We start from the raw sequence: 47,171 nt of genomic DNA on the forward strand, positions 1-47,171 counted from the left end.
ATATATAGATTATTATAATACGAAACGGATTAAGGCAAAATTAAAAATGAGCCCGGTACAATACCGGACTCACTTTTATCAAGCTGCCTAATGAAATAACCGTGTCTAACTTTTAGGGGTCACTTCAAAATCGCTCTTTTTCTAATCCGTAACACATTGATAAATAAAATATACTAAAACGAGTATGCTTGCGGCGGAATACATGACATCTAAAGTCATCTGATCTCCTCCTCATTATTGTTGTATTTTTATTGTATGAAATCTTACAATTTCATATTCAAGTGAAAAATATGTGAACGTTAACAAAATTGTAAAGTGCAAAAATTACAATCATTTTGTATAATAGAGGAAACAACCGTTATATAAAATATAATGAGTGAAAGGGGAGGAAACATACATGCCAAATTGGTTTAGAAAAACCTTAGTCGCATTAATTACCGTATTTACATTTGGTTTAGTGACGCCTCCTTCCATATTGCTTGATAATGCCAAAGCTGCGGACAAGCCTACGAGCACAGCTGGGCAACAAAATTTGGAGAGTACGTCCTATACATATGAAGAAACGAATGACAGGTTAACCACCGATACTTTTATTACTTACGCAATGCAAGAAGCAGAGAAGCAGTCGATGCAAAAGTTTGGCACTAAAATTGGTCCAGTAATTGAAGATGAGTTTAAAGATGTAATATTACCGAAAATTGAAGAGGCAATTGCTGAACTGGCAAATGATGTACCAGAGGAGTCGTTACAATCATTAGCGATTTCTCAAAGACCGGCCGGTGGAAATAATGAAAAGATTTTTCACGTTTATGATACGAAATCAGGAAATGATTTACTTCGATTTCATGTAAGACGAGATCATCCACCGCAAGATGGTTATTATTTTAATTTCCATTATCATCGTTTTGATGATGGATACAATGGGCATCATGAATTGGGAAATATTTATTGGAATACGAATGTACCACCAAAATGGCTTTCTTAAAAAGAACAAGAGAAAATCTTGTTCTTTTTTATGTTTATAGAAGGGTAAGGTAACCTTGTTGTTGAATAAGATAGGTTTAGAAAAAAGAAGCAAAGGGAGTATGGGAATGCAAAAATATATTGTTTTTGACTTTGATGGCACATTAGTAGATTCACAAAATATATTTGTACCAATTTATAATCAACTTGCTGAAAAGCACGGATATAAAACGGTAAGGGAAGAAGAAATTGAGTATTTACGTAAATTAACGATGCCAGAAAGATGTAAACAACTTGATGTACCGCTGTATAAACTACCGATATTAGCGCTGGAGTTTTATAAATTGTATCAGCCTGCTATAAAAGATCTCATTTTGTTCCATGGGATGAAGGATGTATTAGATGAGCTACATAAAAAAGGATATGGAATTGCAGTCATATCATCGAACTCAGAAGAGCATATTCGGGCATTTTTACACAATAATGATATAGAAAATATACAAGAAGTGTATTGTTCTAAAAATTTGTTCGGTAAAGATAAAATGATAAAAAGGTTTTTAAAATCGAAAAAAATAACAGAGAAAGATATGTTATATGTCGGTGATGAACAGCGAGACGTAGCAGCGTGTAAAAAGGCAGGGGTGAACGTAATTTGGGTATCTTGGGGATATGATGTCATTGAAACAGTGAAAAAAGATGCACCTGATTTTATGGTTCATACGCCGATGGAAATTGTGCAAGTAGTACAAGGGGCGTATTCTTAATATGAAGACACTTCGAGCAGGTATTCATCATATTGAATTTTGGGTAGCAAATTTAGAGGCATCCATTTTTTTTTACGATATGTTGTTTTCCATAATTGGATGGAGAAAGTTAAATGAAGTATCATATAGTACAGGAGAAAGCGAAATATATTTTAAAGAAGTAGACGAGGAAATCGTAAGGACGTTAGGGCCTAGACATATTTGTTACCAAGCTATTAAAAGAGAAGTGGTGGATGAGGTAGCGGAGTTTCTTTCTAGTGCGAAAGTGAAAGTAATACGTGGTCCGATTGAAATGAATCATTATTCAGATGAGTACTATACGATTGATTTTTATGATCCGAATGGGTTTATTATAGAAGTAGCGTATACACCAAATGTAGAAATGTAAGGGGAATATACATGGAGACAATTACAGCAGGGCAAAACAATATACAAATAGTAAAAGATGCAGTGGATATTGAAGAAATTTCCAAAGGGTTCTCACCTGATAAGAAATATGTAATTACGAATGCGAATAATGAAAAATATTTATTGCGGACAGGCGATATAAAAGAGTATGAAAGAAAGAAAATAGAGTTTCAAATTTTAAATGAAATGCAAAAACGTAGTGTGCAAGCACAAAAACCAATTGAAATGGGTTTGTTCGTAGAAGAAGGTTTATGCTATGGCATTTTTTCATATTTAGAAGGGGAAGATGCGAAGAAGCTATTGCCTACGTATTCACCAAAAGAACAACATGAAATTGGTATAGAGGCAGGAAAAGATTTAGCAAAAATGCATACATATGAAGCTCCTAATGATATACTTCCATGGTATGAAAGAGCCATGAAAAAACATCAAAAATATTTAGAGGCATACAAAACATGCGGAATAAAAATAAAAAATGATGATAAAATCATTAAGTTTATAGATGAAAATGAAATATATTTACAAAACCGCCCAAATCGATTTCAACACGATGATTTTCATTTAGAAAATATAATTGTACGGGATGGAAAATATGTAGGGGTGGTTGATTTTAATGGCTACGATTGGGGCGATCCACTTCATGATTTCGTAAAAATTGCGCTATTTGCAAGGGACATTAGTATTCCGTATTCAATCGGACAAATAGAAGGATACTTTAATGGGAGAATACCAGAGGAGTTTTGGAAATTATATGCAGTATACGTTGGAATGACAGTTTTCTCTTCAGTTGTTTGGTCTTTACGAGCAGCACCGCATATGTTAGATGATACGTTAGAGCGTCTTACTATAGTTTTAGAGGATCATAAAGATTTTGAGCTATTAAGGCCAATTTGGTTTCAACCAGAAAAGATTAATATGAAATAGAAAAGGTAGGTGTGGTTCACATCTACCTTTATTTTTTACCACTCTTCGTTTTGAAGTAGTTGTAATGCTAACTTTAAATCTACATCTTCTTGTATATGTTCCGGAGTCCACGGGATGTGTATATGTGGTTGTATACCAATTCCAGACATTCCTTCGCCTTTATCTATAATAGAAAGCCGTGAAGTAGGATAGTAAAGAGCGAATGTATCTGCCCATTCCATTACCGCTAAATTAGAATAATCATTTACGCCAGCAGTAGGACGACCTATTACTTTTACTTTCAATGATTTTTTTGCAACTTCTACAAAAGAATCACCAGAACTCCCGCATGTAATATCTGTTAATATAACTACTCTATTAGGTGATTTTCGTCCGTGTATTGTTAATGCTTGAAGTTCTTTTGGTAATCCAGAAGTATCAAATGTAACAAATCCTTTTTTATAATTCTTTTTTAAATTTTGAATAAATATATCAGTGAATAATTTGGAAAGTTCGTCTAAAGAATCATAATCTTCCATTTCGATGTCTTTCATACGTAAATGAAAGTTTCGTTCTGTATGATTTAATTGCATTGTATCTGAAGAATCTAAAAGAGAGATCTCTTTGTCTTCAAATAAGTAAGGAAGTAATTTGAAAAATGCATCATCACTTCCACCACGATTCAAACGCACATCAATAATTAAATTAGGAAAAGAATTTAGCTCATTTTTGTGTGAGTCTAATAATTTATTAATAGCTTCAGTATTTGCGAAATCTGTCAAAGTAATTAAGAGTGTATCTTTATTATGCTGTTTAAATGAATAAATAGGCGTGTATTCATTTTGTTTATACTTTTGTAAAGTAATTGTTTGAGTCAATCCATCTTCATCTATAAGTGTACAATTTGACGATTTTAATAAAACATAATCCCATTTTTCACGTTCATATGTATGCTCATTTAAATACTTCTTATATTTTATTAATAGCTCAGGAACTTTCATATTATCTAATGCTAGAATAGACTGTCCCTTTTTCACTCTTATTTCCTGTGAAGTGGATGTAATATATAGGTGGTCTTCATATCTTTTTACTTGAAAGCCAACACTGTTAAGGGGTTGATTGTTAGAGATCATTTTGAAAAACATATGATTATCTTTAAAGTCTAATAAGTAATCACGTACAATTTCGGTAAATTGTACTGGTGTTAGTTCTCCTTGTTTCTCTAGTTTCTCGATTGTCTGTAAATAAGTAGTAGGATCGTCCCATCCTTTTTTATCTATACAACCTGAATAATCGTGATGAGTAATCGAAACAATTTCTTTAAAAATTTCTATGTACACAGCTTTTCCTCCTGATAATTTAATTAGTTGAATAATAGAATTCTGTGCCTGTTACGTATTATCCTTTTTTTGATGGGGGATTTAAAAGGAAATAGAGGGAAGTGTTATCATCCCTCTATTTAAAATTTATTTAATTTTCTTAAATGCAAGCGGCTGAGTACTTAGCATGGCTGGTACATGTAACTGAAGGGATGGGAATTCACCGTTCACATTCATTTCATATGCAAATAATAGATTCATTTTCATTTGGAATAAGTCAACTTTTGCAGAAAAGATGTCGTAATGATGGTGCCCTAATTGAATGTCTATTTCCATGAATTGTACAAATAATGAATCATCTCGCTTGTATACTTGTAATGTTCCGTATGCCGGATGTTCGAAAGTACTAGTATAATCCTCTAATTTATGAGAAGGTGTAGTTCCTTTTATTTGTTCTGGAATGGATTCAGTTGCTTCTTTCAGCATTTCCTTTATTTTTTCAGTATCTTCTACAGCACGTTTATGCCAATCGATATTTTCTAATTCAAGTAGCTCGTCATAAATTTGATTAGCAAGATATATAGGCAATAATGTCCCTCCAGCATTCGTTAATATAACAAGACCTAAATTTTCATTTGGCATAAATGAAACAAACGCAGAAAATCCATCAATATTACCGCCATGATGAATCATTTTGTAACCACGATAAGCGCTAATAAACCAACCAAGCCCATAACTATTTAATGGAGATTCAGGAAGTGATAAAGCCGGTTGATCTGGAATTGAATTGTGCGGTGTATACATTTGTTGTAATAATTCAGAGGAGATTAATTCATGATCTCCAAACTTTCCTTCGTTTAAGTGAAGAAGTACCCAATTTGCCATATCTTCAATTGTAGAATTAATACATCCAGCAGCGCCGACTGTATCGATGTTACGGAATGGAACTTCTTTTATTTCACCTTCATTTTCAATGTAAGGTAAAGCATAATCATCTGTAGTTTGTGAATCTGTAACAGAGAAGTTTGTATGTCTCATATTTAAAGGTTCTAAAATATGTTCTGTCGCGTATTGTTCCCACGTTTGATTTGTAATATTTTCAACAATGTGGCTAATTGTTGCATACATTAAGTTGTTATAAAGAAATGCTGTGCGGAACGGTGCATCAAGTGATAAATGTTTTATTTTTTCTACTATATCTTTTCGAGTTAAAGAAGAGCTGTACCAAAGAGCATCATGACGACTTACCCCAGTACGATGAGAAGCTAAATCTCGTCCTGTAGTTTGTGAGCTAGCAAGTAGTTCAGATAAAGAGAAGTTAGGTATATATGATTGGACAGGAGTATCCCAATTAAACTTTTTTTGCTGCGCTAATAAGCTTAATGAAAGTGTACCGAAGGCTTTCGTTGAAGAACCGATTGCGAACCGAGTTCTCGGTGTAACAGCCTCTTTTGTCTCTAAATTACGATAGCCGAAACCTTCTGAAATAATAATTTCACCGTCTTTTACAACAGCTACAGCAACACCAGGAACGTTTAAATCCTTCATCATTTTTTTTACTGTCGTTTGTAAAGAAGTCATAACAGGCGTTTCAATTTTAGACATACTTCTAACCTCCAACTATAAATTTTTCCCTACCGTACTATACTTTCGGTAATAGAAAATGAAAACCTTTTTAAATATGGAAAGTTAATAATTTTGTAAGAATTACTGAAATAAATTTTATTAATCAAGATTATTAAATTTGCTGTTTTTCATGTTATGATAAATTCCATATACGATTGAAAGAAGGTTTTTCTACATATGAAACATGCTGAAAATGAATACTTAAATTTATGCCGCCATGTAATGGAGCATGGTACGAAGAAAGAAGACCGTACAGGGACAGGCACTGTATCTGTATTTGGATATCAAATGCGTTTTGATCTAAGTAAAGGTTTTCCTTTATTAACGACAAAGAGAGTACCGTTTCGCCTTGTAGCAAGTGAATTGCTTTGGTTTATGAAAGGTGATACAAATATTCGCTATTTATTGCAGCATAATAATAATATTTGGAATGAATGGGCATTTAAGAGCTGGGTAGAAAGTGATGAGTATACTGGTCCTGATATGACTGATTTCGGTCTTCGCTCACAACAAGATGAGGAATTTAAAGTGCAATACGATGAACAAATGGAATTATTTAAAAAAAACGTTTTAGAAGATGATGATTTCTCAAAAAAATTTGGGTATTTAGGAGACGTTTATGGTAAGCAGTGGCGTGCTTGGAAAACGACAGCTGGTGAGACACTTGATCAATTAAAAGATGTAATTGAAATGATTAAAAAAACGCCAGACTCACGTCGTCTAATTGTTTCTGCTTGGAATCCTGAAGATGTACCAAGTATGGCATTACCGCCTTGTCATACGTTATTCCAATTTTATGTAGCGGATGGCAAACTTTCTTGTCAGTTATATCAAAGAAGTGGGGATATATTCCTTGGAATTCCATTTAATATTGCAAGTTACTCACTTTTAACACATTTAATTGCACATGAATGTGGTCTTGAAGTGGGAGAATTTGTTCATACAATTGGAGATGCACACATTTATACGAATCACTTTGAACAAGTAGAAAAGCAATTGGCACGTGAACCACGTCCATTCCCGAAACTTACACTCAATCCAGATGTGAAATCTGTGTTTGATTTTGAAATGGAAGATTTAACAATTGAAGGATATGATCCACATCCAGCAATTAAAGCACCAGTTGCAGTGTAATTGTAGAGGAGATGAAAAGATGATAGTTTCATTTATGGTCGCAATGGACGAGAATAGAGTAATTGGTAAAGAGAATAATTTACCTTGGCGTTTACCGAGTGAATTACAGTATGTAAAGAAAACAACGATGGGTCATCCGCTTATTATGGGGAGAAAGAACTATGAAGCGATTGGAAGACCATTGCCTGGAAGACGTAATATTATTGTAACTCGCAATGAAGGGTATCAGGTTGAAGGCTGTGAAGTAGCACATTCTGTAGAAGAAGTGTTTGAGCTATGCAAAAATGAAGAAGAGATCTTTATTTTTGGCGGAGCGCAAATTTATGATCTCTTTTTACCTTACGTAGACAAGTTATATATAACAAAAATCCATCATGCATTTGAAGGAGATACATTCTTCCCAGAAATGGATATGACAAATTGGAAAGAAGTTTTTGTAGAAAAAGGTGTAACGGATGAAAAAAATCCGTATACGTATTACTACCATGTATATGAGAAACAACAATAATCAAAAAGATTGATGTGAAAATTCACATCAATCTTTTAATTTGTATTCATAGATATAAGTTTATAGATGATATTCGATAGTGTTATAATGAAAGATAGCATGTAAAAATGCTAAAATTTTCAAGAGTATTAAGATAGAAAGAGGAGGAGAATCGATTGAGAAAGATATGGGGGATTCTTTTTCTTTGCTTAACGTTCATGTTAGTTGGATGTGGTAAAGAAGAAAAGCCACAAGAGGCATTTGATACATATGCAAAAGCATGGAATAAACAAAAATTTGTAGATATGTATGATCAATTATCAGAAAAGGCAAAAAAAGATATTTCAAAGAAAGAGTTTACTGAGAAATATGAGAAAATTTATTCTGGTATTGAAGTGAAAAACTTAAAAGTAGAAGCAGGAGAAGTAAAAGAAGATAAAAAAGATGAAGGCCCTGTTCCTTTTAAAGTAAGCATGGATACAGTTGGTGGTAAAATCACTTTTGGACATGAAGCGAAAATGGTGAAAGAAAAAGATGGAGATAAAGAATCTTGGAAAGTAGATTGGACTCCTGATTTTATATTCCCAGGCATGACGAAAGATAGTAAAGTGCGTATGCAGACGACAGAGCCAAAACGTGGTGAAATATACGATCGTAATGGAAAAGGTCTTGCAACGAATGGGAAAGCTTCTGAAATTGGATTGATTCCTGAAAAGTTAGGCGATACTGCTCCCCAAACGAAAGAAACAGTAGCGAAGTTATTAAATATGTCTGTAGAAGAAATTGATCAAAAATTAGCTGCTAAATGGGTAAAACCAGGATATCTTGTACCAATTGGAATTTTACCTGAAGGGGCAACGCAAAATACGTACATTGAATTAGCAGGTGTTTCAACAAAGCCTGTAAATGTTCGTACATATCCATTAGGAGAAGCGGCAGCTCATCTGACTGGTTATATTGGAAAAGTAAATGCTGAAGATTTAAAAACGCTACAAAAGAAAGGCTATCAAGCAGATGATCCAGTAGGTAAAGCTGGTTTAGAGCAAGTACTGGAAGAAAAGCTGCGCGGTAAAAAAGGTGGCCGTGTCTTTGTAGAAGATGCACAAGGAAAAGAAATTAAAAATTTAGCAAAAACAGATGCTGTTGATGGAGAAAATGTAACTTTAACGATTGATAGTGCTGTTCAAGAAAAAACGTATAATGAAATGAAGGGCGAAGCTGGTTCAAGTGCAGCAATTAATCCGAAAAGTGGAGAAACAATTGCACTAGTAAGTAGCCCAGCATATGATCCAAATGTAATTGCAAGAGGGACATCAAAAGCACAACGAGAAGCATGGAATAATGATCCGAAAAAACCGATGACGAATCGATTTACACAATTATCAGTTCCAGGCTCTGTATTTAAGCCTATTACAGGTGCAATCGGTCTTGAAACGAAAACGATTGATCCAAAAGAAGAGTTGAAAATTGAAGGATTGAAATGGACAAAAGATTCTTCTTGGGGTAATTATTATGTAACGCGTGTAAAAGATGCAAATCCGATCGATTTTGATAAAGCGATGAAATACTCGGATAATATTTATTTCGCGCAAGAAGCTTTGAAAATCGGAAAAGATAAATTTATGAGTGAAGCGAAAAAATTCGGATTCGATGAGAAACTACCAATTGAATATGGATTCCCAGCTTCTAAAATCGCAAATGATGGTATTAAAAATGATATTCAAATGGCAGACACAGGTTATGGACAAGGGCAAGTATTAATGACGCCACTTCATCTAGCATTAACGTACGCACCAATTGTTAATGACGGAAACATACCTTCTCCATATATTATTAAAACACATAAGCAACTAAAAGTTTGGAAAGAGAATGTAATTTCAAAAGGCAATCAGGATATATTAAAAACTGCTATGACGAAAGTAATTAATGATCCAGATGGTACAGGGAAAATTGCTAAAATTGATGGCATGACTCTTGCTGGAAAAACAGGCACAGCGGAATTAAAAGTATCAAAAGAGGCCGAAGGAAAAGAACTAGGTTGGTTCGCTGCATTTGATTTAAATTCACCAGATATGGTCATTACAATGATGATTGAAGATGTAAAAGGTAGAGGCGGAAGTAATATTCCAGCTGAAAAAGTAAAACATGTATTTCAAAAATAATATGTAATCAAAGGCTAGCTCTATAATTTGTAGAGTTAGCCTTTTTATATGAAAGAATTCTTAATATCCGTTATACTAAATTTTAAGGAAACAAAATAAATCATTAACTTACAAAAAAAAAGTAGCTATTTTTTATTGACATCGAACACGACTTTTTGTATTATACTTACATAAGGTAAGTTGTTTACTTTCGAATTATAAATCTCAAATTAAAGATAAAGTGTAGAAAAGGGAGAGAATACAATGACAAAAGTACTATTTATTACAGCAAATCCAAATTCAGCAGAAGGTTCTTTCGGAATGGCAGTAGGGGAAGCTTTCATCGAAGCTTATAAAAACGAGCATCCACAAGACGAAGTTGTAACAATTGATTTATTCAACACTACAGTACCAGCAATCGATGCAGATGTATTCGCTGCTTGGGGTAAATTTGCAGCAGGTGAAGGCTTTGAAACTTTAACTGAAGCTCAACAACAAAAAGTTGCAGCAATGAACACAAACTTAGAAACATTTATGCATGCAGATCGTTATGTATTCGTAACTCCAATGTGGAACTTTAGCTACCCACCAGTAGTAAAAGCATACTTAGATAACGTAGCAATCGCAGGTAAAACATTCAAATATACTGAAAATGGTCCAGTCGGCTTATTAGAAGGTAAAAAAGCACTGCACATTCAAGCAACAGGTGGCGTATATTCTGAAGGAGCATACGCAGCTGTAGACTTCGGACGCAATCACTTAAAAACTGTATTAGGATTTGTCGGTGTAAATGATACTGAATATATTGCAGTTGAAGGTATGAATGCAAACCCTGAAAAAGCACAAGAAATTAAAGAAGCAGCAATTGCTAATGCTCGCGAATTAGCAAAACGTTTCTAATATATTATACTTAAAAATGTCCAAACACTTGCTGTTTGGACATTTTTTCTTCTTTTTCCTTCGTTTGTCTAGTATAATGAAGGGCGGAATGATAATAAGTGGGGGTTCTGTATGATTCAAACGTTTTTTAAAATCTTTTATTTAATTTTAATCGTAATAGCGATTACACCGAGAATGTGGCGTCTTAAAAGACAAGTAAATACGATGTCGCCACAAGAAAAAGATAATGCTGTGTATAAAACGACAAATTGGTTTGGTAAGAAAATGGTACGTGTAGCTGGTTCCACAGTAGAGGTAAAGGGACTTGAAAATGTTCCGAAAGACAAGCCGGTACTAGTTGTAAGTAATCATCAAAGTAATATGGATATCCCTGTTTTACTAGGTTATTTAAATAAACCAATTGGATTCGTTTCAAAGGCAGAGATTAAAAAGTTCCCGGTTGTACCAACTTGGATGGAACTTATGAATTGTGTATTTATGGATCGTAGCGATCGTCGTCAATCTCTTCAAGCAATTAAAGATGGAATCGAGCTATTAAAGAATGGACATTCTATCGTAATTTTCCCGGAAGGGACAAGAAGTAAGGGTGGCGGAATTGGAGAGTTTAAGGCTGGGAGTTTTCATCTTGCAGTAAAATCTGGTGTAGCAATCTTACCTGTAACATTAGATGGGACATATAAAATGTTTGAAGCGAATGGAAATCGTATGAAACCAGCTCATGCAACAGTAACAATTTCTAAGCCGATTACACCTGAAGAATATGCCAATATGGATATTAAAGAATTAACAAAGCATACACAGGATGTTATCGCATCACAATTACATAAGTAATAAAAAAGGTTTCAGCTTATATAAGCTGAACCTTTTTTATTACGCTGTTGGTAAGACATAAAAGAGTACGCAGAAAAACATCATCGCGCTACCACCTAAAACGAAAAGATGCCAAATGGCATGATTGAAAGGTAACTTTTCCCAAAGGAAGAATATAGCCCCTACAGAATATAAAATGCCGCCCGCTAACAGTAGTGAAAAACCATGTCCAGTTAGATTTTCATAAAGTGGTTTAATGGCAACGATTATAAGCCATCCCATAATGATATAACATAACGTTGATGCCTTAATAAAGCGACGTACAAAGAAGATTTTGAAGACGATCCCCCCGATTGCTAGTGTCCATATAATCGCGAGTAACGTCCAGCCTAATGGTCCACGAAGCGTAATAAGTAAAAAAGGAGTATATGTGCCAGCGATTAATAAATAAATAGCTGAGTGATCTAGTATAGTAAATAATTTTTCTACTTTTGGATGATGAATGCTATGTAGCAATGTTGAAAACAAGTACAGTAAGAACATGCTTACACCATAAACCGTAAATGCAACTACAGCAGATGCGGTACCATGCTTAGAGGCGTGAATAATTAATATAATTAAGGCAGGGATGCTTAAAATAGCACCGATACCATGTGTAATTGCATTTGCAATTTCTTCTTTAACAAATTGAGTCATTCGTGTCATTTTTTCAGTCATAATGCAAATCCTTTCTACTATCATAAAATAATATGTCATTACCCTTACCATATCATACACAAGGGCAATAGAAAATGGAATTTGTATAATTGATTATATTTTTGAATTTTTTTGACAAAAGGCAATGGATTTGTTGACGTTTTCAAACTTTTTTGACAAAATAAAATTATGTAATAGTAGGACAAGGAATCTACTAATAAAGGGGATGGAGAAATGTTTTCAAATATTGGCTTTCCAGGGTTAATTTTAATTTTAGTAGCTGTACTCATTTTATTTGGGCCTAAAAAATTGCCGGAGATCGGAAAGGCTTTAGGGGAAACGTTAAAAGAATTCAAAAAATCAACGAAAGAATTGACGGATGATGCATTTCAAGAGAAGGAAAAGAAGGAAAAAATGTAATGGGTTTTCCTTGTAATGGATAAATTAAGTGTGGTGAACGAGATGGAAGATCAAGAAATGAGCGTAGTAGAACATATTGTTGAGCTTCGTAAAAGAGTAATATATACAGTCTTATCATTTGTACTATTTTTAATTATTGGATTTACTTTTACGAAGGATATATATTTTTGGCTCGTAAAAGATTTGCCGATGAAGTTAACAGTTCTGGGACCGAGTGATGTATTGTGGATTTTTTTCTCGATTGCTACAGTATTTGCTATCGTTTGTACAATTCCTTTTGCTGCTATACAAATTTGGTTATTTGTAAAACCGGGTTTACATCCAAATGAACAAAAGATGACAGTGATGTATATACCGGTATTGTCCATATTATTTATTGCTGGTTTATGTTTTGGATATTTCGTTGTAATGCCGTTTTTATTTCATTTTTTAACTACGATAGGTAACGAAATGTTTAATACGATGTTTACGACAGAAAAATATTTTCATTTTGTTCTTAATTTAACAGTTCCATTTGCTGTAATTTTTGAATTACCTGTAGTTGTAATGTTTTTAACAAGTATTGGATTGTTGACGGCGGAATTTCTCATAAAAATAAGAAGGTATGCATACGTAGCATTGATTATCATTGCATCGTGTATATCACCGCCCGATTTTTTATCACATAGTTTAGTAGCTGTACCACTTATTTGTATTTATGAAATTAGTATCGCTCTATCAAAGGTTGTTAGTAAGCGCAAAAAGAAAAGAGAAGAAATACAGTCGAAAAGTGCCTCGTTATAAAGGCACTTTTTTTATTTATTTGTTATACTCTAGCTATAAATGTATACAATATATAGAAGAAAAAAATTATAGAATCTCCAAAATTTAGACAAACTTTGCGCTTTTATAAGTTTATACTGAATGTATTAAGTAATTTACGGATAACGAGAGTCCTGTCTTAATGGATATTTAGGATGGGGGATGGATTAGGTGGAGATGAATAGAGTATAAATCTTCTAACTATAAGGATTAAAGGGATTGTCTAAGGGTACTTTTGTATTCATAGGAGTCTCCACTTTAAACAACGTGTTACAGCGTAAAGTAGAGGAAGTTCAAAAATCCAATGAAAAAGAGGATTGATATTGTGATTACGAAAAGTTTTTATTTCACTCATTCAACAGGGGATTGTATTAAAATATTTGAAATCCCTGTCCTACAGGCGCAGCATCCATTATCGTTTCTAATTCAGTCTCGTCTTCAATTATTTATTGCAAAAATTCAAAAACAAAAACACCCAAGATTTTCGTATTCTTTCCGTGAATATTTACAAAATTGTTTGAAGTGGAATGATTATTTAAATGTATATAAAACAAATACTCTTGAAAAAAATGCATGATATAGAGTGTGGACAGGGTTAAGAGCTCTGTCTTTTTCATTTTAGATATGAAAATATAATTAATTTGATTAAATTTCGTTCCAAATTGTTGAAAGCAATGGGAATACTAGTATAATAACAAGGAGAGCGTATTGGAAAGGGAAGAATATAATATGCAAAAAATTAAAATTGTAACAGATTCAACGGCAGATTTATCACAAGAGGTAATTGAGAAGTATGACATTCATGTTCTACCATTATCAATCTCTGTAAATGGACAAACATATTTAGATCGCGTTGATCTACAACCAGATGAATTTATTGAAGAAATGATTAAATCAGAGGGACTACCAAAAACATCACAACCAGCAATGGGTACATTTGTAGAAATGTATGACAAGTTAGGTGAAGATGGAAGTGAAGTACTTTCCATTCATATGACAAGTGGAATGAGTGGTACTGTGGCAACGGCAAATAGTGCTGCATCAATGACCGACACAAAAGTAACAGTTGTTGATTCGCAATTTATTACACATGCTTTAGCATATCAAGTAGTTGAAGCTGCGAAAATGGCAAATGAAGGACGCTCACTAGAAGAAATTTTAAAACGTGTAGATGAAGTGAGAAAGAATACTCGTTTATATGTAGTGGTAGATACATTAGAAAACCTAGTGAAGGGTGGCCGTATCGGTAAAGGAAAAGCGTTTATCGGTTCGCTACTTAATATAAAACCAATTGCTAGCCTTGAAGATGGTGTTTATAACCCTGTAACGAAAGTGCGTAGCCAAGGTCAAATTGTAAAAACGTTAGCTAAGTTATTTGAGGAAGATACAGCTGGGAAAGTTGTAAAAGCTGTGGCAATTCCACATGCGAAAGCAATTCCTTTAGCTGAAAATGTAAAAGCGGCTGTTGAAAAAGTAAGTGGTTTTGCTCAATCAGAAATTTTCTTTACAACGCCTATTATTAGTACTCATACAGGTCCGGGTGCAATCGGATTTATGTATTTAGCAGAGTAATAAAAAAGCTACTTGAAATGACTTTCAAGTAGCCTTTTTTATCCCGCATTAACGGACAGTAAGACTCCCTACATAAAGAAAAGAAGTTAGGTGGGAGTCGGGCTGTCCGTAAATGCCCGATTGGTTCAACTAATAATCAGTGGGGGATGAACACCCCCCACTGATTAAAGTTTCACTTTATGTGAAGAGAAAGTAAGAAATAAGAAGGGCTATACAGGCACTCCCGCTAATGATATAGCGAGTCTGTAAATATTCATTCATAGAAAACACCCTTTATGATTTTCTATATTATATGTTGAATATAGAAAATCAGTCGCTACGTTATACATGAAAAGTTTCAATTTTTTCAGTTACTTGCTTATCATTTGTTGCGTTATTATAAGTGAAAGTTTGACCTAAAAAGAGTACATGCAGTTGTTCCCACGGTAACATACGTAAATTCCAATTATTTCGAAGTCTTGTTATTGCCTCGCGAGGTGTTTCATCGGCGAGTGCAAAAGATCCGTAATGCATTGGTATAAAGTGTGTAGCATTCAAATCTAAATAAGCTTGCACTGCCTCTTCAGGTGAAACGTGAGATACTTTCATAAACCATTCTGGTTCATAAGCGCCAATTGGCATAAGAGCAATATCAATTGAAAAGCGTTTGCCAATTTCTTTGAAACCTTGGAAATAGCCACTGTCTCCACAAAAATAAATGCTTTCCTCCATATTGTCATTCTTAATAATCCATCCACCCCAGTGAGATGTATTCATATCAAATAATGATCTTCTCGTCCAGTGCTGGGCAGGTGCGAAGTGAAAGGAAACATCATTAATTGTTGTATTTTCCCACCAATTATACTCTTCTACGTGAGTAAATTTTTTGCGAGTAAATAATTTTTTTAGCCCAATAGGTACAAGGTATAGAACATCATCATTTAGCTGGCGAAGCGTTGGAAAATCTAAATGATCATAATGACCGTGTGAAATGAGGATGATGTCAATTTTAGGTAATTCTTGTATAGAAAGACCTGGTTCAGTAAGTCTTGGAACTAATTTTAATTTAGTAGCCCATACTGGATCTGTTAATATATTTAGCCCATTCGTTTGGATAAGGAATGTGGAATGACCAATCCAAGTTACAGTCGTCTTTTCAAAGTTGTTTTGTAGAAATTTACTTTGTTTAACAGGTGATTGTTCTACTAAAAAACAAAAATCTTTTTTATTTTGTTTTCGTTCTTTACGCCAACGTAAAAAGGAACGAATTGATTTTTTTGTGCTCACATTATCCATGTTTTCATAACGTTTTGTCATGAACATCACCTCATTTAAAATCGTTGTAATTGTATTGTACCGAAATGTTGTTAAGGAATACAGTGTATAACATGGATGAATGTTTAAGGAATTGTTAAAAAATAGGGGTATGTATTTACAAAAGTAACAATAAAATTAGTTTTGCAACTTCGGTTTAGAGAAATAATAGTGAAAAAATATATTTTGTCTAGTAATTCGCTTGAAATAAAGAAGTAACATACGTAAATTCGTACGATTTCGTGAACAAATGTAGTAAACAATTTTCTCGTAGTGTTAACTTTTGTTATGATAAACATAACCTATTTAAATTTAGGATAGAGAAAAGAGGTTTATAAATGAAGCGTTATCAAAAAGTAATTGGTCTTATGGTTGTATTTTGTCTCTTTGTACTTGCTGGATGTAGTGGATCAGGTTCAAAGCTTCGTAAACCATTAAATTGGGATTTAGAAACTTTCCAATTTACAAATCAAGATGGAAAGCCATTTGGTACAAAAGATTTAAAAGGGAAAGTTTGGGTTGCAGATTTTATGTTCACAAACTGCCAAACAGTTTGTCCGCCAATGACTGCTAATATGGCAAAACTGCAAAAGATGGCAAAAGAAGAGAAATTAGACGTTCAGTTTGTTTCGTTTAGTGTAGATCCAGACCTTGATAAGCCGGAGAATTTGAAGGCGTTCATTCAAAAGTTTACAGAGGATACTAGTAATTGGAATTTATTAACGGGTTATTCGTTAGAAGATATTACAAAGTTTGCAAAAGATAATTTCCAATCACTTGTAGATAAACCTGAGAATGGTCAAGTTATGCATGGTACATCATTTTATTTAATTGATCAAAACGGAAAAGTAATGAAAAAGTATAATGGTATTAGTAATACGCCGTATGAGGACATTATACGTGATATGAAGCGATTAGCAGAATAAAAAGAAGGGTGCAGATTAATTAAAGCACCCTTCTTTTTTTACATTAGTCTATGGATAAAATGTCATGTTGCTGTGGAAGTTTTGGTGCCCGAATTTCTAACACGCCATTTTGATACGAAGCTTTCGCTGCTTTTTTATTAATTGAGTACGGTAATTTAATCAATCTGGATGCTTCTGAAATGGAACGTTCTCGGCGATAATAGTTATGAGATGTTTCTTCTTCAGCCTCTTCAAGTATTTCTTCTTTTACAGAGACTTTTAAGTATTCACTTTGTATTTCAATTTGAATTTGTTCTTTTTGTATACCTGGTAGTTCAGCTGTAACAACGAGTTCTTCACCAACTTCATATAAATCTACAGGGAATGTTAATAAACGGTTTCCTTTTTGGAAAAAATGATTTAAATCAGCGATTACATTACGAAGTGGTGTTTGCTCGAAGAAATCATCAATTTGCTTTAAATAATTACGAACCGGTGGGCGAGAAGAGTCTTTTTTTTCTTCACTCATGATATTCCCTCCTAAAAATCAATTTGCAATATCATATGACAAAAGCGGAGAAAGGTGAGTGCCTAGTTTTCATGTTCTCATAAAAAATTGTTAAAAATGTGAAATGGAGTGATTTTTTTATAGTTTTTGGTCGCCATATTCAGTTGATTATGCTAGTATAAATAGGGTTGATATAGTAGTATAGAGACAGAATGAAAACTGAAAGAGGGTAAGAAGTATGTGTGGTTTTGTAGGATGTTTATGTGAAAACCCTAGAGAGTTTTCAGAAACAGAAAAACATCAATTTGAAAATATGAACACGATGATTTTCCACCGTGGTCCAGATGACGAAGGATATTTTCGTGATGAACATGTACAATTTGGCTTCCGCCGTTTAAGTATCATTGACTTAGAGGCAGGACATCAGCCGCTAACTTATGAAAATGATCGATATGTAATTATTTTTAATGGTGAAATTTACAACTATGTAGAATTACGTGAAATGTTACTTGAAAAAGGTGCAACGTTTGCAACGCAATCTGATACAGAAGTTATCATTGCATTGTATGCACATATGAAAGAAAAATGTGTAGACTACCTTCGTGGTATGTTTGCATTTATGATTTGGGATCGTGAAGAGAAGAAACTTTTCGGTGCACGTGATCACTTCGGTATTAAACCTTTATACATCGCACAACAAGGTGATACTACATTCTTCGCATCTGAGAAGAAAAGTATTATGCATGTGATGGAAGATAAAGGTGTTAATCCAACGTCACTACAACATTACTTTACGTATCAATATGGTCCAGAGCCAGAAACGTTAACAATTGATGTTAATAAAATCGAGCCTGGTCATTATTTCGTAAAAGAAATCGGTAAAGAGATGGAAATCCATCGCTACTGGAAACCTTATTTCAATGCTTCAAGTGCAACGAAAGAGGAGCATATCCAGGCAATTCGTGATGTGTTATATGATTCAGTAAAAGTGCATATGCGTAGTGATGTACCAGTAGGTTCATTCTTATCTGGTGGTATCGATTCATCTATTATCGCTTCTATCGCAAGAGAAATGAATCCAAATCTTTTAACATTCTCTGTTGGTTTTGAGCAACGTGGTTTCAGTGAAGTTGATGTTGCCAAAGAAACTGCTGAGAAATTAGGTGTTAAAAACCATAACGTATTCATTTCTGCGAAAGAGTTTATGGATGAGTTCCCAAAAATCATTTGGCACATGGATGATCCTTTAGCAGATCCAGCAGCGGTACCATTGTATTTCGTTGCAAAAGAAGCGCGTAAGCATGTAACAGTTGTTCTTTCAGGTGAAGGTGCAGACGAGCTATTTGGTGGTTATAACATTTATCGTGAGCCAAACTCACTAAAAATGTTCTCTTACATTCCTAGCCCAGGTAAGAGCGTTCTAAAAGCATTAAGTGGTGCCCTTAAAGAAGGCTTTAAAGGAAAGAGCTTCCTAGAGCGTGGATGTACGCCAATTGAAGAGCGTTACTATGGAAACGCGAAAATCTTCCGTGAAGAAGAGAAAGCTGAATTAATGAAGTATTACAATGAAAGTGTTAACTATATGGATATCACGAAACCATTGTATAACGAAATTAAAGATTATGATGATGTAAGCAAAATGCAGTACATTGACATGTTCACATGGTTACGCGGTGACATTTTATTAAAAGCTGATAAAATGACAATGGCAAACTCATTAGAACTTCGTGTACCGTTCTTAGATAAAGAAGTATTCGATGTTGCATCTAAAATTCCAACTGAATTTAAGATTGCTAACGGAACTACGAAAGCTATTTTACGTGAAGCGGCACGCGGAATTGTTCCGGATCACGTATTAGATCGTAAAAAACTTGGATTCCCAGTACCAATTCGTCACTGGTTAAAAGACGAAATGCATGACTGGGCTATTAATATTATAAATGAGAGTAAAACAGACCATTTAATCGACAAACAGTATGTATTAAACTTACTGGAAGCACATTGTGCAGATAAAGGCGATTATAGCCGTAAAATTTGGACTGTACTTGCGTTTATGGTATGGCACCAAATTTATGTTGAGCATAAATACGATACGAATAAGTTCCACGAAGAAACGAAACGTGCGTATAGCTTAGTTTAATGAGAAAAACCTTAAGATCGTATATGGTCTTAAGGTTTTTTTCATAAATAGGACGTATTATTGATACAATAATAGTAAAAGGATGGACAACATATGATTACGTTTGAAAAAGTAACTGTAGAAAATGAAAGTGTTGTTAAAGAAATGTTTCGCTCACATAGTTTAAGTGAAAAAGAAGTACAGTATTGTGTGAAAGTTGATGATACATATATTGGTGTAATAGATTATCGTGTTCAAGGGGAGACTGCATTTTTATCTCAGTTAATCATTCATTTTGATTATCAAAGTTACGGTTATGGTACAAATACCTATTTTACATTTGAAACGATGATGAAAGAAAGAAAGGTGCAAGAGATAAAGGTATTACAAACGGAATTAACAGAACAAGCAAGATCTTTCATAGAGAGCTTTGGTTTTAATGAAGAAGATGGAATATATGTGAAGAAAATATAACGATGAGTAGTTATGCGAGATAAATATAAGGCAGGTGGATGTATGACGATGACTTCTGGTCTTGTATTAATTGGTGGGTGTTTTTTAGTAGCGGAGCTAAGCCATATGTTTATTCGAAAAAGAATGAATAAGAAGAGAAAGCCGTATGAATTACAATATGCCCCAGTGTTTTTCCTTTTGTTTTGTATGCTACTTACATTACAAAACATAACGAACTTTCCACCGCTGTTAAATATTTTTTTGAAGTTCGGTTTGCTGTATAGTACCACTGGAATAGCCCTTTTATTTCTTTTATTTTGCATACGTTATATTCACTATCAATCGTATATATTTATTTTAAATTGGTTAAAGCAAAATGATAGAAATCGCCTTACATAAGGCGTTTTTTTATTTACGTGTACATTGTGCTCAGTGATACAATAGGTGCCATTTTAATTAGTGTCATAGTTGTTTATTTATATACGAAAGTAACAGTGGAATTAAGTGATAGGAAATTTATATTGTTACAACGAATGGTATCCTCATTTAGCGAAAGAGTTAAAAAATACAAAAGTAGTAGGAACTGAGCGTGACATTAATTTAGAAGCAATAATGAAGCTTCAGCCGGATTTAATTATCGGAAATAAAATGCGTCACGAAAAAATATATGAGCAGTTAAAAGAAATCGCGCCAACAGTATATGCTGAAACATTGCGCGGTGATTGGAAAGATAACTTTACGCTTTATACTGAAGCTGTAAATAAAGAAAAAGAAGGGCAAAATGCTCTTAATGATTATAAAAAGCGTATTGCAGCAATAAAAGAACAATTAGGTGATAAAGCTAACTCTAAAGTTTCAATTATTCGCTTCGTCCCTGGTGATGTTCGTATTTATCAAAAAAATTCATTCTCAGGCGTTGTATTAAATGATATTGGATTTAAACGACCGCCATTACAAGATAAAGATGAATTTGCGATAAAAGGAATTCCAAAAGAGCAAATTCCAAATATGGACGGGGACTATTTATTCTATTTCACATCTGATAAAGATGCGGATAAGAATAATGAAGGAAACACGTTAGCGAAAGAATGGACAGAAGATCTGCTCTTTAAGCAGTTACAGGCTTCTAAAGATAATAAAGTATTCCAAGTAGATGAAGTGATTTGGAATACAGCAGGTGGTATTGTAGCTGCAAACCTTATGTTAGATGATATTGAAAACTATTTTCTGAAGTAAATAAAGAAGTGTATCACTTTAAATGGGTGATGCACTTTTTTATTTATTAAAATACAGAAAATTCCTTCTTTTGAGTGTGGATAAGTTGTACAATTAAAGCAATCATGGAATAGAGGAGTGGGAATAAATGGAAGCTACTCATAAAGATTGGATTTTGTTTAACGGAAGAATTGTAAATGCGAAGGAAGAACAGCCGATGATTCCATTAGAGGAGAGAGGCTTTCAATTTGGTGACGGTATATACGAGGTATTCAGACTATATGATGGGAAACCACATTTATTAGATTTACATTTGGAACGATTCTTTAATTCTATGGAAGAAATAAAACTAATTCCACCGTTTACTAAGGAAGAGTTAGTCGAAGAGTTACATCAAATGATTGAAAAAAATCAATTTCAAGAAGATGGGAATGTATATTTGCAAATTTCAAGAGGTGCTCAAGCACGTAATCATGTGTATGAGTCAAATATGCAACCAACTTATTTTGCAAATATTGTTTCGTTTCCACGACCAATTGCTGCTATGGAACAAGGAATCAAAGTTACTGTTGAAGAGGATATACGCTGGAAGTTCTGTCATATAAAATCCTTAAACCTGCTACCTAATATTATAATTAAAAATAAAATAAACGAACAAGGTTATCAAGAAGCGATATTAGTACGAGATGGAATTGTAACTGAGGGGTGTCATTCAAATTTCTTTATGGTGAAAAATAATAAACTGATTACACATCCGGCTGACAATTTCATTCTACACGGCGTTACACGTCACTACGTTATTATATTAGCGAATGAGTTACATATTGATGTAGAAGAACGAGAATTTTCACTACAAGAAGTATATGAGGCTGATGAGTGCTTCTTTACAGCGACACCACTTGAAATATTCCCAGTCGTTCAAATTGGTGACGAGCAGTTTGGAAACGGTGAAAGAGGACCGATTACAAAGAAACTCCAAGTGGCATATGAAGAAAGTATTAGTTTGTTTAAAGTTACAAACTAATATTGAAGAAAAAAGCTGGTATTCCTCCAGCTTTTTTTCATGATATAATTCAAGCATAGGACAAGATTTGAAAACGCTGTAAAAAGGGGGTTTAATGTATGAATTATGAAGATTTTAAAGAATTAATTCACGGTAGACGAAGTGTTAGAAAGTTCACAGAACAAGAAGTATCCACTAGTGATATAAAAGAAATTATTGATTGTGCTCGTTATGCACCGAGTGATACGAACTCACAAACTTGGGAGTTCTTGGTCATTATGAACCGAGAGAAAATTAAAGAAATTGAACAAATGACATGGGATGCATTACATAAACTTGCGGCAAAAGCGGCAGAAAACGGAGAAGAGAAAGCAGGGAAATTACTTACACGTTCTTTCGGACCATATGCAACAGCTTTCTCGGAGGCGCCAGTATTAATCGTATGTTTGGCAACGCCATATGAATCAAAGTTTCGTGAAAAGATATTTGATCCAATTGCTTTTGTGCCAGATTCAGTTTGGGAAGAAGAAGGAATTAAGAGTAGCTGTTTAGCGGCACAAAACTTAATGTTGGCTGCACATGCGAAGGGGCTTGGTACATGTCCGATGACGGGACCGGTATTGTTAGCTCAAGATGAAATGCGACAATATTTACAAATTGAGCCTGAAAAACAAATAAATATGGTTATTTCACTCGGTTTTCCGAAGGATAAGCCGAAGAAACTTCCAAGAAAAGAAGTAGATGAGATTACAACATTTGTTTTTTAAAGCCGAAAATAAAAAGACATTGAATGAACAATGTCTTTTTATTTTTGAGGGTATGTAATTAATCTGTTAGGCTAAAATGATAGATAAGAGGGAATTACTATTTATTTCATAAAAAAAATTAATGTTCTATTAAGGAAAGTATGATACATTAATCGTGAGCAAGATTCTATTTGTTCATGAAAGTGTTAAAAGTAGTCTTAAAATTAATAAGTTATTTTTGTATAATAAATTATAATGAAATGACAGGGGGGATGAATTTTGAAAAAATTCATAATCACTGGATTGTCTGTATTGTTATTAGCCAGTTGCGGTGCTCCAAAGGAAAAAGAGGGTACACAATCAAAGCCAGAAGAACAAGTTGTAAACGCAAGTAATGAGAATATAGTTGTATTTCCTGAAGGAGTAATGCCAATTGGGGAAGGAAAAGTGAAAGTTATTACTCCAGATGGTACTTCTGACAATGGCAATATACCAACCGTATTCATCAAAAAGGATACTTTAATTCAACACGTGGAATTAGAGCTTTCTAATTTTCAAAATGATAAAGAAACATTCGTATTTGTAGATCGACTGTTTGCAGATAAACATCAAGTAACTAGTACAACACAGACAACAGTACAATTAAAAGAAAAGACGCTTGAAACAGGTAGTCATACGATTACTGCAGTTCAGTATGAAAACAATGACCCGAAAGGAAAGGTTATTAGTTTTAATCAAGCAACATTTGAAACAAAACCTGCGTCTTAATAAGAATAAAAAGTACATTACTCAAAAAAGTAGTGTGCTTTTTTGTTTGGACTAGAGTGTACAATAGTGAATAACTTGTTTCGTTTTCTAATACGATTAAATAGGAAGAAACCACTTGTTACTACTATGACAGAGAAAGAGATTGAATATGTAAATCGGTGTATTCGTATCGTTTTGATTAGTTTAATGATGGCAGTAATTTGCTTTACGATACAAGAGTTTATTATTATATGATAAACTCTGACTAAGGTAAGTTTCACAAGAGAAATGTAGGTATTTCATTTGAAATGTCGAATAGTACATACGATGTCGTAATAACAAATTTTCTATTGTTTACTGTGAAACAGGAGAAGGAGAGATAGTAATGAAACGAGCTCTTATAAATATTGATTATACATATGATTTTGTAGCTGAGAAAGGTGCTTTAACATGCGGGAAACCAGGACAAGAAATTGAGAAGGAAATTGTCCATTTAACGAAGCGATATATTGAAAATGGAGATTACGTAGTCTTTGCGATCGATAAGCATAAAGAAAACGATGTATATCATCCAGAATCAAAGTTATTCCCGCCTCATAACATAGCTGGTACAAATGGAAGAGAATTGTTTGGTGAATTACAAGATGTGTACGAAACATATAAAAATGCAGAGAATGTATATTATATGGATAAAACACGATATAGTGCATTTGCAGGAACAGACCTAGAGATGAAGTTACGAGAAAGAGGAGTAGAAGAAGTTCATCTTGTAGGTGTTTGCTCCGATATTTGTGTTTTTCATACAGCGGTAGACGCTTATAATAAAGGATTTAAAATTGTAGTTTTTGAAAAGGCGGTTGCATCTTTTAATGCGCAAGGGCATGAATTTGCACTTGGACATTTTAAGTCATGCCTACATGCAGAAGTGAAGTGAAAAAAGAGGCCTTTAAAAAAAGGTCTCTTTTTACGTTTAAATTGAGACGAGGTTTTGCTTAATTAATTTTTTTATTAGAAGGGATGACAGATGCTTTCTTTAAACCGATGAACATGGATACTTTTAAAGTAGATGTTCATGAACAATCTGATAAATATACTGTGAAAGCAGATTTACCATGTTTTCAAAAAGAAAACATTCAAGTTGAATTTGAACAAGATGTATTAACGATTCAAGCAACTAATCATAATGAAGTAGAAGAAAAAATGAGAATGGCACATATATTCGTAAGGAACGTTCTATAGGTTCTGTAACTCGACGCTTTAGTTTTAAACAAGTTGAGGAAGAAAATGTTAGAGCAAATTATAAAGATGGCGTACTGACAATTGAATTGCCAAAATTGAAAGAAGAAAAAAGCAGTAAAACAACAATTAATATTGAATAAAAGAGCTAATAAATTCAGCTCTTTTTTGTACGTAGTTAATGAATAAATTAGTTGAAATCGTAATGAGCAGAATAAAGTTGTAATGTTAAAAAAAAATTCACTATTAGCTCCCCTTAGGTTATTAAAAAGGGTATATTTAAAGGGAAAAGAACATCTAGACATACTGTTTAAAGTGAGTTAGTAATAAAGTCCATAGTAAGGTAGTGGCATTTTAGATTAGGATAATAGAATTTTCTAGAACAAACTGAGACGAGTATGAATTTTTTTATTAGTAAGGAAGTGGTTAGTTGAGTTTATTAACGTATACTGAAGAATTTTTTAATTATGTAAGAGAGTTTTTACTTTTAAGATTTTTACTATTTGCTTTAGTTCTAATCATTATTTCTTTTGTAATAAACCGCATTATTGATTGGTTTTTCAGGAAATCAAGCTTTTTTGATGAAGAGGTAGAGCAAACGATTCAAAGTGTGATTCGATCTATATGTAGATATATCATTATCATCAGTCTAATCATATATTTAATTAGTCAATTTGTAGATATAAAAAGCATCATTGCAGGTGCAGGGATAGCAGGGGTTGTTATCGGCTTTGCTGCGCAACAGATGTTAAAAGATGTTATATTAGGTTTTGCGAGATTAGCGGACAAAGAGTTTCGTGTTGGTGATTTTGTTACTTTTAACGGAACAAACTCAGGAACGATTGAGGAAATTAGTATTCGTTTTATGCAAATTCGTGAATGGTCAGGAAAACTCCTTACCATACCACATGGAGAGATTAGAACGATACAAAATTTTAATAAAGGATGGATGCGCGTAATTGAACGGATTACGGTAAGTTATCAGGAAGACCCTACAAGAGTTAAGGAATTGTTAGAAGAAGTTTGTGTTAATTGTAATGAAAAATTGGCTCCAAGTCTTTATAAAGTAGAGGATGAAGCTGTTGAACCTTTTAAATATGTAGGTGTTACAGATTTAAACCCGAATCTTAAATACGTTGGATATGAACTTTGTATTACAGGTTTAATAAAGCCAGAAGATTATTTTGAAACTTCTAGACAAGTAAGATTTGAATTAATGTCTATGTTCCATAAGAATCAAGTGCAAATGCCAGCAGCAAATATGTTCGTTACTACTGAAAGTTTACAGCATATCCATGGTGGACAATCTTTAGCAGATAACTAAAGAAGAGTAGCTATGTACCTTTTTCAAAAAAAATAATTTCAGCATGTAGCACAGCTCGGTAACAAAAATTCCGCTTCCAATATTGGATAGAAAAGCAATAATAAAATGATTGAGATAGAAGAAAGAGCTGAAGGAATTCAGTTCTTTCTTTATTTGTAGAATTTAGAAATTTCTTAATGTTATAATGGTAGTTGGTGATGAATATGAACTTTGAAGAAAAAGAGATGCGTCGATTAGAAGCATTAAAAGCAATTGCTGAATTATTAAATGAAGCAACAGATTTACAAGACATGTTAGAAAAAGTGTTACATACATTGTTACAAGTAATGAATTTACAAACAGGGTGGATCTTTTTTATTGATGAAAGTGGAAAGCACCGTATGCTTGTAGACGAAAACTTACCACCAGCACTTATTTGGCAAGAGAAGAAGCCAATGTGTGAAGGAGACTGCTGGTGTGTAGAGCGTTTCGTGAATGGCAGATTGGAAAAAGCGACTAATATTATTGAATGTAAGCGAATAGAGGATGCGATTGAACGTAATTGGGGAGAGACCGAAGATGTTACGCATCATGCGACAATTCCATTAAGGTCTGGGTCGGAGAAGTTTGGTCTCTTAAATGTGGCCGCGCCTCAAAAAACACATTTTTCAGAGGAAGAATTAGCATTATTAGAATCAATTGCATTTCAAATAGGAACGACAATCCAACGTATTCAGTTAGTGGAAAAAGAACGTAAATACGTAGTTGTAGCAGAACGAAATCGATTAGCTCGTGATTTACATGATTCAGTAAAACAATTGTTATTTTCTATTATGTTAACAGCAAAAGGGACACTCAATATGACGAAAGATAGAGAATTGCAAGAGATGTTGAGCTATATTGGAGAATTATCACAGGAAGCATTACAAGAGATGACACTTTTGATTTGGCAATTAAGACCGGAAGGATTAGAGAAAGGGTTAGCTGAAGCAATTAAAAATTACGGAAAGTTGTTAGGGATTCACGTGGAAGTTCGAATTGATGGAATGGTTTCAATTGGAGATGAAATAGAAGAAGTTTTATGGCGTATTAGTCAAGAAGCGATACACAATTGTAAAAAACATGCTTCATGTGAAAAGGTAAATGTTCTTTTGAAAATAGAAAATAACCAGCTGTATTTTTACATAGAGGATAACGGAATAGGATTTATACAAGATCACGTAAGAGAGTCAGCACTCGGTTTAAAAAGCATGAAGGAGCGTGTTCAGTTATTGAATGGGTCATTTCAAATAAAAACTGAGCTGAAAAAGGGTACGAAAATTGAAATTCAATTGCCGGTTTGAAGGGGGAAGAAGGTTGAAGATTAAATTACTATTAGTTGAGGATCATCATATCGTTAGAAGAGGACTTGTATTCTTTTTGAAAACGAGAGAAGAATTTGAAATTGTTGGGGAAGCAGAAAATGGTGAAGATGCATTAACATTTGTCCGAACGGAAAGGCCAGATGTAGTGTTAATGGATCTATCAATGCCGAAGATGGATGGTATCGAAGCAACAAAACGAATAAAACAATATGATGAAACAATAAAGATACTAATATTAAGCAGTTTTTCAGAGCAAGATTATGTTTTACCAGCACTAGAAGCTGGAGCAGATGGTTACCAACTAAAGGAAGTACAACCTGAACAACTTGTAGCTTCTATCATTGCAGTACATGAAGGAAATGCGAATTTTCATCCGAAAGTAACACCAGCGCTATTAGGACGGTCAGCAGTCAAGAAAGAAAAAGAAACCCCTTTTTCCATGTTAACGAAAAGAGAGCAAGAAGTACTTTGGGAAATTGCGAAAGGGCGAAGCAATAAAGAAATTGCAGCAGAGCTTCATATTACAGAACAGACTGTGAAAACACACGTTTCAAATGTTTTGGCTAAATTGGAAGTGGATGATCGTACGCAAGCTGCATTATATGCGGTGAAACATGGGGTTATTTAGGAGGAGTGTATGAAAGTAAGGGCTATATTACAGCGGTACATGTCAAGTTTGTCTGAAGCTAGTTATTTTAATGGTACAGTACTTATTGCAAAAAATGATGAAATATTGTTAAGTGAAGCATTTGGAATAGCGAATTTCACATTTAATATTCCTCATACTATTGATACAAAATTTCGAATTGGTTCATTAACGAAAGGATTTACCAGTACAGCAATTTTACAATTAGAAGAACGTGGATTACTCTCGGTAGAAGATTCAATTTCAAAATATATAGAGGGATTCTCTTATGGAGAAGATGTTACAATTCACCACCTATTAACTCATACATCGGGTATTTCAAATTTTACAAGTTGGCCTAATTATTGGTCGGATATAATGAGGAAACCTGTATCTAAAGATGACATTGTGCATGTATTAAAGACGTATCCGTTAGAGTTTAAACCAGGTGAGAGATATAGTTATACAAATTCTGGTTATATTTTATTAACAATTATAATCGAAAAGATTACTGGTTTATCATATAAAGAATATATACATAAACATATATGTCAACCACTCCAAATGCATAATACTGGATGTGAGGATGAGTATAGAGAAATAGTAGAATCTTTATCAACAGGATATACGATATTTGGAGATATAAAACAAACTGAACATATCGATATGTCATTTCCACTAGGGGCATATGGAATGTATTCGACAGTTAAAGATTTGTTTAAATGGCATAAAGCGTTGCGAAGTAGAGAGGTGATTTCAGAAAGTTCACTTCAAAAAATGTTTACTGCATATTCGGATTATTATGGATATGGTTGGGCTATTGAACGAGAAGGATATATTTCTACTAGTCATTTTGGTGATATAAATGGTTTTGTGAATTATATGATTCGATATGAAAAAGATAATGTTTGTATTTTTGTACTAAGTAATATAAATATTACACCAGTCATAGAGATTGCAAATAACATAGCTAAGATTATACATGGGGAAGAGATTCAGATGCCCAGTCCTATAAAGGCGTATGAGGTGAATTTTTTCGATAAACTAAAATGTGTGGGGAAATATATAACAGAAAACAATGAAGTAATTCAAGTTATAGAAACACAAAATAAACTCTATGTTATAGTGCCGAAACGTTATGGTGTATTGTATAAACTTGAGCTTTATCTTTGTTCTTTTCAAGAGGAAGTTGCAATGTTTCGAATGAAATACATTGATGAAAAAATAAAAATAAATACAAAAACAGGATTATTATCTTTTGAAGATGTTACGACAAAATGTATAAAAGCTAATAAAATATATAGTGAAGCTGAATAAAGGTTTTTCTTCTTTCAATAATTAGGTACAATAAAGTGAAACTTTAATTAGTGGAGGGTCTATTCCCGCTGATTATTAGCCCACACCAATTGGGTTTTTACGGGATAAAGCTACGATGGAAGGGGAAGATATGCTATGCCTGGAACAAGAAGTGGGATTGGTAAGATTCAGGCTTCGTTAAACGGTTTGTCACCAAAATTGCGAAGTATTGCCGAACATATATTGAAACATCCACAAGATGTGGTACATAAATCTATTACTGAATTAGCAGAAGTTACGAATAGTTCCGAAGCTACGATATTCCGCTTATGTAAACACCTTGGTTTGCAAGGGTTTCAAGATTTAAAGATTACATTAGCTCGTGAAATTGTACAGACTCCGATGCAAAATATTCATGAAGAAGTATCTGCAGAAGATAGTATGGTAACTGTTGCTAAAAAAGTTTTTCATTCGCATATTACAGGACTGCAAGATACATTACATTTGTTAAATGACACAGCATTAGAGCAAGCTATAAAAGCCTTACAAGAAGCAAGCCGAATTGAGTTTTACGGAAATGGTGGTTCTGGTATTATTGCGATGGATGCATATCATAAATTTATGAGAACGGGTATTTCTTGTATTGCACATACAGATTCACATTTTCAAATTATGGGTGCGGGTTTACTTAGGAAAGAAGCAGTTGTGATTGCTATTTCTCATTCAGGTAGTAATAAAGGATTACTGGAAGCGTTAGAAGTAGCAAAAGCAAGGGGAGCTCGCATTATTGCGATTACGAGCTATCAGAAATCAGCATTAAGTCAACTTGCTGACATAACACTTTATACTTCTACACGCGAGACGGAATTCCGTACAGAAGCAAGTTCATCACGATTAGCACAGTTGAGTTTATTAGATACTTTATATGTTGGATTATCGTTACAACGCCAAGAAGAAACATTGCAAAATTTACAAAGCATACGTGAAACAATTTCGATGAAACGAATATAAGAAAAGCTCTTCAAATGAAGGGCTTTTTTTATTGGCAAATAGTTTGCTGATTTATTTTCTTGTAGAAATATGTGACTTACTTATAGTCAGTGATAGACTCTCATTGTTAAAAATATAAAATAAAAACCGACTTATGCAATAATTCAAACATTGTTCATAATTTCACAATGTGTTTATGAAGAGTCATGTTATGATGAACATGTAATGATGATTGAACACTTACATTTGGCATAATGATTAGCCAAACTAGTGAAGACAGAAGTTGTGAGACGAACTCATGAAAAATTCTAACACACTAAAGGGGAGATCACATATGAAAGCAGTAGTAGTTAATAAAAATAGTAAAGCAAACATTGAAGTGATTGAAAAGGAATTACGTCCGTTACACTCAGGTGAAGCGTTAGTAGATGTAGAGTATTGTGGGGTTTGTCATACTGATTTACACGTTGCAAATCATGATTTTGGAAACACAGATGGCCGCATTCTCGGTCATGAGGGTGTAGGTATTGTGACGAAAATCGCTGATGATGTTACTTCACTAAAGATAGGTGACCGTGTAAGTATTGCATGGATGTTCCAATCTTGTGGACGTTGTGAATATTGCGTAACTGGTAGAGAAACATTTTGCCGTGAAGTTAAGAATGCTGGTTATTCAGTAGATGGTGGTATGGCTGAACAATGTATTGTTACAGCGGACTATGCGGTGAAAGTACCAGAAGGATTAGATCCTGCTCAAGCATCATCAATCACATGTGCAGGCGTAACTACATATAAAGCAATAAAAGTATCAGATATTAAACCTGGTCAACCTATCGTAATCTATGGTTGTGGTGGATTAGGTAACCTAGCTATCCAATATGCTAAAAATGTATTTGGTGCAAAGGTAATTGCAGTAGATATTAATGACGATAAATTAGCCTTAGCAAAAGAGGTTGGTGCTGATATGACTATCAATCCAATTTCACAAGGTCCTGCTGATAAGATTATTCAAGAGGAGTTTGGTGGTGCTTATGCTGCTGTAGTAACAGCCGTTTCTAAAGTAGCCTTCAACTCAGCAGTTGACGCAGTACGTGCTTGTGGTAAAGTCGTTGCAGTAGGTTTACCAGTAGAAACTATGGATTTGAACATTCCACGCCTTGTACTAGACGGAATTGAAGTAGTTGGTTCTCTAGTAGGTACTCGTAAGGATCTAGAAGAGGCATTTATGTTCGGTGCAGAAGGGAAAGTAGTACCAGTTGTTCAAACTTGTTCTCTAGATAAAGTACAAAATGTATTCGAAGAAATGGAACAAGGTAGAATTCAAGGGCGTATGGTAATCGATTTTAAACAACATAATTGTGATTGTAAATAATTCACTTTAAATATAAAAAGCATGAGTCTAGCAAAGGACATGTAAAAAGTTAGACGGCATAAAGAAGATGATCCCTGTATTCAATAGTGATCATCTTCTTTATATTCTACTAATATCAATGCCGATTAATGAGAAATGATTAAAGGTTTAATTTATTTGCAAACGAAAAAGAATCTTTATGTTTAACAAATTTCTTTTGATCTGGAACGGATTGAATTGCTACAGTTTGCGAATCTCTTGCTTTCAGTGCATCTTGAATCCCGATTGTCATAAGCTTAATAAAAAGAATCGTAATAAAGAATGAAGCGAGAGTATAAAAAATAATCCACCATGAAAGATTCATTTCATAACGATTTAATCCAATAAGGCCTGCCCAATCATTAGATAGAGAAACAGGTTTGAGCACTCCGTCATAGAGTTCACGCATTTGTATCCCGCCAATTACAATATCAAGCAACGCTAAATGGATAACGAGGATGAGCGTTTGGACGATATGTTCCATGAATAACACAAATAGGCGATCAAGTAATAAGACCCGTAAGTGTTTTTTGATAATATGAAAACGGCTACCTCCTAGTAATTGGGAACTTAAAATGTAATCTCGTTTCATAAATTCATCAACCTCTGAGGATATATATAATGAAAGTGTAGGCAGAGCGACGAAAATAAGTACGAGTACTTGATAAAACGCAAATGAAATATTTGGATCTAATCTATCAGCATTTGATGTGATTACAATATTAACGGGCGTGATGAGTATAAATGCGATAAATAGAGTTGGGATATAATAAAAAACTTCTGAGCATGCCTGGAAAAATCTCTTGAATTTTGGAGCATATAAACTTAAGAGGATTCCTATACATGTCCCGCATAAAATTCGAAAGAAGCTAATTGCCACAGCTAATAAGATGGTGAATTTTGCTCCTTCTACAATTTGTAAGAAAACAGGCTCTCCAAAACGATCAGATCCAAAAGGCGGTATTAACGATGGCGGAAAGGGGGCCTTTCCAAGTAATTCGTTATTGTCATTGTAAAGTAACTGAGGAGGTTTGGGGATGTTATCTTTAAAGAACCAACTATAAATAAAACTAGCTGAAACAAGTATGAATAGATAAGTAAAGCCGATTAAAAAGCGTTTTGATTTCCAAATAGATTTCATAAAGCTGCTCCTTTCAATTGTTTTTGCCATCTATTCATCATGAGAGAGATTATTTGGAAAATGGAATGAAACGGTAAAATAATCATGACAAGTATGATAAATGCAGCGGGAGGTGAAATAAACGCCTTTTTAAATAAAAACTGAATAATGCCTTGCATATTAAAAACAAATTCTAAAATGAATAAGTTAGAAAGTAAGAAAACAAAAATTGTTTTTAAATGATGAAAGAAGTGGATAGATATATTTTTGAATAAATGAATGCATAGTATATAACTTGATGAAAGGCCTTTTCCATATGCAACCTCTACATAATGTTTTCCATGTTCTTCTTTTATGTATAACACCATCATCCGAAACATTTGTAGTGTAGGTAAGACAGCTAAAGATAAAATAGGGAGTAAATAAGCTCGATTTTCATTAAAAGAAATAATGGTGACAGGAGATTCCCCGAATTTCTTAAGTAACCATATGAAAAATATTTGCAAACAAATCATCATCATCATATCAGGGACAGCTTCTAATATGAACACAATTCGGTTTATCCATTTTTTTATATAATCTTTTGCTAAAAAATAAAAAAATGCCATACTAGATGAGATAAAGAGCGCAAGGAGAAAGGCTAAAAATAATACAGTAAATGAATATAGGTAAGGTTCTAAAACAGTTGGAAATAATGGTGTTTTTTTGAATTGACCAAACTGTGGGTCGGATCCTATAACCACTAATGATTCAGGTGAAAAAACCTGTTTTAACATAGTAACGATCTGGTTAAAAAAATAAATTGGTTGAAAGCTGAATCCTTGTTGAGTCATAAATAAATAAGGTAGATTTAATAATAGTAAGAGTGATAAAAGAATCGATGAAAGCTTTACTGTGAATTGAGATATTTTATGTAACATTAAATCCCTCCGACATCTTTTTACAACATTATACAATAAAGTCCAATGTATCGTTTTATTTTTCTGAAAAATATAAATACTATTAAATTTTATAGTATAGAACATATATTTACAAGTTAAAAAAATGATAGTAGGGAGCCTGCTCCACACAGGAGAATGAGTTACATAAACTTAGTAAAAAAAGCTTTAAAACTAGGTGAACTGCACCCAATATTTTAGAACATAATTTTAAAGCTGAAAAGCCGAACGAAAAATGGGTTACAGATATAACAGAATTTAAATTATGCGGTGAGAAACTCTACTTATCACCGATGTTAGACTTATTTAACGGGGAGATAATTGCTTATACAATTGATTCAAGACCAACCTATTCACTTGTCTCAAGGATGTTAGAGAAGGCTTGAGACAATTTCCAGAGGAAGCCAATCTTCTGATTCACTCAGATCAAGGTTGGCACTATCAAATGAAGAAGTATCGTCATGCCTTAAAGGAACGCAGGATTACGCAAAGTATGTCTCGTAAAGGGAACTGTTACGATAACGCGGTTATTGAAAGTTTCTTTGGTATTATGAAATTTGAATTTATTTATCTCAAAGATTTTGAGAGTATAGAACACTTTAAACAAGAATTTGAAAAATATATCGATTATTATAATCACAAACGAATTAAAGCAAAATTAAAGGGTGTGAGTCCAGTAAAATACCGAATTCACGCCCTAACAGCCGCTTAATGAAATAACGTGTCTAACTTTATGGGGTCAGTTCAATTACTACTAGGATTTTTGTGAGTAAAAGAATAACCATATTCATTTAATTCCACTTTTTGATTTCACATAATTTAAGCTATCGAAAATAAAATAACTCGTACTTTTCACTTTAAAAAGTTCACTGTTACCCAGTTATATAATAAACATGAGGTGAAAAGTGGAATGTGTTCCCTTCAACAAATATAGTTTTGTATTCTTTAAATACAAGTGTTTGAGTTTGACCTCCCAAAAGGGATAAGATCTACTTTTGCATCTGCTATATAGAAATTCTCTTAAACAAATAACCATCCTTTCCTAGGATTACACAGAAAGGATGGCCTTTTTTTCATTTTATCGATATATACACGCAACGTAGGAGTCTTCACCATACCATTTTGGGTTCAGTCCGGTACCATTGACATACCCTCAAGCAACTACCTCTTATCTTTTCATTTCTATCATCCATTAATTATAATTAAATATTAAAAATTTCTTGATAGAAACTAGTTTTTATTAATTCTGGTAGTTCTACTATCGTTCTAGAATGATTAATAAAATTACTAATAGCAATAACATAATCTTCATGAGAAGTAAAAAAACCTTCTTGTCTTCCTATTGTAATTCCATGATACCAGTCTTCTAATCCATCTATTATTTTATTAGGCCCATTTAATTGTTGATTTATATGTAACCTAAAATAACTAAGTGGTTCTGCTATATATACTGCTTTTCCTTGTGATAATAATGTTAACCATGAAGCCACATCAATATTGCATAAATATTTTCTATCTTTAAACATACCAAATGGATAGATTAAATCTTTTTTACGAAATAACACTGTTGTAGGTTCTCCTATAAAATTACATTGACTTGTAATCATTTTTTTTCCTAACTGTTTTCCATCTAAAATTGCATCTACTACAAATAATGGCTTAGTCGACCAAATATCTTGTGAAAAATTACCTGAATCATCAATTAATTTTCTATACGATGTTACTAATTTAATTTCTTCATTTTTATCCATTACATAATAATTCATCATCTTTTCAATCTTTTTTTCTGTATACAAGTCATCATCCATTAAATAATTAATATATTCACCATTTGCTAAATTAAAAAGCATTATATCATTTTTAAATTGTCCTACATTTTCATCGTTTTTTATATATCTTATATTTTTATAAAAAGGTAAATATTTATCCTCAACTAATTTTTTTGTTTTATCATTTGTACTGTCATCCCCAATAATAATTTCGATATTTGGATAAGTTTGATTCAGTACTGATTGCAAAGCTAATTCAAAATATAGTGGCCTATTATAAGTTGGTATTAATATACTAACTAAAGGTAGTGAATTGTTTTTTTCATCTATATTTTGTAAAAAATTACCTGTATATCGATTTTGTAATTCATTTGCTTTTTTTAATATATTTTCAATTTTTTCATCATGACCTTTAGGAAATAAAACCCCCAAACCAGATGAATGTACAAATTCCAAATATGGATATACATTTTTTATCTCATCCCAAAATTTATATACTCCAAAATCTTTTTCTTTTACTGAAATATCATGAAATAATACAATTCCGTTCTTTTTTAATTTAGGTAGCCAAGTTGAAAAATCATGTGAAACAGCTTGATAAGTATGATAACCATCAATATGTAATATATCTACTGTTTCATCTTCAAAAAACTTTAATGCATCATCAAATGTAGAACGTATCAATTGAGACATACTAGGATAAAACAACTTGGTAATAGTAGATACCTTATTAAAAACATCATCATTATAAAAACCACTATGCAAATCGCCTTGCCATGTATCAATGGCAAAACATTTAGTAAAAAGATTTCCATCTTTCACACTTTGACAAAAACTAAAAAAAGAAGTTCCAAAATGAGTACCTAACTCAACAATTTTTTCTGGTTTTATAAATCGTACTAAATCATATGCAAAATTAGTATGACCACTCCACTCAGAAGTTCTAATTTGAGGATCATAAGTATCAACTTCAAAAACAGGCAAATAATATACCCAATCTTTCATAATTTCACTCCTTTTATAAAGAATATATATACAACTTTTTAATACCTTATAATAAAGATATTAAAAAATGGGAGGATTATTCTAATGACTATAAAACAAGAAAATAATTTATATTTTGAACTACTAAAAAAAGCAATTCTTTTCGAAATATGGCAAGAACATGAAAATTATTCACCTGCTTACATAGATATACCTCAGGCATTACAAACATTTATGCAAATTCATAATTTAAAATTAATGCATCAAACCCACCCTAATCCCGAGAACAGAAAATATGGATTAGATTGGCCAGCTATTGCTCATAGTATGATTGGTCGCGCTCGATTAGATCAATTACACCATGCCATGGAAACAGTTATAAAAGAAAACATCCCTGGAGATTTTATTGAAACAGGCGTATGGAGAGGTGGTAGCTGTATATTTATGAGAGGATTTTTAAAAAATTATAATATACAAGATCGTAATGTATGGGTTGCAGATTCATTTGAAGGGTTACCTGCCCCTAATATTGAAAAATATCCTCAAGATGAAGGTGATTTATTATATACCGTAGATTATTTACGTGTATCTCTGGAAGAAGTTCAACAAAACTTTAAAAAATACGATTTATTTGATGATCAAGTGAAATTTTTAAAAGGCTGGTTTAAAGATACTTTACCTACTGCACCAATTCAAAAAATTGCAATCGCTAGGCTTGATGGTGATTTATATGAATCTACAATGGATAGTTTAACAAGTTTATATGATAAAGTTTCTTCGGGTGGATTTATCATTATTGATGACTATGCATTAACTACATGTAAAGCAGCTGTAACAGATTTTCGACAACAAAACAATATAACTGAACCATTAATTCAAATTGATCATTATGGTGTTTATTGGCGAAAACCATTAATATAAAATAAATGTAGACCTCTGTTCAAAATAATGAGAAGTCTACATTTACATGAAAATTTGTATTCTATTTATAAACGGTTAATAACGTTTTATGTTAAACTATTTAAATTGCTACTAGATAATAAAGTAAACTTTTTGTTACAAAGAGAGCTATGCTAAATAGATAAAAAAAGAAGATACGATTGATAAATCGTATCTTCTTTTTTAAACACTACAAACATATAAATCTATCTATATTATTTTTGATATATATATAAGGAAAGTATTTTGTTGGGCAAACTGAAACCATTCATTTAGGAGAAGGAAAAAATGCTTGGGGGGATTAGTTAACCCTTGTCATTCAAATATAAATTTATTTGTAAATGCATTTACGATTACAAATCGTTCTGATCAACCTTTTACAGCTGAAATTTGGTTTAATCCCATATTACTTGGAAAAATAATGATTTCAGATAAGGTAGCTCCTGCAAATACAACTCTTTCTCCACTCCCAAAACCAAAAACAGAAATCGAATTTGCAGAATTAGTTGAGGGATTCCCTAAAAAGGAGTAAATGTATTTAAGCGAATTGTACCACCACAAAGCACTTTAACAAGTGATGAAGATGGGGAATTATTTTTCGTTATGAAAAAAATTTTCTCTTTAAAACTTGATTAAAGAAAAAATATTTTATATACTAATTCATGTAAACGGTTTACTAAATCGTATTTTGCTAGAAATGAAGGGAAGATTCGCATGGAAACAAGGGGGAGAGTAATCGGTATTGATATCGGTACCACAAGTACAAAAACGGTTGTGTTCACAGAAAAAGGAAAAGTTGTTGCGTCACATGCAATTGATTATCCAATTATTCAACCGAAAGTCGGATGGGCTGAGCAAGATCCTGATGTAATATGTGCTGCTGTGTATAAAAGTGTAAGCGTTGCCATTAAAAAAGGTAATGTATTACCAGAAGATATTTCTTCAATCGGTATTAGTACAGCAATGCACGCATTAATTGCTGTAGATGAAAATGGCGCGCCATTAACGCGCTCTATTATTTGGGCAGATAATCGGAGTACGAAACAAGCAGAAAAATTATTACAACATATGAATGGACATGAAATTTATAGACGTACAGGTACACCGATTCATCCAATGTCTCCATTATCTAAATTGTTATGGATGAAAGAAGAGGAACCAGAATTATATACAAGTGCTTATAAATTTATTTCTATTAAAGAGTATGTTATTTATCAATTGTTTTCACGTTACGTAGTGGATTATTCAATTGCATCAGCTACTGGGTTATTTAATTTAGAAACATTAAATTGGGATGAAGATGTTTTAACGATGTTACATATGTCTCCAGAACAATTATCAAAACCTGTGCCAACTACATATATTTTATCGGGTATAAAGCCAGAATTAGCACAAAGGATGGGTATTCGCGAAGATACTCCAGTTGTTATTGGTGCAAGTGATGGTGTTCTTGCGAATGTAGGTGTTGGGGCAATATCACCTGGCTCAGCTGCAATTACGATTGGAACAAGTGGTGCGGTTCGAACAATTTCATCGAGTGTTAATACAGATGAAAAAGGAAGAACGTTTTGTTATGCATTAACAGACGAGCACTGGGTGATCGGCGGACCAACGAATAACGGTGGAATTTTACTGAGATGGTTACGTGATGAATTTGGTAGTCCGGAGCAAGAAGTAGCAAGGAAACTTGGAATTGATCCGTATGATTTATTAATTAAATATGCGGAAAGTGTACCAGCTGGAGCGGGTGGATTGCTATTTTTACCGTTTCTATCTGGAGAACGTGCACCTTACTGGAATGCAAATGCTCGCGGTACATTCTTTGGAATTAACCTTCAGCATAAACGAGAACATTTTATACGTGCAGTGATGGAAGGCGTTTGTATGAGTGTATATTCTGTTGCACTCGCAATCAGGGATTGTACAGGGCCACTTACTGAAATACGTGTTTCAGGAGGATTTGCGAAATCTGCATTTTGGAGACAAATGTTATCCGATATGATGGGTAAAGAATTGCTTGTTCCTGAAAGTCATGAAGCATCTGCGCTTGGGGCGGCGGCAGTTGCTTTATATGCTGTAGGAAAGATTGATTCTCTTGAAGAGGTAAAGGATTGGATCGATATTGTTCATCACCATGTACCGAATAAAGAAAATACGGCTATATATTTAGAAATGTTTTATATGTATGAACGACTTTACAATCGCTTGAAAGAAGAATTTGATTGTATAGCTGCTTTCCAACGTAAACAATAGGGGGATTGGGAGAAATGGTAGTTGGGATCGTACTAGCGGCAGTTGTCATACTACTTTTACTTATTACAGTAGTGAAATGGCATCCGTTTGTCGCGTTAATTTTAACAGCAATTGGTGTAGGGCTTGCAATGGGAATGCCATTGATTGGAACTTCACCAAAAGATCCAGGGATTATCGATTCTATTAAACTAGGGCTTGGTAATACGTTAGGGTTTTTAGCGATAGTTTTAGCATTAGGAACGATGCTTGGAAAAATGATGGCCGAATCTGGGGGTGCTGAACGAATTGCTAACACATTAATTGATCGTTTTGGGAAGAAACGTGTTCACTGGGCGATGATGTTCGTTGCATTTTTAGTAGGGATTCCGGTGTTTTTCCAAGTTGGATTTGTACTATTAATTCCATTAGTATTTACAATTGCGTTAGAAACTGGGGTATCACTTATTACAATCGGTATTCCGCTTGTAGCAGGACTATCTGTTGTACATGGGCTCGTTCCGCCGCATCCAGCAGCGATGGCAGCGGTAGGTATTTTTAAAGCAGATGTAGGGAAGACAATTTTATATGCATTAATTGTTGGACTTCCAACTGCAATCATTTCAGGTCCGCTTTACGGGAAATGGATCGGTGCTCGTATACATAAAGAAGTACCATTAGATATAGCGGAGCAATTTATTGAAAGAGATAAGAAGAAGGAACTTCCTAGTTTCGGAAATACATTGTTTACTATTTTACTTCCAGTATTTCTTATGCTAGGTGCATCGATTGCGGAAGTAGCATTAAGCAAAACAAGTCAACTTGCACAAGTATTGCACTTTATTGGAGATCCGGTAGTCGCGTTATTAATTGCAACGATATATTCTTTCTTTAGTCTTGGTTACGCAAAAGGTTTCTCAAAAGATAAAGTATTACAATTTACAAATGATTGCTTAGGACCTATTGCGAACATACTGTTAGTTATTGGTGCAGGCGGAGCATTTAATAAAGTATTGTTAGATTCTGGAATTGGAACGACAATCGCAGAAATGGCGAAAGAGTCACATATTTCACCGATATTATTAGGTTGGGGAATTGCGGCACTCATTCGAATTGCAACTGGATCAGCTACTGTTTCAATGATGACAGCAGCTGGAATTGTAGCACCAATTGCAGCAAGTACGCCAGGTGTAAATGTTGAACTACTAGCACTTGCAACAGGTGCAGGGTCATTAATTTTATCACATGTAAATGATTCTGGATTTTGGATGATTAAAGAGTATTTTGGAATGACTGTGAAAGAAACATTATTAACATGGACTGCAATGGAGACAATATTATCTGTTGTAGCACTTGGACTAATTTCGTTATTAAATATATTTGTATAGAATGGGAGATTGATTAATATGAAACTAGGTTTAATTGGATTAGGAAAAATGGGATTCCCATTAGCGGAACATTTATATGAAGACAAGCATGAAGTAGTTGTATATGACGTAAATAAAAAGCTTGTTGAAAAAGCGGATAAATTAGGTATCACCGCTTGCCATTCATTAAAAGAAATGATTGCTGAACTAGAAGCTCCTCGCACAATTTGGGTAATGGTACCTGCGGGAGAAGTTGTTGAGTCAGTATTAAAAGAAGTTTATCCATTATTAGAGGAAGGCGATATCGTTATTGAAGGGGGAAATTCATTCTATAAAGATACGTTACGCCGTGCTGAAGAAGCGAAAAGCTTTGGTTTACATTATGTAGATATCGGAACATCAGGTGGTGTAGAAGGAGCTAGATACGGTGCTTGCTTAATGGTTGGTGGAGAAAAAGAAATTTATGATCAATTAGAACCTTTATTTAAAGATTTAGCAGTAGAGAATGGGTACTCTTATGCTGGCCGCGTTGGTAGTGGGCATTTCTTGAAAATGGTTCATAACGGTATTGAATACGGAATGATGCAAGCAATTGCTGAAGGGTTTGAAGTGTTAGATAAAAGTGATTTTGACTTCAATTATGAAGATGTTGCAAAAGTATGGGCGAACGGATCTGTTGTCCGTGGCTGGTTAATGGACTTAACTGAAAAAGCATTTGCAGAAGATCCGAAACTTGATGGCATTAAAGGTGTGATGAACTCTTCAGGAGAAGGGAAATGGACTGTTGAAACTGCACTTGAACTTCAAGCGGCAGCACCAGTAATCGCAATGTCATTATTTATGCGTTACCGTTCTCAAGAAGATGATACATTCCACGGAAAAGTAGTTTCAGCTCTTCGTAATCAGTTCGGTGGACATGAGGTTGTAAAAAAATAAGGATGTTTTTGAAAAGAAACTTGTGCATAAGCGCAAGTTTCTTTTTTATAGTGTTAGAAACCACCAATTTAAAAATACCAATCAACCAGCGTTTATTTGTACTGGGTGTATCAAATATAAAGCGAAGCATGAAAGATGTCCCAACATAAAAGTAAGAATAAATAAAATGAAGTTTTCATAAATAGTAAAAGGGTGCCTATGTCATCAATATAGCTAAGAAATGTTGTTACATATGAGAAGAGCGTGTTAATAAAATATGAGGTGGTTAAATGGGAAATGAGCAGGTGAACAATATAAAGGAAGAAAAAAAGTTATGTCTTTGTATGATTGTAAAAAACGAGTCTAGAATTATGGAAAGATGTTTAAATGCAACGAAATCAATTGTAGATTTTGTTTCTATTTGTGATACTGGATCAACTGATAATACACCTGAAATTATTGAAAATTGGTGTAAAGAAAATGAAATCCCTGGAACAGTTCATCATGAATCATTTAAAAATTTCGGTTATAACAGAAGTTTAGCTGTTTCATTGGCACAAAAAACATATCCAGAAGCAGATTATTTATTAATATTAGATGCTGATATGATATTAGAAGTGAATCCTGAGTTTGATAAAACTAGTTTAACGGAAGACCATTATCTTACATTGCAATATGATATTCATATTAAGTATTGGCTTACACGGCTTTTAAAAGCGTCTTTACCATGGAAATCTGTCGGTGTTACTCATGAGTATTGGGATATAGATCGTTCCAAAGTTGGAGCGAATTACAATACGAGAGTAGCTAGGCTAGAGACGCTTGTCGTTAATGACCCTGGGGATGGAGGGAGTAAAGCTGATAAATTTGAAAGAGATGAGAGATTGTTGTTACAAGGAATAAACGACCCAGAAACAACGCCAGATCTGCATATAAGATACTTATTTTATTTAGCCCAAACTTATTTTCATTTAAGCCAATTTGAAGATTCGATTAAATGGTATAAAAAAAGAGTGGAAGCAGGCGGATGGGTTGAAGAGGTGTTCTATTCGTTATTGCGGATAGGATTTTGCTACGAACAATTAGCAAACCGTTCAGCAAATAAACAACTTGAAGTAACAGAAGCTAATGAAAAAGAAAATGCTAAGAAGCAAGAAGAGCAATATACAGCATTAGCTGTTCTTTATTTTCAAAAAGCGTGGGAATATAGACCAACTAGAGCTGAGCCATTATATCAACTTGCAAGAATGTATCGATTAAAATCTCAAAGTAATATTGCTTTGATGTATGCCCTGCAAGGGAAGGAAGTTCCTTTTCCAAAAGATGATCTTCTATTTGTAGATTATCATGTGTATGATTACTTATTTGATTATGAGATTTCTATCAGTGCTTTTTATATACCGCATAAAAAACATTTAGGTGCAGTATCACAAAAATATTTGGAGTCGAAAAAAGAAGAGTTACCGTTGCATATAGCAAATATGGTGGAAAGTAATGCGAAATTTTATTAAATACAATCTCAGTTAAAGGAGTAGTGGAGTAATCATGGAATTAATACGATGGGCGCTAGAACTAGGGGAATCTGTGCATGGAAATACGTATGAAGAATTGATGCCACTACTAGATTACTATTATGATCGTGATCATTTAAAAGCGTATTGTATCGCAAATCTTCTTTTAGAAATGGACGTAGCAGATGAGCATCGGCAAATAATCGAATTAAGAAGGTGCATTGCCGCTTATTATGCTGGATTATATAAAGTAGCAAAAAAATATGCAAATGAGCTTTTACTTAAATATCCGAATGTAGATTTATATAAAAATAATTTAAGATTAATGGAAGCGTATTTAAATAAAGGGTATGATTATTGTCTGTTTATATGCCCAAAGACGTATGGTAGTTTCATAGATGTCGCGCGAGCTCTGAAATGGCGATTGGAGCAGGAGGGAAATACAGCAATCATATCAGAAACAATACTAGAGAATGTAAAAAATACAATTGTTTTTGGAGCACATACATATGCACATAACCCAAATCTACTTCCGAAAAATGCAATTATTTATAATTTAGAACAGCTATATGAAGGAAGCCCTTATGCGCATCCACTTTATTTAATGTTATTAAAAGATAAGGAAATTTGGGATTATAGTAAACAAAATATAGAATGGTTAAAACAAAAGGGAGTAGGAAAAGACATAAAACATGTAGGAATGAACTATGCACCAACTCTAGAAATAAAAAAAGATGCATTTGAAGATGAGATTACGGAAGACATTGATATACTGTTTATAGGTGCTCTTAATCCGAGGCGGCAAGCTATTTTTGATCAATTAAAAGCAGTTGCACCAAATTTAAATATTGTTTTTAAAAATAATGTGTGGGGAATTGCTAGAAATGAGCTTATTGCTAGGTCTAAAATTATATTAAATATTCATTTTTACTTATCAGGCATTCTTGAAACACCTCGTGTTTCTTATGCAGTGGCAAATAAGAAATTTATTATTTCGGAAAATAGTAACCCAGAGGACGAGATAGAGTGGCCAGGAATTGTATTTACTCCGTATGAAAAAATAATAGAAAATATTATGAAATATGTAGCCTTACCAGAAGAACGTATCAAATTAGCAGAAAAAGCGTATAACCATTTTGAAGCTAAAGGTAGTATAGGAATACTGAGTCATAAAGGGTAGGAAAAGTAACTGTGAAGAACTCATACTTTCGTATGAGTTCTTTTTTACATCTATCATACTATTTTATCAAGCTAGTTCCCTCTTTATATTGTATTTTGTATAGAAATTTCTGATAATATATAAGTATAACTTGAAAACAAAGGGGAGAAATAATGATGAAACTAGTTGTTATTAATGGTACACCAAGAAAATTCGGTAGAACTCGCGTGGTGGCAAAATATATTGCAGATCAATTTGAAGGGGAATTATATGATTTAGCGATAGAAGAATTACCATTATATAACGGGGAAGAATCACAACGTGAATTAGAAGCGGTAAAAAAATTAAAGGCGTTAGTGAAAGCTGCTGATGGGGTAGTATTATGTACACCAGAATATCATAATGCGATGAGCGGCGCGCTGAAAAATTCATTAGATTATTTAAGTAGTAGTGAATTCATCCATAAACCTGTTGCATTACTTGCGGTTGCAGGAGGCGGTAAAGGTGGAATTAACGCATTAAACAGTATGCGCATTGTTGCTAGAGGGGTATACGCAAATGCAATACCAAAACAAGTTGTGCTTGATGGACTTCATGTACAAGACGGTGAACTCGGAGAAGATGCAAAACCATTAATTCATGATTTAGTTAAAGAATTAAAAGCATATATGGGCGTATATAAAGAGGTGAAAAAACAACTAGGAGTTGAGTGATATGCCATCTCTGTATAAAGATTCACGCTTGTATTTCATTCTAGGGGCCAATAGTTTATCAGCTATTGGTTCCGGTATTGTTATGATAATGATTCCGTGGTTGTTAATTAAAGAGAGTGGAGGAGAGACAACGTTTGGTTATGTTTCCATTATCGCAACTCTTATTATGTTTTTATTAACACCGTTTATCGGGCAAAGTATTGATCGTTTTTCAAGAAAATCTTTATTATTATGTAATGAAAGTATTGGGATAGTCGTTATAGGAATGACGGCTATATGGGGATTTACTGGGCAACCTTATCATTCTATACACTATATTCTTATTTATATAGCAGGGTCATTTTACTATTTATTATTTTATCCTACAATATTTGCGTTCAACCAAGAGATATTTCAAGCAGAACATTATAAAAATTTAAGTGGAACAATGGAAATACAAGGACAGTTAACTCAAGTTATTTCAGGAGCGGCTGCAAGCTTCCTTATTGAAATCATTTCTTTAAAATGGATCTTGTTAGTAGATATGTTAACTTTTGCAGGAGCATTCGTCCTTTTCTTATGTATACCGTACGTAAAGAAAAAAGAAGTAAAAAAGAAAGTAACATTTAAGAAGCAATTGTTCGAAGGGGTTCACTTCATGCAAAAGCGTCCGAAGTTCTTTTGGTTTTTACTTGCGACTTATATGCCGTTTATCGGTGTCATGATGGCAAATTATTTAATCCCGGTATACATTTCAGATATATTAAAAGCCAGTGCCTCTGTATACGCAATAGAAGGTATGATGTACGGTGTCGGAGCGGTTCTTGCGGGAATAAGTATTCCAATTATGATGAAATATATAAAGACAGAAGTTTCAATCGTTATGACTATGCTCATATATGTAATTTCAATTACCGCAATAATTATTGAACCTTCCGTAATGTTGTTATATGGACTTGCGATTTTTCATGCAATTGGAAATGCGGGTACAAGGGTGGCGAGAAATGTATTGATGATGGAGGAAATTCCAAACGAAGTAATGGGACGTGTAGACAGCTTATTTCGATTAATTGGTACAGGAATACGAATTGTATTATTAATGTTGTTTACGGCTGGTGTTTCTAAAGTAGGTGTCATGGAACCGTTTTATTTACTAAGTTTCATATTGATCCTTTCGTTAGGAATTGCTATAAACTATGTAATCTCAAAACGTAAATTCGAATCGAGTGTTTCTAATAAATCGATCGTTTAAAAAACACTTCTGCCTTCCTTTCTTTTTCTATATGACACATTGTATTATTAAGTGCGACACCTAAAAAAAACAAAAAGCTCACCTCGCTTCGTGTAAAGTAGAAGTTACCACACCACTTACTTAACACGGAGGACGAGTATGAGCTATTCTCATTTTACC

The 47,171-nt window shown here is 33.6% G+C and carries 46 protein-coding genes and 6 pseudogenes; 43 read left to right on the top strand and 9 right to left on the bottom strand.

The window, feature by feature from the left end; all coding sequences use genetic code 11:
• The 5 genes from CO726_RS26080 to CO726_RS26100 all read left to right on the top strand — a co-directional run.
• The coding region (locus tag CO726_RS26080; protein WP_130953558.1) for an IS3 family transposase at positions 1-91 on the top strand (91 nt) is incomplete at its 5' end.
• A 306-nt stretch (positions 92-397) separates the two neighbouring features.
• A complete protein-coding gene (locus CO726_RS26085) occupies positions 398-985 on the top strand; it encodes a YpjP family protein (protein WP_016088072.1) in 588 nt (195 codons plus the stop codon).
• 106 nt (positions 986-1,091) lie between these two features.
• On the top strand, positions 1,092-1,727 hold the full coding sequence (locus CO726_RS26090) for an HAD family hydrolase (protein ID WP_136699857.1): 636 nt from the start codon (positions 1,092-1,094) through the stop codon (positions 1,725-1,727).
• 1 nt (position 1,728) lies between these two features.
• Positions 1,729-2,115, top strand: coding sequence for a VOC family protein (locus tag CO726_RS26095; RefSeq protein WP_099686183.1), 387 nt, complete (start codon positions 1,729-1,731; stop codon positions 2,113-2,115).
• Between the two features lie 11 nt (positions 2,116-2,126).
• Positions 2,127-3,059, top strand: a complete 933-nt coding sequence (locus CO726_RS26100) for an aminoglycoside phosphotransferase family protein (RefSeq protein WP_099686184.1) — start codon at positions 2,127-2,129, stop codon at positions 3,057-3,059.
• A 35-nt stretch (positions 3,060-3,094) separates the two neighbouring features.
• On the opposite strand, the gene CO726_RS26105 is transcribed toward CO726_RS26100, so the two are convergent.
• A complete protein-coding gene (locus tag CO726_RS26105; RefSeq protein WP_099686185.1) occupies positions 3,095-4,378 on the bottom strand; it encodes a S41 family peptidase in 1,284 nt (427 codons plus the stop codon).
• A 126-nt stretch (positions 4,379-4,504) separates the two neighbouring features.
• Positions 4,505-5,962, bottom strand: coding sequence for a serine hydrolase (locus CO726_RS26110; RefSeq protein ID WP_099686186.1), 1,458 nt, complete (start codon positions 5,960-5,962; stop codon positions 4,505-4,507).
• Positions 5,963-6,160: 198 nt separating this feature from the next.
• On the opposite strand from CO726_RS26110, the gene CO726_RS26115 reads away from it, so the two are divergent.
• The 5 genes from CO726_RS26115 to CO726_RS26135 all read left to right on the top strand — a co-directional run bounded on the left by CO726_RS26115 (position 6,161) and on the right by CO726_RS26135 (position 11,476).
• Positions 6,161-7,117, top strand: coding sequence for a thymidylate synthase (locus tag CO726_RS26115; protein WP_099686187.1), 957 nt, complete (start codon positions 6,161-6,163; stop codon positions 7,115-7,117).
• 19 nt (positions 7,118-7,136) lie between these two features.
• The gene (locus CO726_RS26120; RefSeq protein ID WP_099686188.1) at positions 7,137-7,625 is read left to right on the top strand and encodes a dihydrofolate reductase; all 489 of its coding nucleotides are present in this window, start codon (positions 7,137-7,139) and stop codon (positions 7,623-7,625) included.
• A 155-nt stretch (positions 7,626-7,780) separates the two neighbouring features.
• The gene (gene pbpC, locus CO726_RS26125; RefSeq protein ID WP_099686189.1) at positions 7,781-9,766 is read left to right on the top strand and encodes a penicillin-binding protein 3; all 1,986 of its coding nucleotides are present in this window, start codon (positions 7,781-7,783) and stop codon (positions 9,764-9,766) included.
• A 243-nt stretch (positions 9,767-10,009) separates the two neighbouring features.
• Positions 10,010-10,645, top strand: a complete 636-nt coding sequence (locus CO726_RS26130; RefSeq protein ID WP_001991934.1) for an FMN-dependent NADH-azoreductase — start codon at positions 10,010-10,012, stop codon at positions 10,643-10,645.
• A 111-nt stretch (positions 10,646-10,756) separates the two neighbouring features.
• Positions 10,757-11,476 carry a lysophospholipid acyltransferase family protein gene (locus CO726_RS26135; protein WP_099686190.1) on the top strand — a complete coding sequence of 240 codons (720 nt, stop codon included), beginning with the start codon at positions 10,757-10,759 and terminating at the stop codon, positions 11,474-11,476.
• A gap of 39 nt (positions 11,477-11,515) precedes the next feature.
• Here CO726_RS26135 and trhA read toward each other — a convergent pair whose 3' ends face one another.
• Positions 11,516-12,172: a PAQR family membrane homeostasis protein TrhA gene (gene trhA / locus CO726_RS26140; protein ID WP_061679535.1), complete on the bottom strand. Its 657-nt coding sequence runs from the start codon at positions 12,170-12,172 to the stop codon at positions 11,516-11,518.
• A gap of 213 nt (positions 12,173-12,385) precedes the next feature.
• Here trhA and CO726_RS26145 point away from each other — a divergent pair, with 213 nt between their 5' ends.
• The 4 genes from CO726_RS26145 to CO726_RS26165 all read left to right on the top strand — a co-directional run bounded on the left by CO726_RS26145 (position 12,386) and on the right by CO726_RS26165 (position 14,944).
• On the top strand, positions 12,386-12,571 hold the full coding sequence (locus CO726_RS26145; RefSeq protein WP_000492443.1) for a twin-arginine translocase TatA/TatE family subunit: 186 nt from the start codon (positions 12,386-12,388) through the stop codon (positions 12,569-12,571).
• A gap of 42 nt (positions 12,572-12,613) precedes the next feature.
• Positions 12,614-13,354 (top strand): twin-arginine translocase subunit TatC, encoded by a 741-nt coding sequence (tatC, locus tag CO726_RS26150; protein WP_099686212.1) that lies wholly within the window; start codon positions 12,614-12,616, stop codon positions 13,352-13,354.
• Positions 13,355-13,697: 343 nt separating this feature from the next.
• Positions 13,698-13,949 carry a DUF2535 family protein gene (locus tag CO726_RS26160; RefSeq protein WP_000629012.1) on the top strand — a complete coding sequence of 84 codons (252 nt, stop codon included), beginning with the start codon at positions 13,698-13,700 and terminating at the stop codon, positions 13,947-13,949.
• A gap of 152 nt (positions 13,950-14,101) precedes the next feature.
• The gene (locus CO726_RS26165; protein WP_099686213.1) at positions 14,102-14,944 is read left to right on the top strand and encodes a DegV family protein; all 843 of its coding nucleotides are present in this window, start codon (positions 14,102-14,104) and stop codon (positions 14,942-14,944) included.
• A 321-nt stretch (positions 14,945-15,265) separates the two neighbouring features.
• Here the strand turns inward: CO726_RS26165 and CO726_RS26175 are convergent, their stop codons facing one another.
• Positions 15,266-16,240, bottom strand: a complete 975-nt coding sequence (locus tag CO726_RS26175) for an MBL fold metallo-hydrolase (RefSeq protein ID WP_099686191.1) — start codon at positions 16,238-16,240, stop codon at positions 15,266-15,268.
• Between the two features lie 335 nt (positions 16,241-16,575).
• Between CO726_RS26175 and CO726_RS26180 the strand changes: the two genes are divergently transcribed.
• Positions 16,576-17,163: an SCO family protein gene (locus CO726_RS26180; RefSeq protein ID WP_098761145.1), complete on the top strand. Its 588-nt coding sequence runs from the start codon at positions 16,576-16,578 to the stop codon at positions 17,161-17,163.
• A gap of 43 nt (positions 17,164-17,206) precedes the next feature.
• On the opposite strand, the gene CO726_RS26185 is transcribed toward CO726_RS26180, so the two are convergent.
• Complete coding sequence (locus CO726_RS26185; RefSeq protein ID WP_001288083.1) at positions 17,207-17,671, bottom strand: Hsp20/alpha crystallin family protein; 465 nt, start codon at positions 17,669-17,671, stop codon at positions 17,207-17,209.
• A gap of 217 nt (positions 17,672-17,888) precedes the next feature.
• On the opposite strand from CO726_RS26185, the gene asnB reads away from it, so the two are divergent.
• From asnB to adhP, 17 genes and pseudogenes are all read left to right on the top strand, one after another.
• Positions 17,889-19,790, top strand: a complete 1,902-nt coding sequence (gene asnB / locus CO726_RS26190) for an asparagine synthase (glutamine-hydrolyzing) (protein WP_048528838.1) — start codon at positions 17,889-17,891, stop codon at positions 19,788-19,790.
• 93 nt (positions 19,791-19,883) lie between these two features.
• Positions 19,884-20,243, top strand: coding sequence for a GNAT family N-acetyltransferase (locus CO726_RS26195; protein WP_099686192.1), 360 nt, complete (start codon positions 19,884-19,886; stop codon positions 20,241-20,243).
• A 48-nt stretch (positions 20,244-20,291) separates the two neighbouring features.
• Positions 20,292-20,621 carry a hypothetical protein gene (locus CO726_RS26200; protein WP_099686193.1) on the top strand — a complete coding sequence of 110 codons (330 nt, stop codon included), beginning with the start codon at positions 20,292-20,294 and terminating at the stop codon, positions 20,619-20,621.
• Positions 20,622-20,631: 10 nt separating this feature from the next.
• Positions 20,632-20,773 (top strand): annotated as a pseudogene (locus tag CO726_RS33240) (phosphatase PAP2 family protein); the annotation flags it as partial.
• A pseudogene (locus CO726_RS26205) lies at positions 20,751-21,458 on the top strand (ABC transporter substrate-binding protein); the annotation flags it as partial. The pseudogenes CO726_RS33240 and CO726_RS26205, both read left to right, overlap by 23 nt.
• 127 nt (positions 21,459-21,585) lie before the next feature.
• Positions 21,586-22,461, top strand: coding sequence for a D-amino-acid transaminase (gene dat, locus CO726_RS26210; protein WP_099686194.1), 876 nt, complete (start codon positions 21,586-21,588; stop codon positions 22,459-22,461).
• 98 nt (positions 22,462-22,559) lie between these two features.
• Complete coding sequence (locus tag CO726_RS26215; protein WP_099686195.1) at positions 22,560-23,207, top strand: nitroreductase family protein; 648 nt, start codon at positions 22,560-22,562, stop codon at positions 23,205-23,207.
• A 258-nt stretch (positions 23,208-23,465) separates the two neighbouring features.
• Positions 23,466-23,954 carry a hypothetical protein gene (locus CO726_RS26220; RefSeq protein WP_099686196.1) on the top strand — a complete coding sequence of 163 codons (489 nt, stop codon included), beginning with the start codon at positions 23,466-23,468 and terminating at the stop codon, positions 23,952-23,954.
• 66 nt (positions 23,955-24,020) lie between these two features.
• On the top strand, positions 24,021-24,188 hold the full coding sequence (locus CO726_RS31965; protein ID WP_169513086.1) for a hypothetical protein: 168 nt from the start codon (positions 24,021-24,023) through the stop codon (positions 24,186-24,188).
• A gap of 130 nt (positions 24,189-24,318) precedes the next feature.
• Entirely contained in the window at positions 24,319-24,867 is a 549-nt protein-coding gene (locus tag CO726_RS26230; RefSeq protein WP_099686197.1) for a cysteine hydrolase family protein, read from the top strand.
• A gap of 71 nt (positions 24,868-24,938) precedes the next feature.
• A pseudogene (locus tag CO726_RS26235) lies at positions 24,939-25,312 on the top strand (Hsp20/alpha crystallin family protein); the annotation flags it as partial.
• A gap of 287 nt (positions 25,313-25,599) precedes the next feature.
• Positions 25,600-26,493, top strand: coding sequence for a mechanosensitive ion channel family protein (locus CO726_RS26240; protein ID WP_099686198.1), 894 nt, complete (start codon positions 25,600-25,602; stop codon positions 26,491-26,493).
• Positions 26,494-26,696: 203 nt separating this feature from the next.
• Positions 26,697-27,815 (top strand): GAF domain-containing sensor histidine kinase, encoded by a 1,119-nt coding sequence (locus tag CO726_RS26245; protein ID WP_099686199.1) that lies wholly within the window; start codon positions 26,697-26,699, stop codon positions 27,813-27,815.
• 13 nt (positions 27,816-27,828) lie between these two features.
• Complete coding sequence (locus CO726_RS26250) at positions 27,829-28,464, top strand: response regulator (RefSeq protein WP_099686200.1); 636 nt, start codon at positions 27,829-27,831, stop codon at positions 28,462-28,464.
• A 9-nt stretch (positions 28,465-28,473) separates the two neighbouring features.
• Positions 28,474-29,778, top strand: a complete 1,305-nt coding sequence (locus tag CO726_RS26255; RefSeq protein ID WP_099686201.1) for a serine hydrolase domain-containing protein — start codon at positions 28,474-28,476, stop codon at positions 29,776-29,778.
• A gap of 135 nt (positions 29,779-29,913) precedes the next feature.
• Entirely contained in the window at positions 29,914-30,768 is an 855-nt protein-coding gene (locus CO726_RS26260; protein WP_098759969.1) for a MurR/RpiR family transcriptional regulator, read from the top strand.
• A 313-nt stretch (positions 30,769-31,081) separates the two neighbouring features.
• Positions 31,082-32,119, top strand: coding sequence for an alcohol dehydrogenase AdhP (adhP, locus tag CO726_RS26265; RefSeq protein WP_099686202.1), 1,038 nt, complete (start codon positions 31,082-31,084; stop codon positions 32,117-32,119).
• 139 nt (positions 32,120-32,258) lie between these two features.
• Here adhP and CO726_RS26270 read toward each other — a convergent pair whose 3' ends face one another.
• Positions 32,259-33,278, bottom strand: a complete 1,020-nt coding sequence (locus CO726_RS26270; protein ID WP_136699858.1) for an ABC transporter permease — start codon at positions 33,276-33,278, stop codon at positions 32,259-32,261.
• A complete protein-coding gene (locus CO726_RS26275; RefSeq protein WP_099686204.1) occupies positions 33,275-34,177 on the bottom strand; it encodes an ABC transporter permease subunit in 903 nt (300 codons plus the stop codon). The genes CO726_RS26270 and CO726_RS26275 overlap by 4 nt, the downstream gene beginning before the upstream one ends.
• 203 nt (positions 34,178-34,380) lie before the next feature.
• On the opposite strand from CO726_RS26275, the pseudogene CO726_RS26280 reads away from it, so the two are divergent.
• A pseudogene (locus CO726_RS26280) lies at positions 34,381-34,907 on the top strand (IS3 family transposase); the annotation flags it as partial.
• A gap of 502 nt (positions 34,908-35,409) precedes the next feature.
• On the opposite strand, the pseudogene CO726_RS32630 reads toward CO726_RS26280, so the two are convergent.
• Together CO726_RS32630 and CO726_RS32635 are read right to left on the bottom strand one after the other, a co-directional pair.
• Positions 35,410-36,294: pseudogene (locus CO726_RS32630) on the bottom strand (glycosyltransferase family 2 protein); the annotation flags it as partial.
• 21 nt (positions 36,295-36,315) lie between these two features.
• A pseudogene (locus CO726_RS32635) lies at positions 36,316-36,969 on the bottom strand (class I SAM-dependent methyltransferase); the annotation flags it as partial.
• 84 nt (positions 36,970-37,053) lie between these two features.
• Here CO726_RS32635 and CO726_RS26290 point away from each other — a divergent pair.
• The 10 genes from CO726_RS26290 (at position 37,054) to CO726_RS26330 (ending at position 47,012) form a co-directional block, all read left to right on the top strand.
• Positions 37,054-37,869, top strand: coding sequence for a TylF/MycF family methyltransferase (locus CO726_RS26290; RefSeq protein ID WP_099686206.1), 816 nt, complete (start codon positions 37,054-37,056; stop codon positions 37,867-37,869).
• Positions 37,870-38,179: 310 nt separating this feature from the next.
• Entirely contained in the window at positions 38,180-38,419 is a 240-nt protein-coding gene (locus tag CO726_RS26295) for a DUF6143 family protein (RefSeq protein ID WP_342750817.1), read from the top strand.
• Between the two features lie 14 nt (positions 38,420-38,433).
• Positions 38,434-38,523 (top strand): hypothetical protein, encoded by a 90-nt coding sequence (locus CO726_RS33060; RefSeq protein WP_342750822.1) that lies wholly within the window; start codon positions 38,434-38,436, stop codon positions 38,521-38,523.
• Between the two features lie 78 nt (positions 38,524-38,601).
• Positions 38,602-40,140 (top strand): gluconokinase, encoded by a 1,539-nt coding sequence (gene gntK / locus CO726_RS26300; RefSeq protein ID WP_099686207.1) that lies wholly within the window; start codon positions 38,602-38,604, stop codon positions 40,138-40,140.
• A 14-nt stretch (positions 40,141-40,154) separates the two neighbouring features.
• The gene (locus CO726_RS26305; RefSeq protein ID WP_136699859.1) at positions 40,155-41,504 is read left to right on the top strand and encodes a GntP family permease; all 1,350 of its coding nucleotides are present in this window, start codon (positions 40,155-40,157) and stop codon (positions 41,502-41,504) included.
• Positions 41,505-41,522: 18 nt separating this feature from the next.
• A complete protein-coding gene (gene gnd / locus CO726_RS26310; RefSeq protein ID WP_099686208.1) occupies positions 41,523-42,419 on the top strand; it encodes a phosphogluconate dehydrogenase (NAD(+)-dependent, decarboxylating) in 897 nt (298 codons plus the stop codon).
• Positions 42,420-42,688: 269 nt separating this feature from the next.
• Complete coding sequence (locus CO726_RS26315) at positions 42,689-43,909, top strand: tetratricopeptide repeat-containing glycosyltransferase (protein WP_099686209.1); 1,221 nt, start codon at positions 42,689-42,691, stop codon at positions 43,907-43,909.
• 34 nt (positions 43,910-43,943) lie between these two features.
• Positions 43,944-45,089, top strand: coding sequence for a CgeB family protein (locus CO726_RS26320; RefSeq protein WP_099686210.1), 1,146 nt, complete (start codon positions 43,944-43,946; stop codon positions 45,087-45,089).
• Positions 45,090-45,244: 155 nt separating this feature from the next.
• Positions 45,245-45,781 (top strand): NADPH-dependent FMN reductase, encoded by a 537-nt coding sequence (locus CO726_RS26325; RefSeq protein WP_099686214.1) that lies wholly within the window; start codon positions 45,245-45,247, stop codon positions 45,779-45,781.
• A gap of 1 nt (position 45,782) precedes the next feature.
• Entirely contained in the window at positions 45,783-47,012 is a 1,230-nt protein-coding gene (locus CO726_RS26330) for an MFS transporter (protein ID WP_099686211.1), read from the top strand.
• Positions 47,013-47,171 lie beyond the last annotated feature (159 nt).

It is taken from the genome of Bacillus fungorum, from assembly GCF_002746455.1.
In the GTDB taxonomy this organism is placed as follows: domain Bacteria; phylum Bacillota; class Bacilli; order Bacillales; family Bacillaceae_G; genus Bacillus_A; species Bacillus_A fungorum.

Coding starts and splice junctions, on each gene's coding strand:
- CO726_RS26085 (WP_016088072.1), top strand. CDS start 398: ATGCCAAATTGGTTTAGAAAAACCTTAGTCGCATTAATTACCGTATTT.
- CO726_RS26090 (WP_136699857.1), top strand. CDS start 1,092: ATGCAAAAATATATTGTTTTTGACTTTGATGGCACATTAGTAGATTCA.
- CO726_RS26095 (WP_099686183.1), top strand. CDS start 1,729: ATGAAGACACTTCGAGCAGGTATTCATCATATTGAATTTTGGGTAGCA.
- CO726_RS26100 (WP_099686184.1), top strand. CDS start 2,127: ATGGAGACAATTACAGCAGGGCAAAACAATATACAAATAGTAAAAGAT.
- CO726_RS26110 (WP_099686186.1), bottom strand. CDS start 5,962: ATGTCTAAAATTGAAACGCCTGTTATGACTTCTTTACAAACGACAGTA.
- CO726_RS26115 (WP_099686187.1), top strand. CDS start 6,161: ATGAAACATGCTGAAAATGAATACTTAAATTTATGCCGCCATGTAATG.
- CO726_RS26120 (WP_099686188.1), top strand. CDS start 7,137: ATGATAGTTTCATTTATGGTCGCAATGGACGAGAATAGAGTAATTGGT.
- CO726_RS26130 (WP_001991934.1), top strand. CDS start 10,010: ATGACAAAAGTACTATTTATTACAGCAAATCCAAATTCAGCAGAAGGT.
- CO726_RS26135 (WP_099686190.1), top strand. CDS start 10,757: ATGATTCAAACGTTTTTTAAAATCTTTTATTTAATTTTAATCGTAATA.
- trhA (WP_061679535.1), bottom strand. CDS start 12,172: ATGACTGAAAAAATGACACGAATGACTCAATTTGTTAAAGAAGAAATT.
- CO726_RS26145 (WP_000492443.1), top strand. CDS start 12,386: ATGTTTTCAAATATTGGCTTTCCAGGGTTAATTTTAATTTTAGTAGCT.
- tatC (WP_099686212.1), top strand. CDS start 12,614: ATGGAAGATCAAGAAATGAGCGTAGTAGAACATATTGTTGAGCTTCGT.
- CO726_RS26165 (WP_099686213.1), top strand. CDS start 14,102: ATGCAAAAAATTAAAATTGTAACAGATTCAACGGCAGATTTATCACAA.
- CO726_RS26175 (WP_099686191.1), bottom strand. CDS start 16,240: ATGACAAAACGTTATGAAAACATGGATAATGTGAGCACAAAAAAATCA.
- CO726_RS26180 (WP_098761145.1), top strand. CDS start 16,576: ATGAAGCGTTATCAAAAAGTAATTGGTCTTATGGTTGTATTTTGTCTC.
- CO726_RS26185 (WP_001288083.1), bottom strand. CDS start 17,671: ATGAGTGAAGAAAAAAAAGACTCTTCTCGCCCACCGGTTCGTAATTAT.
- asnB (WP_048528838.1), top strand. CDS start 17,889: ATGTGTGGTTTTGTAGGATGTTTATGTGAAAACCCTAGAGAGTTTTCA.
- CO726_RS26195 (WP_099686192.1), top strand. CDS start 19,884: ATGATTACGTTTGAAAAAGTAACTGTAGAAAATGAAAGTGTTGTTAAA.
- CO726_RS26200 (WP_099686193.1), top strand. CDS start 20,292: ATGACTTCTGGTCTTGTATTAATTGGTGGGTGTTTTTTAGTAGCGGAG.
- dat (WP_099686194.1), top strand. CDS start 21,586: ATGGAAGCTACTCATAAAGATTGGATTTTGTTTAACGGAAGAATTGTA.
- CO726_RS26215 (WP_099686195.1), top strand. CDS start 22,560: ATGAATTATGAAGATTTTAAAGAATTAATTCACGGTAGACGAAGTGTT.
- CO726_RS26230 (WP_099686197.1), top strand. CDS start 24,319: ATGAAACGAGCTCTTATAAATATTGATTATACATATGATTTTGTAGCT.
- CO726_RS26245 (WP_099686199.1), top strand. CDS start 26,697: ATGAACTTTGAAGAAAAAGAGATGCGTCGATTAGAAGCATTAAAAGCA.
- CO726_RS26255 (WP_099686201.1), top strand. CDS start 28,474: ATGAAAGTAAGGGCTATATTACAGCGGTACATGTCAAGTTTGTCTGAA.
- CO726_RS26260 (WP_098759969.1), top strand. CDS start 29,914: ATGCCTGGAACAAGAAGTGGGATTGGTAAGATTCAGGCTTCGTTAAAC.
- adhP (WP_099686202.1), top strand. CDS start 31,082: ATGAAAGCAGTAGTAGTTAATAAAAATAGTAAAGCAAACATTGAAGTG.
- CO726_RS26270 (WP_136699858.1), bottom strand. CDS start 33,278: ATGAAATCTATTTGGAAATCAAAACGCTTTTTAATCGGCTTTACTTAT.
- CO726_RS26275 (WP_099686204.1), bottom strand. CDS start 34,177: ATGTTACATAAAATATCTCAATTCACAGTAAAGCTTTCATCGATTCTT.
- CO726_RS26290 (WP_099686206.1), top strand. CDS start 37,054: ATGACTATAAAACAAGAAAATAATTTATATTTTGAACTACTAAAAAAA.
- gntK (WP_099686207.1), top strand. CDS start 38,602: ATGGAAACAAGGGGGAGAGTAATCGGTATTGATATCGGTACCACAAGT.
- CO726_RS26305 (WP_136699859.1), top strand. CDS start 40,155: ATGGTAGTTGGGATCGTACTAGCGGCAGTTGTCATACTACTTTTACTT.
- gnd (WP_099686208.1), top strand. CDS start 41,523: ATGAAACTAGGTTTAATTGGATTAGGAAAAATGGGATTCCCATTAGCG.
- CO726_RS26315 (WP_099686209.1), top strand. CDS start 42,689: ATGGGAAATGAGCAGGTGAACAATATAAAGGAAGAAAAAAAGTTATGT.
- CO726_RS26320 (WP_099686210.1), top strand. CDS start 43,944: ATGGAATTAATACGATGGGCGCTAGAACTAGGGGAATCTGTGCATGGA.
- CO726_RS26325 (WP_099686214.1), top strand. CDS start 45,245: ATGAAACTAGTTGTTATTAATGGTACACCAAGAAAATTCGGTAGAACT.
- CO726_RS26330 (WP_099686211.1), top strand. CDS start 45,783: ATGCCATCTCTGTATAAAGATTCACGCTTGTATTTCATTCTAGGGGCC.